Below are 55,769 nucleotides of genomic sequence, written 5' to 3' on the forward strand. Positions count from 1 at the left end.
GTGTGCGCCGCCATGCGCAAGCTCCTGCACCTCGCCTATGGCGTCCTCAAATCGGGCACCGCGTTCGACCCGAAAAGGGGCCTTGCCTGCTAGGGCGTAAGACGGTATCTACAACAGACACCTGACCTTTGCAGGCAGGCACCATGTCCAGCGCATTTCCACCGGCCCTGCAATGCAGCATCGATGCAACGCAGGCTCCCTGTGGGAGCGAATTCCGTCGCGACGCGCGAAACCGAACGCGGACTGACACCGTCCGTCGTCGGGACTGAAGTCCCTCCCACAAGGACTCACGATCCGCTGCCTGTAGGAGCGGCTTCAGCCGCGACCGGACGACCGGGAAAGCCGATCACGACTGAAACCTCGACCATGGCTGAGGCGTCGTACAGGATCGACGATGAAGTACGACGCGCTTTTTTTGTAGGAGCGGCTTCAGCCGCGACCGAAGCTTTCCCGATGCCCGGTCGCGGCTGAAGCCGCTCCTACGACAGCGGGTGGCGCCGTTGGGTGCAACGGCGGGTCGGCGCAGCCCTCAAGCGCCGCCCATCCTCACAACGTATCGCGATGCTTGCCGCGCCACGGCCGGTACCAGGTGCGGATCGCGGCGATGTCGGCCTGCATGTCCTCGCTGGTCCATACCACTTCGCCGAGGCCGATGGTACGGCTGGGGTAGTCGAAGTACACCGGAAAAATCGGCACCTGCGCGCCGTGGGCAATCTTCCAGAAGCCGGTCTTCCACTTCTCCACGCGCTTGCGCGTGCCCTCGGGGGTGATCACGTACCACATGCGCTCGGCGCCGCGGATCAGCGCCACGGCCTGTTCCACCACCCCGCGCGGCGAATTGCGGTCCAGCGGGATGCCGCCAAGCTTGCGCAGCAGCGGCCCCAGCGGCCACCAGAACAACTGGGTCTTGCCGAGTACGCGCACCTCGAAGCCGACCGCGAACTTGACCGCGAAGCCCACGAAGCCGTCCCAATTGGACGAATGCGGGGCCACGATCATCACCAGCTTCGGCTCGTTCGGGAACTCGCCCACCACCCGCCAGCCTGTCAGCCGCAAGGCGGTGCGGCCGAGCCAGCGCATGAAGCGGCTGGGCTTGACCATCGGGATGTTCGGGGGCGCTGCGGGCAGGCGGTAATCGCGTTCGGTCAAAAGTCACTCCCAGCGGCCGGGCGAGCGGCCGCGTTTGATCTGGCTGCGCTCGCGCTTGGCGTCCAGGCGTCGCAACTTGGCGCCGTGCGAGGGTTTGGTGGCGATGCGCCGCTTCGGCACCGACAGCCCGGCGGCGATGAACTCGGCCAGGCGCTGGCGCGCATCGTCGCGGTTGCGGTCCTGGGTACGGAAGCGCTGCGCATCGATCACCAGCACACCGTCGGCGGTGATGCGGCGATCGCGCCGCGCCAGCAGACGCGCGCGCAGCGGCTCCGGCAACGACGGCGAGCCGGCCAGGTCGAAGCGCAACTCGACCGCGGTGGCGACCTTGTTGACGTTCTGCCCGCCGGCGCCGCTGGCGCGCACGAAGCGCTCGACGATTTCGTCTTCCGGAATCGCCAGGCTGCTCGAGATGTGGATGGCCCCGTTACCCATGGCGCGGATTGTAGGGCATCCGCCGGACCGCCCGGTTTACGCCCCGGCGCTGCCTGAACGGGCCAGGGCGCGAATGCCACCCCGCAGCGCCGCCCGCGGTGCGGCGGCGGCATCGCGGCGATTGCCGTATTCTGGCCGCCGGTCATCGTTCTGCAGGATGCTCCATGTCCCCGACTCCACGCTTCTTCCGTTGGCCGCAGCGCCTGCTGCTGGCCCTGTTGCTGGCCCTGGTCGCCCTCCCCGCGCTGGCCGAACCGCCCAGCGAGGCCGACGTCAACCGCCTGCTGTCGGCCTCGCGTGCGCAGAACATGCTCGACACCATGCTGCCGCAGATCGAGGCGATGCAGCGCCAGCAGTTCGCCCAGCTCACCGCACAGCACCCGCTCGACGCCACCCAGCAGCAAAAGCTGCAGCAGATCCAGGAGCGCACCCAGGCCACCGTGCGCAAGGCGCTGTCCTGGCAGGAAATGCGCCCGCTCTACGTCGACCTGTACAAGCAGACCTTCTCCAAGCAGGACGTGCTGGCGATGGCCGAGTTCTACGAGAGCCCGGCCGGCCAGAGCCTGCTCGACAAGACCCCGCAGCTGATGCAAAACCTGATGGGCGCGATCCAGCAGAAGATGACCCCGCTGTTCGCCGACCTGCAGAAGGACCTGGAGCAGACGGTCAACGCGCCGCCGGCGAAGTAAGGCGGCATCGATTTTGCGCTGTCGTAGGAGCGGCTTCAGCCGCGACCGGGATGCATCGGGAACGCCTGGTCGCGGCTAAAGCCGCTCCTACAGCTCATTGCTCAGGCATACACGGTAGCTTTCCATCATTGCTACCAGCACGATCAATAGTTCGCGGCCCGCAATATCCGGCCGGATAACGCAGCATGTCAGTTCATCCAGATATATGCGGCCGTTTCACGATCGCCCCATACAGCACAATCGCCGGTTCCATGCACGTAGACCACCTTGCCTTGTGCGGAAGCGCTTAGCAGCAGTGCGTACTGAGCTCTTCCGGACTGGGTCGCCAATGACAACGCCAATGCCGTGCTGGAGCATGCGGGCACGTTCGTGTAGGGCCCATCGAGGGAGAAAAATACGACATCCTGAGAGTGCGCCATGATCGTTGACACTTTTCCCGACGCATCTCCTGCCGATGCAGAAAACGGCAGCATGGAAATAATCGAGACAGCAAGAACCAAACGAACCTTATTCCACATATTATCCCCCTGAGAAAACTACGGAATTAAGTTTATCAAGATAAACGAAACCGAGCTTCGCCGCCATCCCGCTGCGGACGCTTTGGCACTGTGCATATAAAAGATCAGCCTCGAACAGATCACCCCAGTGACGGCACCTTGCCACAGCAACAGCCTCATGGAGGGAGCGGTGCTACCCCGCCACACCACATCCCACAGCCACCTGCCACGGCGCAGGATCCCAACCGAACAACCCGAACGCGCGCACGAACTCCGTATCCAGCGGCGCAGTGACCACAATCCGATGCCCATCGGGATGCGGAAACGCCAGGCGCTCGGCATGCAGCAGCATGCGGTGCACGCCCTGCATGCGGAAGATGCGGTTGTGGCGACCATCGCCATGGCTGGTGTCGCCGATCAGGTGATGCGAGAGATGCTTGAGGTGGCGGCGGATCTGCCGGAAGCGTCCGGTCACCGGGCTGCAGCGCAGTAGCGCATAACGCGAGGTGGCGAACTCGCCCGAGGGTACCTGCAACTCGCCGCAGGCCAGGCGCTCGAAGCGGGTCTGCGCCGGTTTCTTCAGCGGCTTGCCGGGGCCGCCGTCGAGGTCGTGGTCGACGTCGAAGCGGTCTTCGGCCGGCCAGCCGCGGCAGATCGCCAGATAATCCTTGTCCACTTCGCCGCCCATCAGCGCCTTGCCCAGTGCGCTGGCGGTGTCGCGATCGAAGGCCAGCAGCAGGCAGCCGCTGGTGGCGCGGTCGAGTCGGTGCACCAGAAAGATCGGCCGGCCCAGCTGCGCACGCAGGCGGTCGGCGAGGAAATCGTCCTCGCCGCGGGCGAGCTTGCTGTCGTGGACCATCAGCCCGGCGGGCTTGTCGACCACGGCGAGCAATGGGTCTTGGTAGAGGATCTGTAGAGGCGCGGCGTCGGTATTCACCACCGGATTATCCGCGCCGTGCCGCGGCGCGACAATGCGCATGGCAGGGAATGCGGCGCGCATGCAGGTGGCAGGTGGCGATGAGCGGCAGCGTCCGACGCCATGCCCCCACGATGCCGCTCACGACACGGCGCTCATTGCTCGGATGACAACCTGGCTGCAGTTTGTGCATCCAGTTGCGTGACCCGGCGATGCACGCCGCACGTCCGCAACGCCGCCGCGGGACGCCTACGCGTCCTTGACTGCCAGCAGTTCGCCGTTGCCGACCGGCAGCGTGGTGCAGGTGAACGCGGCATCGGCGTGGAGCAGCGCGGCGAAGGGTGCCATCTCCGCCGCATGCGACAGCGCGTTGTCCACGACCAACAGCCCGCCCGGCCGCAACACGCGACGCAACTGCGGCCACCAGTCGCAATACAGCGTGCGCTCGGCGTCCAGGAACAGCAGGTCGAACGCGGCCGACCCCGTGTCCGCCAGCCAGACGCCGGCATCGGCGTGGACCAGGTCGACGCAACCTTCCACGCCGGCACGGGCGAAGCTGCGCTGCGCCAGCGCGATCTTGTGCGCGGCGTGCTCCACGGTGACCACGCTGCCGCCCAGGGCCGCCGCGGCCTCGGCCAGCCACAGCGTGGAATAGCCATTGGAGGTGCCGATCTCCAGGACGCGCCGCGCGCCGCTGGCGCGAATCAGCACCGCCAGCAGTTCGCCCGTCTCCGGGGTGATGTTGAGCAGACGCTGCGCGCGCTCGGCCTGGCCGGCATCGTGACGCGGACCTTCCGCACCGAGTTCGGCGCGCACCGCATGCAGCCGCGCGCGATCGAGCCCGCCCATGCTCAGCGCCGCCACCACGCCGACAGCAAGGCCGCCGTGCCGGCACCACCGCTGATCCACGCCCACAGCGACACCCCGGCCAACTGCGGCCCGCCGGCGTCGAGCGCGTACAGCAGCGTGGCCACGGTGAGCAGGCCGACGCCGGCGATCGCCGCGACCACCCGCCGCTGCATGCGCCGCACCAGCAGGTTGAGTTCGAACAGGTCGCGCGAGCGCATCGACAGCTCGTGCCGGCCCTCGACCTGCTGGCGCAGCCAGCCGTGGATCAGCCGCGGCATGTCCGGGGCGTGGGTCATGATCTCCGGCAGGCGCTTGCGCAGCTCGTGCAGCGCCCGCTGCGGGCTGTAGCGCTCGATCAGGATGCGCTCGAGCACCGGCCGCGCCACCGCCCAGATGTCCAGTTCCGGGTCGAGCTGGCGGCCGACGCCTTCGATGTTGAGCAGGGTCTTCTGCAGCAGGATCAGCTGCGGCTGCAGAGTCAGCTGGTAACGCTGGGCCACGCGGAACAGTTTGATCAGCACCTCGGCCAGCGAGATCTGCGACAGTGGCCGGGTGAAGTACGGCTCGCACACCGAACGCGCCGCCGCCTCCAGCTCGTCGATGCGCACGTTGGCCGGCATCCAGCCGGCCTCCACGTGCAGCTCGGCCATGCGCCGGTAGTCCTTATTGAAGATGGCCATGAAGTTCTCGGCCAGGTAGTACTGATCTTCCTGGGAGAGCTGGCCCATGATGCCGAAGTCCAGCGCGATGAAGCGCGGGTTGTCGCGGCGCGCCGGGTCGCTGTCGACCCAGATGTTGCCGGCGTGCGCATCGGCATGGAAGAAGTTGTCGCGGAACACCTGGGTGTAGAACACCCGCACACCCTTGGCCGCCAGCGCGCGGCGGTCGATGCCGGCGGCATCCAGCGAGGCGATGTCGTCGGAGGGGATGCCGCGCACCCGTTCCAGGGTCAGCGCGCGCTCGGCCGTGTGGGTCCAGATCACCTCGGGCACGTACAGGTCGTCCGAGTGCAGCCAGAAGCGGCGCAGCACGCTGGCGTTGGCGCCCTCGCGCTGCAGGTCCAACTCCGCGGCCAGAGTGGTCTCGATCTCGGCCACCACCTCGCGCGGGCGGATCTTGTCGGCGCGCGGATGGGTGCGTTCGACCAGCGCGGCGGCCGATTTCAGCAAGGCGATGTCGGCGTCGATCTGCCGCTCGATGTCCGGGCGCAGTACCTTGACCACCACTTCGCGGCCGTCGTGCAGCGTCGCCGCATGCACCTGCGCGATCGAAGCCGAGGCAAGCGGCGTGGTGTCGAAACTGGCGAAGGCGACGCCGATCGGCTGCCCCAGCGCCTGCTCGACGATGCGCCGCGCGGCCTCGCCGTCGAACGGCCGCACCCGGTCCTGCAGCAGGGTCAGTTCCTCGGCCACGTCCGGCGGCATCAGGTCGCGGCGGGTGGACAGGATCTGCCCGAACTTGACGAAGATCGGCCCCAGGTCCTGCAGCGCCAGGCGCAGGCGCGCCCCACGCGATTGCGCGGCGATGTCGGGGCTGGCGCGCGGCACGAAGGGTTTGGCCAGACGCAACCAGCGTTCGGCCGGGGTGCCGTCGAGCAGGTCGTCCAGGCGGTAGCGCAGGATCACCCGGCCGATGCGGCTGGCGCGGAACATCGCCTTCATGCGCCACGCTCCGGCTGCAGCCGCGCCACCCGCGCGGCGATGCGCTCGACATCGTCGCGCAGCACGTCCACGTCGTCGTAGAAGGCCTCCAGTTCGGCGCGCGCGACCACGTCACGCGACTCTTCGGTGACGTACTCGGCCGCACTCTGCGCAAGGTCCTGCGCACTGCGCCGGGCCTGCTGCAGGGCCGAACGCGCGGTGTTGGCCACCTGCACGCCGAGCACCTCGCCGAACACCTGCACGAACGGCCGCTGCCAGTCCGGATCGAAGCGCGTCGCCAGGTGCTGCAGGCGTCGCGCCAGTTCGGCATCGCCAGAGACCCGCACGCGTCCGCCGGTACGCCGCGCCTGCGCCAGGAACGGCAACTGCGCGAGCAGCCCGCCGAGCGTGCTGCGCACCGCCAGTTCCGGCTCCTGCGCCGGATCCACCGGGCCGACCCGCAACTGCGAGCCATCGACGCGGATCTGCAGGGCCAGTACGGGCGCCTCCAGGGTCAGCGCAACGCGCTGGCCATCGAGGTCGCGCAGGGCCTCGCCGGTTTCCGGGTCCAGCGCCAGCGCGCGATTGAGCGCCGCTTCCAGCGCGCGGCCGGCCAGGGGCTTGAGAGCATCGAGGGGGGATCCAGACATGCCCGCATTCTAGCGGCAGACACGTCGCAAGGCCGTGCGCAGGGCGAGACAGATGCCCCACCCAGGCCGCCGCTCGCCGCTATTGCGCCTGCGCGCCGCCCAGGTGCTTGCTCAGGAACGCCAGCAACTGCGTGTAGTAGGCGCGCCGATGCGCCTCGGTGTAGAAGCCATGACCCTCGGTGGGGACATACAGCGCCTCTACTGGCACCCCGGCCTTCTTCAATGCCTTCTCCATCCGCTCGGTATGTTCGATCGGGGCACGTTCGTCCTTGCCGCCAGCGGCCAGAAACACCGGCACGCGGATACGTTCGGCCAGGTTGACCGGCGAACGCGTCGCCAAACTGTCGCGTTCGCCCAGCCAATCGCCCGCCCAGGCCTTGGTCCAGCGCGCATACCTGGCCTTGTCGCGGTACATGGTCTCCAGGTCGTAGACGCCGACGTAACCGGCCGCGCAGCGGTACAGCGCCGGCTCCTTCGCCGCCCCCATCAGCGCAGCATAGGCCCCGTAGCTGGCGCCGTAGATGCAGATGCGGGCGCTGTCGGCGATGCCCTGATCGATCGCCCAGCGGGTGGCATCAGTGAGATCGTCCTGCATGCGCCCGCCCCATTCCCGGGCGCCTGCCTGGGTATAGGCTCGACCATAGTTGCCGGAGCCGCGGTAGTTCACCCGCAAGACCGCGTACCCGGCCGCGGCCAGCACCTGCGCATCGTCGTCGAATTCCCAGCCATCGAAGAGACCGAACGGTCCGCCATGCGGCAACAGCACCATCGGCAGTGGTTTGCCGGCCGGCGCCTGCAACGGCAGTGTCAGATAGCCGTACAGGTCCATGCCATCCCTGGCCTTGAAGGCGACCTCGCGGGTGTGCGGCACCCTATCCGGCTCGAACCATTCGCGACGGCTGAACACCCGCTTTGCCGACTTGTCCGCGGTGTCGAACAGGAAGTAATCGCCGTTGTTGCGATCGCTCCACACATAGAGCATCAGCAGGCGCCGATCGGCGGTGGCGGAGGTGATGAACACCGCATCGCCGTTGAAGGCCTGCTCCAGCGCGCGGTACAGCCGTGCCGTCGGTGCGTTGTCGTCGAAGAAGCGGTTGTGCACGCGGTCGCTCATAAACGACACGCCGATCGGGGTACGGCCGTCCAGGTCGCGCAGCACCTGGTAGGGATCGACTCGTGCGTCGCGCAACAGCGGTGTGGAGCGGTCGCTTTGCGGATCCCAGGACACGACCGTATCGGGTCCTTCGGCCTGCTCTACCTGCAGGTAGGCGATCTTGTCGTCCGCGGAAAAGCCCAGCGGGAAACTGCGATGTCCGCTGCTGGCCTCGTCGTTGATCAGCCGCCATGGGCTGGCGTCGTCGCTGCGGTAGAACAGTTTACTGGCGTTGCTGCCGGTCTCGGCACCCTGCGCGAAGCGCACGTGGCCGCCGTGGTCGGTGACGAAGTCCGCGCGTGCCACCGGTGCGCGCGCCACCGGCATGCGCCGGTGGTTGTAGATGTCGAGCTTGTCCACATGCACGGTGGGATCCTTGGTCTGCTCCACCACCGACACCAGGACCGAGCGCGGATCGTCCGGCAAGGTGTCGAGCATGAACACCGACGGATCCAGGCCGGCCTTGTAGGTGACGCCATTGACGCTGTCGTTGAGCCCGTAGGGGCTGGCCAGCAAGCGCGGATTCTTGCCGTCGGCGTCGACCGCATGCAGCTGACCGATCGCCACCGGCCGGTCGAGCGCGCCCAGGCGCTCGGCCATCGATACCACGATGCGCTCGTTGCTGGCCCACCAGAAATCGTGCACCACCGAATCGGCCTGGCCCATGATCTTGGCCGAGACCTGCTTGTCGCTGCGTCGTATGACCGCCAGCACGGTGCGGTCCTCGAGCGGCGCGGTGACGGCGTAGTAGGCACCGGTCGGCGAGATCTTGACCCGTTCGAACTGATCGCGCTGCAGGTATGGCGCCAGGTCCACCGGCGGCACCTGCGCGCACGCGCTCCCCGCAAGCGCAAGGCCTGCCCATACGATCCACGCTCGCATTCGATCCGCCCCTGTCCCCTGAGCGGAGGATGGTGACAAGCGTCAGGCGAAACGTCTAGCCCGCAGCGCCACTAAGCGGCCCGGCGTGCGGTCAGCCAGCGCCATCGCGGCGCCCTGCCCCAGAAACGACTTGCCCGCGACGCAAAGCGCCGCGGGCAAGCATCGACGTTCGATTGTCGCGAAAGGACTACACCTTGCCGCGGCGGAACATCGAGATCACCGCCAGGATCAGGAACACCACGAACAGGATCCAGGCGATGTTGGTCGCCGCGCCGGCGATGCCGCTGAAACCGAGCACGGCGGCGATGATGGCGATCACGAAGAAGATGATGGCGTAATGCAGCATGGCAATATCCAGAAGTTGTCGTGCCGAATCGGCGCGGCATCATCTTCGGAAACCAGCGGTCGTCAGCGGGTGACGGACGTGTCGTTGCGCCATGAGGACGCCAGCCGCTGCAGGCCCTGCTCGATCGACACCTGCGGCACGTAACCGAAGTCGCGTCGGGCCGGTTCCATGCTGTACCAGTGCGGCGTGCACAGCTGCTCGGCCAGGAACCGCGTCAGCGGCGGCTCGCCGCGCAGGCGCAGCAACGGCCACAGGGTTTCGCAGGTGGCGCCGATGCGGTAGGCGGCCTTGAACGAGAGCGTCTTGGTCACGACCGGCGCGCCGACCGCGGCGAGCAGCTTGTTGAGCAGCTCGCGCATCGGCAACGGCTCGCCGTTGGAAATGAAGTAGGCCTTGCCGGCACAGGGCGCCCCTACCGCCAGGTGCTCGAAGGCGTCGAAATGCGCCTGCGCGGCATTGTCGATGTAGGTGGAATCGACCTTGTTGTCGCCGCCACCGACCAGGCGCACACGCCCGGCCTGCGCCCGCGCCACCAGCTTGGGCAGGATCTGATTGTCGCCCGGGCCCCAGATCAGCCGCGGGCGCAGCGCCACCACCGCCAACTGCGCGTCGTTGGCGGCCAGCACCATGCGCTCGGCGATCGCCTTGGTCGCCGCGTACGGCGCCTGGAAATTCTCGCCGTAGGGCACCTGGTCCGCGCCCAGGCCCTCGACCGGATGGGTGGCGCGGTGGGTCACGCTCGGCGTGGAGGTGTAGACCAGGCGCGACACGCCCTGCATACGGCAGGCAGCCAGCACGTTCTCGGTGCCGACCACGTTGGGCTGGTAGTAACTGTCGTAGCTGCCCCAGGCGCCGGCCTTGGCGGCGTTGTGGAACACCGCATCGGCGCCGGCCAGCGCATGTTGCAGCGCCTGCGCGTCGACCAGGTCGCCCCGCACCTGTGCCACACCCAACGCCTGCAATTCCGGATAGTGGCCGCGGTTGTAACTGACCACCTCGTGCCCCCGCGCGACCAGCCCGCGGCACAGCGCCTGGCCCAGGAATCCACCACCGCCCGTCACCACAATCTTCATCGCGTCGCACCGATCGAACCAGGGCGCACACGATAGCCGGGGCCGCCGGTGAAGGCGATCCGCGATGACGACGCCGGCGACACAAGCCGTGCAAGCCCTTGATCCGACTGACCTTCAGAATTCTTAAGTCTGGCATCAGGCACTTCAGCGATGCCATGGGCGTAAGTGCACCGGCCTTTCCACCGGAGTTCCGCCATGTCACGCCTGCCACTGCTGCTGTGCGCCATCTTCTCCCTCATCGTTCCGTTTGCTTGCGCCGCCGCACCAGCGGCCGCGACCACACCGCCGGCGCAGGACGACGGCTGGCCGGTCGCCGACGCCGCCGCCAGCGGCTGGAAGCTGGACCGGCTTGCCGCCATGGAACGCGCCATCGCCGATGGCGCGGCGCCGGACACCACCAGCGTGCTGATCGTGCGCGACGGCGCCTTGGTCTACGAGCACTACTTCGGTGGGGCCGACCGGCAGACCTTGCACGACACCCGCTCGGCGACCAAGAGCGTGACCGCGCTGCTGGTCGGCGCGGCGATCGCGCGCGGCCGTCTGCCCGGCGTGCAGACCCACGTCTACGACGTCTTCGGCGACCGCCAGTGGCAGCACGATGCGCCGCGCAAGCGCGCGATCACCGTCGAAGACCTGCTGACGATGAGTTCGCAATGGGAGTGCGACGACGACAACGCCTTCTCCAGCGGCCACGAGGAACGCATGTACGTCAGTGCCGACTGGACGCAGTTCGCACTGGACCTGCCGCTCAAGGGCTATGCACCGTGGATGCGCCGCCCCGAGGAGAGTCCATATGGACGCGCCTTCTCTTACTGTACCGCCGGCAGCTTCCTGCTCGGCGCGCTGCTCGAGAAGGCCACCGGGCAGCGTCTGGAGGACTTCGCCGCGCAGGTCCTGGAGCGGCCGCTGGGTATCGTCGGTGCGCACTGGCTGCACGCCGCCGAGGGCGTGGGCATGGGCGGTGGCGGCACCCGCTACCGCAGCCGCGACCTGGCCAAGTTCGGCCAGTTGCTGCTTGACGACGGCCGCTGGCACGGCACGCAAGTGCTGCCGGCCGCATGGATCCGGGCGATGACCCAAGTGCATGCGCAGGCCCGCGACGATGCCGACTACAGCTACCTGTTGTGGCGCTTCCGCTTCCAGGCCCACGGCGTCGAACGCGGGGTCTGGGCGATGTCGGGCAACGGCGGCAACTATGTGTTCGTGCTGCCGGAGGAACGCCTGGTGGTGGTGATCACCCGGCGTGCCTACAACCGCCCGCAGATGCACCCGCAATCGCAGGCGCTGCTCGCCGACTACGTGCTCACGGCATTGCCGTAGGCACCAGTCCGGCACGCTGCGCCTGTACCCGTTGCGCGGCGACATCGGCCTCGTTGCGCGCCAGCAACGCCGCGAAACCCGGCTCCGCGCGCAGCGGTGCCAGCAGCGGCGACACCCGCAGGTAGGCACCGTCGCGATAGCCCGCGGCCTGGGCCCGACGCAGCGCGTCCAGCGCCGCCGGCCGGTCGCCGGCCAACTGCAGCAGCAGCGCCGCATCCAGCGCATCCAGCGGGTCGGTGCCGCGCGCCACGGCGTCCAGCAAGGTCTGCGCCCGCGCCCGCAGCTGCGGCGCCGGGAGCGGCGGTTGCGCCTGCAGCGTCCAGGACACGGCCTGGGCAAAACTGCCTTGCGGGCGCAGACGCATGGCCTGCAGGCTCGCCTGGCGTGCCCGCGCGGGGTCGCCACGCGCCAGCGCCACCTCCGCCTGCAGCAGGAACAGTCCGGCGGAGTCGGTGCCACGCCCCAGCGCCTGATCCAGCGTAGCCTGCGCATCGGCCGTGCGGCCATGCACGAACAGGAAGCGCGGCCACGCCAGATTGGAATACGCGCTGTCGGGATAGAGCTGGAAACTGTCGCGGTAGCGCGCTTCTGCGGCGCTGACGTAGCCCAGCAGGTCGAGGTTGCTGGCGATCTGCAGCGGCAGGAAGCGCACCCGCGCCGGATCGCGCACCTGCAGGTTGGCCGCAAGCGCTTGCGCCAGGCGGCCCTGGCGTTCGTACAGATAGGCCGCCGAGCCACGCACGGCATCGGCCTGCGGGTCCAGTTGCAACGCGCGCTCATAGGCGGCCAGCGCCGCGGCGTTGTCGCCGCGGCAATCGTACGCATAGCCGAGCGCGGCATGCGCGGCGGCCAGACGCGGATGCGCCGCGAGTACCTGCGTCGCCAACCGCTGCGCGCGCAATGCGACCTGCTGGTCGCCGTCGTATTGGCAGACGCGCGCACTGTAGGCGCGGCTCAGGCCAATCAGGGCTGCCGCCTCGTCCGGTGCCTGCTGCAGGCGCTGCTGGTACAGCGCGATCGCACGCGTGTTGTTGTCGCGCTGGCCGATGCCGGCGTAGTACTCGGCGCGCTGCAACAACGGCGACGCGGCCGGCGTTGGCACGGCTGCCTGCCAGCGCGATACGACCAATGCCGAGGCGATCGCCACCGCACCGGCCGCGATCGTCCAGACGCCACGCCTGCGCCACATCGGCCGCGGTGCGGGTACGGCGTCGGCAGGAACCGGATCGGCGTCGGGCTGTACCGGGAGGCACAGCTGATACCCCTGGCCGCGCACCGAGCGCAGATAGCGCGGTTGCCGCGAGGCATCGCCCAACGCCTGGCGCAGCAGGCGCACGCGCTGGGTGACGGTCTCCTCGTTGACCAGCGCCGGCGCCCACACCTGCGCGATAAGTTCATCGAACCCCACCACGCGCTGACCCTGCTGCAGCAGGTAATGCAGCAGGCGAAAACTCAGCCCGCCCACCTCCAGGACTTCACCATCGCGCTCGACCCGCTGCCGCGCCGCGTCGATGCGCAGATCGCCCAGCCGGTAGCGCTCGGCCATCGTCGCGCCTCAGCGCACCTGTTCCGCCGCCCACAGCGCCAACTTCTCGCGGCCGATCTTGGCGTTGTGGCGGATGTCCACCGGAAAGCCCGGGTGGCTCAGGAAGTCGACGATGCCGGCCGTGTGCGCGTGCGCGGCGGCGGTATCGCGTAGTTGCTGGAGCAGATCGTCCAGTTCCAGTTGGCTCGCCATCCAGGCGTTGTCGCCCAACTCGTAGCACAGCACCGGGCGCTGTCGCCCCGGCTCGCCGATGCCGACCAGGGCGGTGCGGCCGATGCCCGGCAACGCATTGAAGATCGGCTCCACCTGTTCGGTGTACAACGGCCCCTGCGCGGTCTCCACGCGCTGGGTCTTGCGCCCGCAGAACCACAGCCGGCCCTGCGCGTCGAAATAGCCGACGTCGCCCATGCGGTGCACGATGCGTTCGCTGCCATCGTCCAGGCGCTCGCGGATCTTGGCCAGCCGCGTGGCCGCGTCGCGGTTGAAATAGGTGTCGGTGGCAGTCGGGCCGGCCACGGTGATCTCGCCGACCGTGCCCGCCGGCACTTCGCGCACGTCGCTCCACTCGGGAATGGCGGCATCGTCGATGGCGATGATGCGCACCTCGTTGGGCGGCACCACGGTACCGACGCAGGTGCCGGCGCCGCTCTCGGTGGCCGCGCGCGTGTCCTGCAGCGCGCGGCCCTCGATCACCGCCACCGGCAGACACTCGGTGGCGCCGTAGGGCGTCCAGAACTTGCCATCCTCCGGCAGCAGACTGCGGATCCGCGCCACCACGTCCGGCGGCACCGGCGCACCGGCCGAGGTGGCGCAGCGCACGTTGGTCAAGGGCTTGCCGTAGTCGGCCAGCACCCGCATCAGTGCCGGCGAGCCGAACAGCTGGGTCACGCCGAAACGCTGCATCGCATCGTGCAGCTTGCGCGGGTCGACCTTGGCCGGACGCGTCGGGTCCATGTCCGGGATCACCGAGGTCAGCCCCAGCGCCGGGTCGAACAACGCGAACGGCGGGAAGGTCGGCAGGTCGATGCCGCCGGGCTGCATGTCGAAGGCATTGCGCATCAACTCGATCTGGCCGACGAAATGGCGGTGCCGGTAGACCACGCCCTTGGGCACGCCGGTGGAGCCGCTGGTGAACAGGATCGCGGCGACGTCGTCCGCGGCCGTGTCGGCCAGCTGGCTGCCGGCGCCCTGGCCGGCGCGCTCGATCCGCGCCAGCGTGGTGCCGCCCCAGGCCCAGCGCCGGCCGACGGTGACGATCCGTTTCGCCGAGCGCGCCCAGCCGAGCAGGCGCCGCGCCAGCTGCGCCAGCGGAATGCCGATGAAGGCCTCCGGCTGCGCCTCGTCCAGGCATTGCTTGAGCGCGCGCCGGTCGATGCCCGGATCGACCAGCACCGGCACCGCGCCGGCCTTGAACAGCGCGAACATCAGCAGGAAGAACTCCGGCGACGGCCGCACCATCACCACCGTGCGGGTGCCGCGGCCGATGCCGTAGGCGCCCAGGCCGGCGGCGATGGCATCGCTGCGCGCGTCCAATTGCGCATAGCTCAGGGTCACGTCGTAGGCGGCCATGCCACCGGGGCCGGGTCGGCCGGGGCAGCGCATGGCGATCTGGTCCGGGCGCTCGCGCGCCAGCCGCGGCAGCGTGGCCGCGATGTTGCAGGTCGTGGTCATGCGCCGATTATCGCCGATGCGCCGGGCCGCAGCGGACAGCCCGCCCGCGGCGGCCGCGGCTGAATGCCGCAGTGCTTGCAGCGCGCTGCGGTTCGGTCAGAATGCCGCGCCCCCCACGCTGTTCGCCGCGCAAGGCCCGGCCGCCATGTCCCATCCCTGCCTCACCTGCGGCGCCTGCTGCGCCTACTTCCGCGTCAGTTTCCACTGGAGCGAAGCCGATCCCTCGCTGGGCGGCAGGGTCCCGTTCGAGCTGACCGAGCCATTGCGCACCCACGAGCGGGTGATGCGCGGCACCTCGCAGGCGCAGCCGCGCTGCATCGCCCTGGACGCGGACATCGGCCGCTACAGCCGCTGCAGCATCCACGAGCGGCGGCCGTCGGTCTGCGCGGCGGTGCCGGCCTCGCTGGAGTTCGGCGAACGCAGCGCGCAATGCGACAAGTCGCGGCTGGCGCACGGGCTGCCGCTGCTGACCCCGGCCGACTGGGACGGCGTGGTCGAACGCAATCTGCCGGACGCCTGAGCGACGGCGCCGCAAGCACGGCAGGGGGCAGGGATGCCGTGGGAGTGGCTTCAGCCGCGACCGGGCGTGACCCGCAACGCCAGTCGCAGCTGATCCCGCAAAACGGGACGACAGCCGCTCCCACAGGTGCGGCACTCGCCTTGTCGGAGGACTGCACTGTGGGAGGGACTTCAGTCCCGACGACGGCGGGTGTCAGTCGGCTTTCGCCTTCGCTCCTCGCGACTGCATGACAGTTGACTCCTACGGAAACCCGTACAAACGCCCAGCCTGCCGGCATCCGGCGAACGGTGTGGCGCAGGTGCGCCCACACGCCGCATCGGCTCAGCGATGCTTCCAGGCGGTCGGCACCGGATTGGTCACGGTGTTCTTTTCCAGGGTGTAGGTGCCGTTCTGTTGGGCGATGGCCTCGCCGGTGTCGACGATCGCGTTCTGGATGAAGACGTTCTTGTCCTCGCCGCGGATGAAGGTCAACTGGTGGAAGGCGGTCTTGTTGCCCCAGTCCTCGGACGGCAACGAGATGAAACGGACCGTATAGGTCTGGTCGTCGAAGCTGCCCTGCAGCACGTATACGCCGTAGTGGTTCTCGCCCTGCGAAATGATCTTGTACATGCCGTTGCTGTAGTAGTAGATCTCCGCATCGGGGAACGGCTTCTTGTCGTACAGCTTGCGGTAGTGCAGCACCTGCTTCCAGGTGGGCTGGCCGAATCCCACCGTCAGCGTCTTGCCGTCTGCGGACGTGGTCAGGTCTTCCGCCTGCGCGCCAGGCACGCTCATCGCCATCAGCAGCATCGCCATCGCCATCGTCATCGCTTTCACTCTCGTCTCCGGTTGGATTGCGTGCAGCGTTCGCTTCGCCGCGCCGCGCACATCGGCGGCGACTGTACACAGCCCACAATGTTGCAGCACGGCAATCGGTAACACTTTGCGTGCGCCGGTGTAGACGATCCGCGGCGCAGCGGCGGAGCCGTCTCACGCCACTTCGCCGCAATGCCCCTCCCTCGCGGCCTGCGAACCGATGCGGCGCACCACTGCACGCCGGCATCATGCCGGCGAGTGCGCTCAGGACAGCGGATGCGCGTCCAGGAAGCGGCGGATTGCCGGCACCAGCACCTCGTGCTTGTCTTCCAGCACGTAGTGGTTGGCATCTTCGAACGCCATCACCTCGGCCTGCGGCAGCGCGCGGCGGAAGCCCTCCAGGAAATGATGGTCGAAGCAGATGTCGCGCAGGCCCCAGCCGATGAAGGCGGGACGATCGGCAAACGATGGCAGCGCCTGCTCGGCTCGCGCCAGCAACGACCACGCCTTGTCCGCCGGCGACAGCGGAATGTCCTGCATGAAGCGGATGGTGGAAATGCGGTTGGCCCAGCTGTCGTACGGCGCCACGTAGGCGCGACGCACGTCGGCGGGCATGCGCCGCGACACGCCCAGCCACGACGCGCCCGAGGAGAACGCATTGAAGGTGCGGATGAACCACTCGCCCAGGCGCCAATGCCGGCCCATTGCGATCTGCCACGGCATCGGCTTGGCCGCCGGCAGCGGGAATGCCGCGGTATTGGTGATGACCAGGCGCCGCACCTGCGCATGGTGCGACAGCGCCCAGCCGAAGCCGATCATGCCGCCCCAGTCGTGCACCGCCAGCGTCAACGGCCCGTCGATGCGCAGATGCCGCAGCAGCGCATCCAGATCGTCCACGCGCGATTGCAGGGTGTAGTCGTAGCCAGGCCGCGCGCCCGGCGCATCGTCCGGCTTGTCCGACAGGCCCATGCCGATGTGGTCGGGCACGATGCAGCGGTAGCGGTCCGACAACCCGCTCACCAAGGTGCGCCACAGATAGCTCCACGACGGATTGCCGTGCAGCATCAGCACCACCTCGCCGTCGCGCGGGCCCTCGTCGAGATAGGACATATGCAGCCCCGGGCGGACCTGGAAGCGCTGCGGGGTGAAGGGGTAGCCGGGGTAGTTCATGCGTCGGCGCTTCTCGGGATGGAGACGAAGTGGATGTTGCATCGCTCGCGGCGCCTACGCCAATGACGAAGGCGCCGTGACGCTTCAGCGGGAGCCCGTTGTATCGGCGCCGCGCCCGAGCAATTCGAACAGGGGGAGATTTACATAATAGTTGTTGCGGCCGACCCGTCGCTTCTGCAGCACCCCGTCCTGTGCGAGGACATCGAGATACTTGGTTGCGGTCAGACGCGAGACGCTCAGGTCGCGCTGCACGAACTCCACGCGCGTGTACGGATGGTTGAACAAATTGTTGATCAGGTCCTGGCTGTAGAACCGGTAGTTTTCGCGAACACGCTGCTTGGTATCCTGCAACAGCGTCTTGATCGCGACGATGGTGGCGACCGTCTCGGCAGCGGTGATGGCGACGGCATCGAGCATGTACAGCACCCAGTCTTCCCAGGCATCGTCTTCGCGCACCGCCTGCAGCAGGCGGTAGTACTCGGGCTTGGTGCGGACGATGTGCCGGCTGAGGTACAGCACGGGAATGTCGAGCAGGCGCTCCTTGACCAGGTACAGCACGTTGAGGATGCGCCCGCTGCGGCCATTGCCGTCGTAGAACGGATGGATGCTTTCGAACTGGTGATGGATCAGCGCCATCTTCACTAGCGGATCCGCCGCGAACGGCGGCGCATCGTGGATGAAGCGCTCCAGTTCACCCATCAGGCGGACGACATCGTCGGCGCCTTGCGGCGGTTCGTAGACCACACGTCCCAACCCGTCGCGCAATGCCGTTCCCGGAAGTCTGCGGAAACCCGCGCGGTTGCATTCGAGCTGTTCCTGGATGCCGACGATCGTATTGAGGGTCAGCAACCCCGATACCCGCACCTGATCGAATCCCGCGCGCAGTGCTTGCCGATAGCGCAACACTTCCTTGATCGCAGTGCCGGTGGCATCGGCCGGATTGTCTTCGCGATACAGGTCGTCCTGGGTGGTGACGATGTTTTCGATCGCCGAACTGTCGCGCGCTTCCTGCAGGGTCAGCGTGTTGATCAGGATGTTCTGATTCGGAATGCTGGCTGCGACGCCTTTCAGCTCCGCCAGACTGCGGCTGGCGATCGTGAGTCGCTTCAGAATCGCCGTGGTGTCGAAGCGGGCCGGATCCAGCTGCTGTAAGGCGGAGAGGGGCATCGCGGCCGCCACATGCAAAGAAAAGCGGAGTTTAGATGTATTTCCGCATCGACATGCATAATTTCAGGCAGAAATTATGCATGTTTGCGTCGCGAACGCCGCAGGGCCTGTTCCGCTTACCAGACCACCTCGGCCATCGAGCAGTTCAGGCCCGAGCCGATGCCCATCAGCGCGATCCGGTCGCCCTTCTTCAGGCGGCCCAGCTCGCGCAGCTTGCTCAGCACGATCGGCACGCTGGCCGGGCCGATGTTGCCGTATTCGCCGAAGATGGTCATGACCTTCTTCTGGTCGATGCCGAAGCTCTTCATGAAGGCCTTGGTGTGCGGAAGGCTGACCTGGTGGATGACGAACTGGTCCAGTTCGTCCACCGCCCAGCCCAGCGCCTGCCGCGCGGCGGCGAAGGTCTTCTGGCCCAGCTTGAGGCCTTCGATCAGCAGCATCCGGGTGTCGGTGACCATGCGGTCCATGTTGCCCCGGCACAGGGCGTTCCACTGCGTGGCCGAGCGGGTCACGCCGCCGCGGTAGCGCGGCGCATCCGGTGCCAGCTCGGTACGCGTCATCACCATCGCCACGGCACCGCAGCCCAGGGTCAGGGTCGCCATTTCGTCGCGGAAGGCGTCGGCGGTCAGGTCCTGCGAGGCCATCCGCTCCAGGGTCTTCTCGTACACCAGGTTGGCGGTCTCGCCATCGACCACCATCGCATAGTCGATCTCGCCACGCTCGATCATCCGCGCCGCGATGTCCATGCCGTTGATGAAGGCGAGGCAGGCGTTGGCGACGTCGAAGGTCATGCACTGCTCGCTCACGCCCAGATTGCCGGCGACGATGCTGGCGGTGGACGGCTCCAGGTAATCGCGGCTGACCGAGGTATTGACCAGCAGCCCGACCTGTCCGGCCTCGATGCCCGCATCGCCCATCGCCTTGCGCGCCGCCAGCGTGGCCACGTCCGAAGCCTGCAGGTCCTGGTCCCACATGCGCCGCGCGTGGACGCCGGCGATGTCGCCGAGCACGTCGGCGCGGATCCGCAGCCGGTCCAAGGTCGGCTGCAGGCGCGCATTGATCTGCTTGGAGGTCAGCGTATGCGGCGCGTCGATATGCGCCAGTCCCGCGATCGAGACGTTGGTGAAAAGCATCGAGGTGTACGCCAGGGTCAGGCGAGGGGGCGCCAATTCTAGCGGTTACACCGTTTTACCGCATCTTTAACAAATCCCCGAAAAGCGTATGGTCTGAGCGGTTCAGCGACCGCCACACTGGTAGGCGGTGAAGCGCTGGTCGCCGTCGACCGGGTCGCCCATCGCCTGCACGGTGTTGGCGCCCACGCCGGGCGCCTCGTTGCGGGCCAGGGTCTCCAGCTCCTCGCGCACCCGCAGCGGGTTGCGCTGGTAGAAGCCGACGCTGCTCTTCACCGACACCACCACCTCGCCGCGCTTCTCGCAGCCGCTGGCCGCCTGCCCCGGAGGCAGGACCCGCACGCCCTTGCCCTCTGGCGCCATCGGTACCCAGGTGCAGCCGGCGAGCGTGGCGAGCAGGACGAAAGCGATCGGTAGACGCATGGACAAGCCCGTTGGCAGGTGAATCCGGATTGTGCCGCAAAACGCTGAATCCGCCATGACAACGCCGGCGCACACCCGGCCACAGCGCGCGCCAGCCATCGCCGACGCGCGCCCATTCCGGTCAACGCTGAGCCGGGACCGCCGCCGCACCGCTTTGCGGCACCCCGTCGGCATCGATCACCGTGACCTCGCCCAGCTTCAGCGCGCGCACCGGCGCCTCGATCTGCTTCAGGTCGCCCACCACCACCCAGGTCAGGCTGTTCGGATCGAGCATCGACGCCGCCTCGCGCACCTGCGCCGGGGTCATCGTCTCGATCTCGGCCTTGCGCTTGAACACGTAGTCGTCGGGGCGGCCGTAGCGGACGATGCCGCCGATCGCACCCATCACCGCGCTGGCGGTCTCGTAGGCACCGGGCAGGCTCAGGGTCTGGATGTTGCGGATGCGCGCCACCTCTTCCGCCGTCGGCGGTGCCTTGCCGTTGGCGAAGGCGCTGATCTCCTTGGACATCTCCTGCAGCGCCGGCGCGGTCTTGTCGATCTGCACCGGTGCCGAGGCGGTCCACGGCCGCTGGCCGAGCGCGCTGGCCGCGCCGCTGCGCGCGCCGTAGGACCAATGCTTGTTCTCGCGCAGGTTCATGTTCAGGCGCGAGGTGAAGTCGCCGCCGATCACGCCGTTGGCCATGTCGAAGCGGACCGCCGCCGGATCGGTGGTCGGCGGCACCAGTTCCGATGCGAACAGGTTGGCCTGCACCGCGCCGGGCTGGTCGATCAGGTACACGCGCGGCTTGGCCGGGCGCGCCACGCTGGCCGCGGCCGGCACCGACGGCGCCTGGCCCTCGCCCTTCCAGTCGCCGAACTGCGCGTCCAGCAGCGGCACGATCTCGCCCAGGGTGGTGTCGCCGACCACGATCACGGTGGCGTTCTCCGGACGCACCCAGTCGCGGTGGAAGTCGACCAGGTCCTCGCGCTGCAGGGCCGCGATCGCCGCCTCGGTGCCGGTGCCGCTGAACGGGATCGCATACGGATGGCCGGCGCCGTACAGCAGCGGCGGCAACACCCGCATCGCCACGCCGTTGGGCTGGGCCTTCTCCTGGCGGATGCCGGCGATCCAGCTGGCGCGGATCCGCTCGATCTCGTTCGGCGCGAAGCGCGGCCGCCGCAGCATGTCCGCGTACAGTGCCAGCGACGGCGCCAGGTTCTCCTTCAAGGCCGACAGATAGGCGTTGCTGCCGTCCAGCGAGGCGCCGGCGGACAGCGACGCGCCCAGGGCATCCGCCGCATCGGCGAACGCCAGCGCATCGCGCTCGCCGGCGCCCTCGTCGAGCATGCCCATGGCGAAACTGGCCGTCCCCGGCTTGCGCCCCTGGTCGGCACTGTAGCCGCCGCGGAACTCGTAGCTGAACTGCACCACCGGCACGTCGTGGCGCTCGGCCAGGATCACCGTGCTGCCGTTCTTCAGCGTGGCGCGCTGCAGCGCCGGGAACTTCAGCTGCGGGAACTGGGTGGTCTTGGGCGGGCCGGCGCTGCGGTCGACCACGCTGGGCAGGGCGCGGTACTTGGGATCGGCCGGCGGCGGGTTCAACGGCGCCGGTTGCACGGTCGGCTCCTCGGCCAGGGCCACGCGCTCGCCCGGCTGGACCAGCAAGGTGTAGTCGCCCTTGCCCAGCCACTTGCGGCCGACCGCGGTCAGGTCGCGCGAGCGGGTGGAGGCGATGGTCGCCAGCGAGGTGCGGAAACAGCCGGGGTCGCCGGTGTACACCGCGCACTCGGCCAGCACGTCGGCCTTGCCGCCGAAGCCGCCGATGCGCTCGACGCCGCGGATGAAGCCGGCACGGAAGGCGGTCTTGGCGCGCGCCAGTTCGGCCTTGTCCGGCCCCTTGTCCAGCAGCCGACGCACTTCCTCGTCGATCGCCGCCTCGACCTTGGCCGGGTCCACGCCCTGCTTGACCATGGCGATGATGCCGAAGCCGGAACCGAGCTGCGACGGCCAGACCGAGGCACTGATCTGGTCGACCAGCTTGTCCTCGTGGACCAGGCGCCGGTCCAGCCGCGAGGACTTCGCGCCGCCCAGCACCTGCGCCAGCAGTTGCAGGCGGTCGACATCCTCGGTGCCGGTCTGGGCCACGTTCCAGACGCGGTAGATCCGCGTCTGCGGCACCTTGTCGGTCATGGTCTCGCGGGTGGACTGGCTGCGCTGGGCGACGTCGACCTTGGGCTGGGCCATGGTCGGGCCGGCCGGGATGTCGCCGAAGTAGCGCGTCACCTTTTCCTTGGCCGTGGCCACGTCGATGTCGCCGGCCAGCACCAGCACCGCGTTGTTGGGCCCGTACCAGGTGCGGAACCACTGCTTCACGTCGGCCAGCGAGGCCGCGTTGAGGTCGTTCATCGAACCGATGACGGTGTGGTGGTACGGGTGGCCGGCCGGGTACAGCGCGCGGCTCAGCCGGCTCCAGGCCTGGCCGTACGGCTGGTTTTCGCCCTGGCGCTTCTCGTTCTGCACCACGCCGCGCTGTTCGTCCAGCGCGGCCTGGTCGATGGCGCCGAGCAGGTGGCCCATGCGGTCCGACTCCATCCACAGCGCCATGTCCAGCGCAGTGGTCGGCACGTTCTCGAAGTAATTGGTGCGGTCGCTGTTGGTGGTGCCGTTCTGGTCGGTGACGCCGACCTGCTTGAACGGCTCGAAGAACTCGCCGTGGTGGTTCTCGCTGCCCTGGAACATCAGGTGCTCGAACAGATGCGCGAACCCGGTGCGCCCGGCCGGCTCGTCCTTGGCGCCCACGTGATACCAGAGGTTGACCGCCACGATCGGCGCCTTGCGATCGGTGTGCACCACCACCCGCAGTCCGTTCGGCAGGGTGAATTGCTCGTAGGCGATATCCACCGACGTGGCGGCGGCGGACCTTGCCGCCGTCGAGGGCGGCGCGTAGCTCAGTGCGCCGAGTGCGGCGGACAGGGCGACGGCCAGCAGGGCGCCACGCGGGCGGGTCGAGACGGTCATGCGGATCCTTCTTCCTTGGGGCCAGTAAACAGCCGGTGAACGCCGATCGTACCGGGCGTACCGCCCTGCGCGTATTCCGCCGTTGTCGCTGACGTCCTTCTTCGACGGCGTCGCAGCCGCACCACTAGCGGCCGGCTGCCGGCGCGAACGGTGCCGCGGTGTCCGCGTCCGGCGTACGCGAGCGCCCGGGTGTCCGCCCGCGGACACTTTATTGGAATCAATTTCCTTGCAAATACAGTTACTTGGAGTTGGCACGCAGCCTGCGTACACATCCTCGAACGCAACAGATGCCAGCAGTAAGTGAACGAATGCTTAATGAAACTGCGGAAAGCAAAAAAGCTCTTGCAGCCCCTGATTAGGTGTACTACATTACTACCACACCACTGATCAACAACACCAACGAGGCCCACCATGAAAACCACCAACCTGCTCCTGACCGCCGCCATCGCCGCCCTGTTCGCCGCGCCGTCCTTCGCCGCCACGCGGATCGCCACCCTGGATGCCGTGCAGGTGCGCCCGTCGGCCGACCAGATCGCCCAGCACACCATCGAACAGGCCAGCGGCATCGCCACCCTGGCGGCGGTGCAAGTGCGCCCCTCCGCCGAGCAGATCGCCCAGCGCGAGGCCGAGCTGTCCAGCCGCATCGCCACTCTCGCCGCGGTGCAGGTGCGCCCGTCGGCAGACCAGCTGGCCGAACGCGACATGCAACAGGCCGCCGGCCAGCGCGTGGTGACCCTCGCCACCGTGCAGGTGCGCCCGGATGCGGACATGGGCAGCATGCTGGCGATCGGCGACGTGGTCGGCGACACGCTGGACACCGCGATGCTGCAGTTGCAGCCGAGCCTGCAGAAGCTGGGCCAGGACCTGGCGGTCGGCTTGGTGCGCTGAACCCGCACCAAGCCCTCCACGCCGGCGCGTACACTGCGCCGATGATCGCGACCCCAACGCTGCACGTTCTGCTGTACCAGCCCGAGATTCCGCCCAACACGGGCAACGTCATCCGCCTCTGCGCCAATACCGGCGCGCAACTGCACCTGATCGAGCCGCTGGGCTTCGACCTCGGCGACCGCCAGCTCAAGCGCGCCGGCCTGGACTACCACGAATACGCACGACTGCAGGTCCACGCATCGCTGGAAGCGGCCCTGCAGGCCATCGCCCCGCGCCGCCTGTTCGCCCTGAGCACCCGCAGCAGCACCCGCTACGACACACCCGCCTTCGCCGACGGCGACGCCTTCCTGTTCGGCCCGGAAACCCGCGGCCTGCCGGACGCCGTGCTGGAACAAGTGCCCGACGCGCAGCGCCTGCGCCTGCCGATGCAGCCGCACAACCGCAGCCTCAACCTGTCCAACGCGGTCGCGGTGGTGGTGTTCGAAGCCTGGCGACAACTGGGATTTCCCGGCGCCGACTGAGCGTAGGGCACGCGCCCGGAAGCGAAGATGCTTCGATCCAGGGGCAGCGAAAACATCCGCAGCCTCTCCCTCCCGATCGAGCCGCGTCCAGCTTGAAGCCCATGACGCTCCGTTCCTACACTGGATCTCGGCGCATCCTCTGCATCCAGCGAGAACGCCGCCCGTCGTGCCCCACCAAGTTCAGCGAATGGCATCGAACACCCAACCCGACGCCAGTGACTGGGTCAGGATCCGCCGCGACCGGGAGACCGGCATCGAAAGCGTGCATGCGCATTTCCGCGGGCATGCCTACGATCCGCACGATCACGACGAAGTGCTGGTCGGCGTGACCCTGCAGGGCCTGCAGCGCTTCCGTTGCCATCGTTCGCTGCACACCAGCACGCCCGGGCGCGCCATCCTCATCGAGCCTGGCGCGGTCCACGATGGACATGCGCCCGCCGAGGACGGTTTCACCTACGCGATGCTCTACCTGCCTCAGCGTTGGGTGGCCGGCGCACTGCAACGCCTCGGCCAGGAGGACATGTCCGCGCTCCATCCGGCGTTCCGCACGACCTTGGCCGACGACGCGGCGCTGAGCGCGGCGATACGCCAGGCCTTCCTCGCGATCCATCAACGCGAAGGCCGGCTGGCGCGGGACCAGAGCCTGGACCGCATGATGCGCCTGCTGTCTCCGCAACTGTCGGCCGAGGCGCAGCGCCCGTGCGCGTCCACGCCAACGGTGGCGCGCGCCAGGGATTTTCTGCACGCGCAGATGGAACGCGACGTCAGCCTCGATGAGCTTGCCGACCACGCCGACCTGGATCGATTCCGCCTCACCCGGCAATTCCAGCGCACGTTCGGCCTCTCGCCGCATGCCTACCTGATCCGGCTGCGCCTGCGCGTTGCCCGTGCCCTGCTGGCGGATGGACAGGAACCGGCGGACGTAGCGCTCAAGGTCGGATTCGCCGATCAGAGCAATCTGGGCCGCTGGTTCAAGCGCGCCTACCGGCTCACGCCGGCCGCATACCAGCGGCAATGTGCCGGCGGTGCTGCACAAGCGTTCTAGAACGCGGCGGCGGCAACTTAGACCATGCCCGCGTCATCCAGACTGCGGAGTTGCACATGTTCGACACCAAAGTGGCCATCATCGTCCGCAACGACCTGGCGATGTGGCAGCGCCTGAACGTCGCCGCCTTCCTGGCGACGGGCGTCGCCGCGGCCGCCCCCGACGCCATGGGCGACCCTTACATCGATGCCAACGGCCATCGCTACGGCTGCCTGCTCGGCCAGCCGATGCTGGTGTTCGAAGCCGATCTCGACGGGCTTCGGGCCGCGCACCGGGTGGGGTTGGCCCGCGAGATCACCGTGCTGCCGTATGTCTTCGCCATGTTCTCGACCGGCCATGACGCGGCCAATCGCCAGGCGTTCGCGGCGGAAGATCCTGGCGCTCTGAACCTGGTGGGGCTCGGCCTGCGCGGACCCAAGAAGGCCATCGAAAAAGCCACCAAGGGCCTGGCACTGCATCGTTAGACGCGCGCTGGCGCAGGCGAGGCGTCAGGAGAGATCGTGCAGATCCTTGCCCAGCACCGGTCCCAGGCTCCAGTCGGAGAAGCGGACGATCAATCCCTCGCGCTCCGGCGTGCAGGTCATCGGGCCGACGAGGTAAGAGGACGCAACCGGGAACGGACACAACCGCACCAGCGGCCAGTACTTCGCGTCGCGGGAGACCTGCAGGCGCAGCACCCCCTGGTCCACCGTGGCGCGCATCCAGAAGTCCGATGCGTCCGCTTCGTACGGGCCGGTGGCCCAGTCCGAGCGGCCGTCGGTCAACACGCTGCTGAGCATCGGCCGTCCATCGCTCAGTTCGATACCGGCCTTCACCCAACGCCGCTCGTCGACTCGGACCATGAGGCCGGCCTGATCGTAGAGCTGCTCGAATTTTCCGCGGACGCGGAGCTGGCAGGTGAAGCGCGCGGGCGCGGCGATGCCGAGGAAGTGCCCGCTGTCGCGGGTGAACCCGTAGTGGGTTTCGCGCCAGAAGTCGCTGCCCTTGTCGGTGACGACCTCGAGCACGCCGCCGGGCAGGATCCGATGGACCTTCGGTGCATTGAGCCAGGTGCCCGCCTCCCAACCGGAAGGCGCCACCGCGCGCGCCCCGGTGGCCAGCACGACGCCACCGGCGGCGAGGCCGCCCAAGGTCGCCCGGCGGCCGATATCCACGTCCCTCTCTCCGGAATTCGCCATCGTCCTGCTCCTCACGTCGCTGCTTCGGAGGCGCCATCGCTGCGATGGTCTTCGTCGACCTCATTGGCGAATTTGTACATCCGTTCCAATTGAGGTGTCAACCGCGAACTGCGATCATCGACCTTCGTCGAAACAGCGTTGGACAGGCATGAGCGGCAGGACCTGGCGCCAGGATCCGCACCGGAAGGAAGCGATCGAGCAGGCCGCGCTGCGGGTGATCCTGGAGCACGGCGTCGCGGGCACCACGTTCCGCAAGGTCGCCGAGGCAGCCGGCGTTCCGCTCAGCGCCACCACGTATTACTTCGGTTCGATGCACGCGCTGCTGGTGGCCGCGTTCACCCGTTTCTCCCAGGACGTGTCCACCGACTTCGCCGCCGAAATCCGCGCCGCGCAGAACCACGCGCAGGCCTGCGAGGCGGTGGTGAACATCATCTTCGCCGAGGGGACGGCGTCCCCACGCGTGCTGCTGCTGAGCTACGAGCTGTATGCCTTCGCCCGCCGGCATCCGGAGATGACCGCGATCATGCAGCAGTGGATGGCCAGGAGCCGGGCGGCCCTAGAAACGCATTTCTCCGCTACGGCATCCGCCGCCATCGACGCCTTCATCGAAGGCGCGACGATCCACCGCTCGGTCGTGCCCATGGACAGACGGCGGGTGCACGATGCGATCGAGAAGCTCGCCGCGCTGTAAAGAGTGGTCGCGGGAGCAAAGCGCGTTGCAGCCGGCGATGGCACGCCCGAATCAGGACTTCGTTGTTCTGAAAGAACCGGATGCCCGCCCAAACAATGCACCTCACCCGCCTGAACGGGGCGTTTAATTTATGCACTAGTTAGTTTGGGATTCAGGGCGAGTTCGGGTCGCTAACGGATAATTTACATATCGGCAGCGAACGGCCCCACGCCTCAGCGCCGACAACCAATAACGAAGGTACCCGATTATGAAGACCTCTCTGCTTGCTCTCGGCCTCCTGGCCACCCTGCCGTTCGCCGCTTCGGCTGCCGAAGGCCTTTCCTACAACTACGCCGAAGCCGGCTACGTCAAGACCGACGCCAACGGCGGCGACGCCGACGGTTGGGCGGTGAAGGGTTCCTACGCGTTCCACCCGAACTTCAGCGTGTTCGGCGACTTCAACCGCCAGAAGACCGACTTCGGCGACGTGCGCGTCGACCAGTGGCGCGTCGGCGCCGGCTACAACCACGAGATCGCGACCAGCACCGACCTGGTGACCCGCGTGGCCTACAACCGTTTCGCCCCGGAATACGGCACCAAGTTCAACGGCTGGAGCGCCGAAGCGGGTATCCGCACCGCGTTCAACCCGTACCTGGAAGTCTATGTCCTGGGTGGTTACGAGGACTACCTGAAGAAGGACGGCATCAATCCGGAAGGCGAGTTCTACGGCCGTCTGGGTGCCCAGGCCAAGCTGAACCAGAACTGGGGCCTGAGCGCCGACCTGAAGATGGACCGCAACGGCGACAAGGAATGGTTCGTCGGCCCGCGCTTCAGCTGGTAAGCGTTGCCTAGCGCTGCGCGCGTCGTCTCTCTCTCCCGCCGCGCGCGGTTCGGAAAGCCCGGTCCCACGACCGGGCTTTTTTTTGCCTGTCGATCCGGCCGTCGTCCATTACGCGCTGGCGTGCAGATACGCAAACGCCCGGCCAGGCCGGGCGTTTTCGTTTCCGGCAGTGGGCCGGATCAACTGAACAGGGTGGTCGGGTACTCGGGCTTCTGTTCGCGCGCCAGCAACTGCTGCAGGCCGACCGCCGGGGTCAGTTCGCCGTGCAGGACCGCGCGCACCGCATTGGAGATCGGCAGATCGATGCCGTGGCGCTCGGCCTGGCGCATCACCTCGTCGGCGGTCTGCACCGACTCGACCACCTGCCCGATCGCACGCACCGCCTCCTGCAGCGGCTGCCCACGCCCCAGCGCCAGACCCAGCCGGCGGTTGCGCGACAGGTCGCCGGTACAGGTGAGCACCAGGTCGCCGAGTCCGGCCAGGCCCATCAGGGTTTCAGGCTTGGCGCCGATCGCCGCGGCCAGCCGCAGCATCTCGTTGAGGCCACGGGTGATCAGGCCGGCACGGGCATTGAGGCCCAGCTCCATGCCGTCGGCCACGCCGGTGGCCACCGCCAGCACGTTCTTCATCGCCCCGCCCAGCTCGGCGCCGACCATGTCGTCGCCGGTATAGGCGCGGAAGGTCGGGCCGTGCATCGCGTCGGCAACCTGCTGCGCGAACGCGGCATCGCCGTGCACGGTCACCGCGGTCGGCAGGTCCAGGGCCACTTCCTTGGCGAAGGACGGGCCGGTGACCACCGCCAGCGGCACCGCCTCGCCGAGGATCTCCTGCGCCACTTCGTGCAGGAAACGCCCCGACCCGGGCTCGAAACCCTTGGTCGCCCAGGCCACGCCGGCTGGTGACGGGCGCAGCGGCGCCAGCTGGCGCAGGGTCTCGGTGAACGCATGCGACGGCACCACGACCAGGATCCAGTCGGCGCCGTCGATGGCCGCCGCCAGGTCGGTGGTGGCCTGCAGGCCCTCCGGCAGCGCGATCCCCGGCAGATAGCGCGGGTTCTCGTGGCGCTGCTCGATGGCCTCGGCGATCACGGCATCGCGGCCCCACAGCACGGTCGGATACCCGTGCCGCGCGGTGAGCGACGCCAGCGCCGTGCCCCAGGACCCGGCGCCGAGGACGGCGATCTTCTTCTTGGCGTTATCGCGCATGCGCAACGGCGAACGCGCTCAGGCGTTGCCGGCCGGCTCCGAATCGGCCAGCGACTGGCCTTCGCCCTGCTGCGCGCGCTGGCGCAGGGTCTCGGCGTACAGGGCCTCGAAGTTGATTGGCTGCAGGAAGAACGGCGGGAAGCCGCCGGCCTGGATCAGGTCGCTGACCAGCGAACGCACGTACGGGAACAGGATGCTCGGGCACTGGGTGCCGAGCAGCACGTCCACCGCCTGCGGGTCCAGGCCGACCAGGCCGAACACGCCGGCCTGCTGCACTTCGGCCACGTAGGCGGTCTTGCCGCCGGCGGTGCAGGTCAGGGTCACGGCCAGCACGACTTCGAAGGCCTGCTCGTTCAGCTGCTGCACGCGCTGGTTGAGGTTGAGCTGCAGTTCCGGCTGGGCGTTGTCGTTGAACACCGACGGCGCGTTGGGGGACTCGAAGGACACGTCCTTGACGTAGATCTTCTCGATGGTGAAAGCGGGGCCGGCCGCGGCGTCGGCCGGCGCCGCGGCGCCGTTGTTGGTGAGGTCGGACATTGCGTGACTCCGGTGGATTCGGTGACAGAAAGAAACGGGATTATCACACGCCGGCCGCGACCCTCGGGTCCGGCCGGACGCGGTCTCAGCGGCCCTTGACCAGCGGCAGCTCGGCCTGCTGCCAGGCGGCGATGCCGCCCTCCAGCACGTAGACCTGCTCGAAGCCGGCCTTCTTCAACTGCTTGGCGGCGCCGTCGGCAGTGGTGCCGGTGCGGCAGACCAAGACCACCGGCTGCGCCTTGGCGTTGGCCACCAGCTTGTGCTCGGGGCCGAACTGGCTGGCGGTGGCATTGCGGCTGCCGGCAATGTGACCCTTCTCGAAATCGGCCGAGGCCGACAGGTCGACCAGCACCGCGTTGCCGGCGTTGATTAGGCGGGTCAGCTCGGCCGGCCGCAGGCTCTTGTAGCCACGGAACAGGCGCGCCACTTCGGTGACGATCAGGGCGATGGTGAGGCCCACCAGGGCCAGGGCCAGCATCGGGTTGCGGCCGGCGAAGGCCAGCAGTTCTTCGAAGTTCACGGGACTCGGGGGCGGGAAGCGGGCGCCGATTGTCGCACAGCTCGGCGACCGCGCTACTGGCCGTTCCACAGGTCCGGCAGGCCGTCCTGCAGCCACCAGGTCTTGACCTCGGGATCCCAGCGCCAGCGCTCGCGGTAGCGGACGATGCGTTCGGCCTGGGTATTGCGGTTGATCACGCCCAGTTCGATCTCGCGCAGCGCCTCGCCGTCGCCCACCGCGGCGCCGCCGACCTTGTAGGAGGAGACCTGGATCTGCCGGTAGCGCTCCAGTTGCAGGTCGGTCAGCGGGTGCGCCTGGCGGTAGGCCGGATCCACGACCTGCCAGGCGGTTTCGAACTCGCTCCAGCGGACCGCGGCGGCGTAAGCGGTCTGCAGGTCGTCGAGCTTGCGCTGTTGCGCGCGGCTGCCGGCCACGGCCGCGCCGGTCCAGCCCAGCAGCAACAGCAGCGCGAGGGCGCGGAACATCGAAGGCATGGTGGCGTCCAGGTGGCGGCGCGCGGGGCGCGCGATCCGCGCATCCTACCCCTTGGCGATGGCCACGAAGCGACCGCTCAGGGTCGCTGCCGCCGCCTCGCCGGGGACACCGACCTGGGCCTGGATGCCGATGCGGGCACGGCCGCGCTGGCGGAAGGTGTTCACGAACACGTCCCAGTCGCCCTCGGGGTCGGCATTGGCCTGGGCGTGCAGATCGGCGTACAGCGGCGCCAGATAGCGCACCTGGCTGTCGGCGACATAGACGTCGGCCTGCAGGCCGGCCCGGTGCAGTTCGCAGTTGACCAGCCCCCAGCCGGCCAGGGTCATCACCGAGCCCAGGCTGCCGCCGAAAGCGTTGCCCTTGTCGTTGATGTTGGCCGCCAGCGGTGCGACCAGCTGCAGGCGCTGGTCGGCATAGCCGTGCACGGCGACCTGCAGTGCGGCCACCGGCGGCATGGCCTGGAACTGCCGCTGCAACTGCTGCAGGAACGCCTCGAAGGAAAGATCCGCTGCCATGGTGCGATTGTGCTGCCGGTGGGGGCTCGCATAATGCCTGGCATGAGCGCGCATGCAACCGCCGCCCCGACCTGGACCCTGATCTCGCTGCGCCCGCAGGGCGAGCACGCGCCGCTGCGGCGGGCGGCGGCGCGCTGCGGCGGACGCGTGCTGGCGGTGTCGCCGTGGCAGCTGCGGGCGCGCGCCGATCCCGCCACCCGTGCGGCCCTGGCCGCGGCGCTGGACGCGCCGCGGGTCATCGTCAGCAGCCCGGCGGCGGTGCGCGCGGCAGCGGCGCTGCAGCCGCTGGCGGCACGTCCAGGCCAGTGCTGGCTGGCGGTGGGTGCCGGCACGGCGCGCGCGCTGCGCCAGCACGGCATCGCCGAGGTGGCGACGCCGGCGCGGATGGACAGCGACGGCCTGCTGGCGCTGCCGGCACTGGCCGCGCGCGACCTGCCGGTGGGACTGATCACCGCCCCCGGCGGCCGCGGCCTGATCGCCGCGCATCTGCAGGCGCGCGGCACCCCGCTGCTGCGCGCCGACGTCTATGTCCGCGAACCGGTGCAACTGCGCCCGGCCGACCTGGCCCGCCTGCGTGCGGCGCCGCCCGGGGTGCTGGCCTTGAGCAGCGGCGAGGCGCTGCAACAGGTGCTGGCGCAGTTGCCCGAGGACCTGGCGAAGGCCTGGCGCGCGCGGCCGGTGATCGCGGCCAGCGCGCGCCTGGCGACCCTGGCGGCGGACCTGGGATTCGTCGACGTCGCGCAGGCGGCCGGCCCGATGCCGCAGCAACTGGTGGCCGCCGCGGCAGCGATCGTAACGCGCTTGCCACCTCGCTGAACGCGGACCTGCGCCCGGGTTGCGGCCGCGGTGCCGATCACGCCATGCTCCGGCGGTGCCGCGCCGACCGCCGCCTTGCTCGCGACGGGCGACGGCCCTCAGGACGCTGCCGATGACCGACGAAATCCCGATCACGCCTCGCCGTTCCACACGCTGGATCTGGTTGCTGCTGGTACTCGCCACGCTGGCCGCGTTGGCGTTCGCCGGCTGGCGTGGCTGGGACTGGTGGCAGGCGCGCAGCGCGCGCGAACTGGCCCAGCAATCGGACCTGCAGCAGCAACTGCAGGCCTTGCAGCAGGCCCAGGACAGCCTGCGCCGCGACCAGCGCGCCACCGTGCAGCGGTTGCAGGACGCTGCCAGCACCAACCGCGTGCTGCGCGATGAGATGCTCGGCCTGAGCCAGCGCAGCGCGCTGCTGGAGGCCAATGTCGCCAAGCTCGCCGATTCCAACCGCCACGGTGCGCAGGCGCTGCGCCTGGACGAGGTCGAGTTGCTGCTCAACCAGGGCCAGCAGCGGCTGCTGCTGGCCGGCGATGCGGCCGGTGCGCGCCGCGCCTATGCCCTGGCCAGCGGTGTGCTGGACGGCATCGACGATCCGCAATTCCTCAACCTGCGCCAGGCGCTGCTGCAGGAACGCACCGCCCTGGACGCGCTGGGCGATGGGCCGCAGGCGCGCCTGGCGGCGCAACTGGATGCCTTCTCTGCCAGCCTCACCGCCCTGCCGACGCAATTGCCGGAAAACGCACAACAGCCGCTGTGGCAGCGCCTGCTGTCGCCGCTGGTGAAGATCCGCCCCTCGCAGGGCGGCGTGTTGGTCGCCAGCTCGGAGCGAGTTGCAGCCCACGATGCGCTGCAGCTGGACCTGACCCTGGCGCGCGCGGCGCTGGAACGCGGCGACACGCGCGGCTATCGCAGCGCACTGGCCGGCGCCGGGCGCTGGCTGTCGCGGCTGTGGCCGGAGTCGCCGCAACTGCGCGAACGCCGCGCCGCGCTGCGCACTCTGGCCAACGCTGATCTGCGCCCGACCATTCCCGAATTGGGAACCACCCTGCAGCAGTTGCGCGCGATGCGCGACGCAAGGAGCCCGTCATGAAATCCCTCCGTTCCCTGATCGTGCTGTTGATCGTCATCGCGCTGGGCGTGATCGGTGCGCAATGGCTGGGGCAGGACCAGGTGCGCCAGTTGGGCGAGGTGATCGTGCGCGTCGGCGGCACCGATTACATCGCCTCGCTCCCACAGGCGTCGTTGCTGCTGGTGATCGCGTTCCTGGCGCTGTGGCTGGTGTGGAACGTGCTCAGCTTCCCGTTCCGCGCCTGGGGTCGGCGCCGCCGCAAGCAGTCGCGCGCGCGCCTGCTCGATGGCCTGGCCGCCGCCCACGCCGGCCAGTGGACGCGGGCCGAGAAGCAACTCAACGCTGCCGCCGAGGACCCGGAGGTCACCGCCATCGCCCTGATCGCCGCGGTGCGCGCGGCCGATGCGCGTGGCGACCGCGAGGCGACCGAGCGCCACCTGCGGCGCCTGGCCGAACGCGATGCCGCCGCGCATGCACTGTTGCAGGCCGAACTGCACCTGGAGCAACAGCGTCCGGTCGATGCGATCAATGCGCTGGACGTGGCCGCGGCACAGCCGCTGCCGCCGCGCGGGCTGTTGCTGCGCACCGAGGCGCTGACCCGCATCGGCCGCGCCGGCGAGGCCTACGGCCAGCTCGGCGCGATCCGCCAGCAGCAGGCCTTGCCGCTGGAGGCGATCGCCACGCTGGAAACGCGTCTGGCCGCGGCCTCGCTGGACCAGGCCGGCGACGCCAATGCCCTGGCCGAACGCTGGGAAAGCCTGCCCAAGTCGCTGCGCAGCGAGCCGGCGGTGGTGGCCGCCTATGCGGTGCGCGCGGCGGCGCTGCGCTGGGACGATGCGGCGCTGCGCAGCCTGGAGCAGGCGCTGGACACGCGCTGGGACGAAGGCCTGGCCGCGCTGTACGGACGCCTGCCGGTGGAGAAGTACGATTCGCGTCGCGCCAGTGCGCAGCGCTGGCTGCAGGCGCATCCCGAGAGTCCGGCGCTGCTGCTGACCCTGGCGCGCCTGGCCCGCCACCAGCAGCAGTGGCCGCAGGCCGAGGAATTCCTGCATCGCGCGCTGGCGCTCGGCGCCGGTGCCGAAGCATGGGAAGTGTTCGGCGACGGCTATGCCGACGCCGGCGACATGCTCGCGGCGCAGCGCTGCTACGCCAATGCGCTGCGCGTGCAGCGCGGCGAACCCGCCCAGCCGCTACCCGAGCCGGTCGCCCTGGTGACCCCGATCGCGGCGGATCCGGACAGCACGGAACGCCGCGACGACCATGGGTTCCCGCGGCTGGAAGGCTGAGTACGGTACGACCGCGAGCGTAGGAGCGGCGCGCTCGTCCCTTCGGGATCAGCCGCGAGGCGCACGATCTGGAATGCCCGCCGTGGCGAAAGGGCGTCCCTGATCACCTGCTTCGCCACACTCAAGCAGCATGCGGTGTGCTGCTTGGCGCGACGGGCGTTCCTGGTAGAGCCCGTCGCGGCTGAAGCCGCTCCTACAAGACCCCCGGCGCGTCCTGCTGGTCGCTGGCGAAAACGCATGCTGGATGCCACCAGACGCGGCGGCACACCCGCATCGCATCGCTCCGGGACCGACGCGCAACTGCAACGACCCCAGGAGCGCGGCAGGATGCAAGGTTAACGGCGTGTGGCCATGGCCGCCGCGCCTCGATCATCCGGGCCAGGACTCGATCATCCGGGCCAGGAGCCGTATAGCGCCCGATGGGACCGGCCGACTGCCCGCGCCCGCTCGCTCAGCGCCGCAAGGCCGGCGGCAGTGCCGGCAGGCGCGCCAGGAACGCGGGCGCCAGGCCCTTGTAGCGTGCATAGCGCTCGTCCATGCGCCGTGGCACCAGGATGCGTGCGCCGAACATGCCCCAGATCAGCATCACCAGGAACACGGCGCCTCCCAGCCAGAACCCGCCCTCGTCGCCGACGGCGAATCCCAGCACCGGACCCACCAGGAAGGCAGCGGCGCTCAACAGGATGAACCGGTTGCGCCGGCGGCGGTGCTCCGCGCACATCCCCAGCACGTGGCTGCTGCGCTTGCGCGCGACCAACGCCGCGATCGCATAGACCAGGATGCTCACCAGGATCAGTGCGTACCAGCCTGGCGCGTGCCAGTAGAAGGTGCGCTTCTTCAGCTCGTCGTTGCGTAGCGCCACGCCGCACTTCACGCAATGCGGCGGGAACGGCGCGTCGCGCAGGCACAGCAGTTCGTTGCCGTCGCGCCATAGCGTCTCGCCCGGCAGCGGCGGCGGCAGGCTGGACGAGGTGGCGACGCTTGGCGCCTGGTATGGATTGAAACTGCCCTGCTCGGTCATGGCCTGCGCCCCCTGCGCGCCGTGTCGCCCGCGTGGCGCGGACGAATCGGCGGGCATGGTAGCGCGGCCGATGCACGCCATGAGCGCCTTCGATCGGACGGCGTCAGGAGTGGCCGGCGGCCGAGACCGGCGCGTGGGACGAGCACGGGCGCATGCTCACGCACGGCCCGCGGACGCGCTCAGCGTTCGACGATCGCCACCACGCCCATGCCGCCGGCGGTGCAGATCGAGATCAGCGCGCGGCCACCGCCGCGTTCGACCAACTGCTTGGCGACGGTGGCGACGATGCGCGCGCCGGTGGCGGCAAAAGGGTGGCCAGTGGCCAGCGACGAGCCCACCGGATTGATCTTGGCAGGGTCGATCTGCCCCAGCGGCGCGTCCAGGCCAAGCCGGGTGCGGCAGTAATCCTCGCTCTCCCAGGCGCGCAACGTGCACAGCACCTGCGCGGCAAAAGCTTCGTGGATCTCGTAGATGTCGAAGTCCTGCAGGCGCAGGCCATGGCGCTTGAGCATCTCCGGCACGGCCACGGTCGGGGCCATCAGCAGGCCTTCGCCGTGCACGAAATCCACGGCCGACACCTGCGCATCGCGCAGATAGGCCATCGGCACATGGCCATGCGCCTGCGCCCATTCTTCCGAGGCCAGCAGCACCGCGGCGGCGCCATCGGTCAGCGGGGTCGAATTGGCCGCGGTCAGGGTGCCGCGGCCGCTGATCTTGTCGAACGCCGGCTTCAGCGTGGCCAGCTTCTCCAGCGAGGTGTCCGCGCGCAGGATGTTGTCGCGCTCCACGCCGCGGAACGGCGCGATCAGGTCGGCGAAGAAGCCGTGCTCGTAGGCGGCGGCCAGCTTGTGGTGCGAGGACACCGCCCAGGCGTCCTGCGAATCGCGGGAGATGTTCCACTGCTTGGCCATGTCCTCGCAGTGGTCGCCCATGCTCTTGCCGGTGCGCGGCTCGGCCACCCCGGGGAACTCGGGCTTGAGCTCGGCGAACTTGAAGCCGCGGGTCAGCGCGCGCAGCTTGTCGCCGGCACTCTTGGCGCGGTTGGCCGCCAGCAGCCGCGCGCGCAGCTTCTTGCCGTAGACGATCGGCACTTCGGAGGTGGTGTCCGAGCCGCCGCCGATGCCCGACTCGATCTGCCCCAGCGCGATCTTGTTGGCCACGGTGATGATGCTGTCCAGGCTGGTGCCGCAGGCGCGCTGCAGGGTGATGCCCGGGGTCAGCGGCGACAGCCCGGAGGACAGCGCGGCCTCGCGGCCCAGGTTCCAGTCGCTGGAATGCTTGATCACCGCACCCATCGCCACTTCGCCCAGCTGCTGCCCATGCAAGCCGTAACGCTCGACCAGCGCGCCCAGCGTGCGCACCGACATGCCGAGGTTCCCGACATCCGCATACGCCGTGTTCTGCCGGCAAAACGGAATGCGGACGCCGCCGAGAATGGCGACGGGACGGGCTGCTGGCATGGGATTACCTCGCGCGAGGGGAGTCGGGGACATGGCCTGCACGTTAGCGCAGGCATAATGAAGCGAGTGTAGCTATGCGCCCGCGACGGGCCAACCGCCAATCCCCATGACCGAAGCCTTCGCCAACAGCCATGCCCGCGGGGTCATCGCCCTGGAACTGTCCTCCGGGCGCGAACCGGCGCATCCGGCGCTGCCGCACACCCAGGCCGCCGAACTGGCCGAGAAGGTCGGCCGCGACCTGGCACAGCTGGTGCCGGCGGTGCGCGATCTGGAGCTGAGCCTGGCCGGCGCGCATTTCGACCCGGCCGAAGCATTGCGACCGGGCTGGCCGCTGCACCGGCGCCTGGAAGAACTCAGCGCTCGTGCGCCAGGCCGCGCCGATGGCCCGCGCCTGCTGGCCTTCGGCACCGATGCCGACGGCAGTGTGCCGCTGCCATTCCAGGCCGACGCCGGTCTGCGCGGCGGCGCGCTGCGGATCGTGCCCTTCCTGCTCAGCGGCCCCGACGACACCGTGCAGGCGGTGGCCGCGGCGCTGGAGGAGGTGCTGCTGGCGCAGGGCATGGCCCAGGCCGACACCGCGCTGCTGGCGCAGCAGGGCTTTGGCGCGCAGGTCGAGCACGCCCGCTACCTGACCGGCAACGACCTGGCGGCGATGATGTCGATGCAGTACGACAACCAGGGCCTGGCGCCGCTGTGGCCGTTGATCGAGACCGCACTGCTGGCGCCGGACCAGGAAGAATGGCTGCAGGCCCCGCCCGAGCCGCTGCTGCGCTACCGCGGCGGCGAGGTGCGCATGGCCCTGTTCGATCCGGCCAGCTGGTGCGCGCACTACGCCTACGACCGCCAGGATTGCGAACGCCTGCAACGGGTCTACGAGCAGTATCTGGCCCGGCAGCGGCAACTGGCCGCGGTGCTGGAGGCCCACGGCCTGCCGGTGCTGTACGTGCACTGCGAGAGCGGGCAGGACGCGAAGCAGGCGCTGTTGGCGGCCTGAGCCGCGTTGGCATGGCGCCGGGACGTGCACCGCCCGGCCGGAGTACGCGGACCGACCTGCCCTTCGAGCGGACACGCGCTACGTCGACACGACGGTCCCGGTCCAGCTACAGGACCGACATGGCGACATGGCCAGATGTGGGCGGACATCGGCATGTCGCATCATCCGTGGCATTGTCTGAGCACCGCGGCGTTGTCGCGGTGTACCCGTGCCTGATTCTTAGCGAGAACATCCATGCACAACGTACTGACGGTGGAGACGCTGTGCGCACGCCAGCAGGCGGGCGAACACCTCACGTTCGTCTACTTCTGGGGGCACACACCGAAGCAGGCCGGCGCCATCGACCGCAGTTGCTTCAGCCAATGGTTCGAGGCGCCCTTCGTGCTCGATTCGGTGTCCTACCCGACGGCCGAGCACTACATGATGGCCGGGAAGGCGCGGCTATTCGGCGATCACGCAGCCTGCGCCCGCATTCTGGCCGCATCCCATCCAAAGGAAGCCAAGGCGATCGGGCGGGAGATCCACGGTTTCGATGAACCGACCTGGCGCGACGCCCGCATGCAGTTGGTCATCGAGGGCAACCTGGGCAAGTTCGGCCAGCATGCGGCGCTGAAAGCCTTCCTGTTCGGGACCGGGGATCACGTGTTGGTCGAAGCCAGCCCGGTCGACCGGATCTGGGGCATCGGCCTGGCCGCGGACGACCCGCGCGCAGCCGACCCGAGGACGTGGCAGGGCGAGAATCTGCTGGGCTTCGCCCTGATGCAGGTCCGCCAGCAGCTGGCGGAATCAGGTCATCACTGATCGCGGCGCTGCTGCATCACCAAGACGCGGCCGCCGCGCCGCCGATTGCCCAGCGGCGTTGAGGCAGGTCGACATCCAATGCCCGGGGACACCGGCGCCCGCACACGCGGACGCCGGCATCGTGACCATCCAGCGGTTGCTTACTGCGCCGGCGCGGCCGCGGCGTCGCCCTTGATCACGCCGCAGGCCAAACGGCCGCCGGCGTTGCCGGTGGGCTGGCTCTTGTAGTCGTCCGGGTCGGCGTGGACGATCACCGCGTGGTTGAGGATGTCGAAACCATCGCCCTTGCCGATGTTGACGTTGTTGGACACCGCCGCATCGATGGTCGCCTTGCCCTCGGCATCGGCCTTGAGGTTCGGCATGTCGCCGCCGTGGTGCGGATCGCTGCCGACCTGGCCGTGCTCGGTCTTGGCCGGGTTGAAGTGGCCGCCGGCGCTGCTGCCGTCGGGCGCGCTGCAATCGCCGAACTCGTGGATGTGGAAGCCGTGCTCGCTGTTGGGCTTGAGCCCGGTGATGGTGCCGGTGACGTGCACGGCGCCGTCGACGGTGGTGAACTTGACCTCGCCGGCCACTTCGTTGCCCTGGGTCGGGCTGAGCGAGGCGCTGGCGCTGCCGGTGGCATTGGACGTGGCCGGCGGTGCGCTCGCCGCGGGGGCGGCGGCGGGTTCGGGGGTCGCCGCTGGCGTGGTTGCCGGCTCTTCGCGCTTGCAGGCGCTCAGCGCCAGGGTGGTGGCCAGGAACAACAGACTGGGAAGGGTACGACGCACGGGGGTTCTCCTTCGTTGCAGAGCCGCAGGATGCGGACGGACCTCCCAGGCGGACCCGGGCGGCAGTATCGAAGCGATGTCAGCGCAGCGGGCGAATCACGCCGCAGGCCACGCGTGCGCCGGCGTTGCCGGCCGGTTGGCTGCGGTAGTCGTCCGGATCGGCATGCGCCACCAGCGCGCGGCCGACGATGTCGTTGGCCGCGCCGCCGCCGAGCACCACGCCATGCAGCAGCACGTCGATCTGCGCGGTGCCATCGGCATTGGCGTTGAGGTTGTCCATGTCGCCGGCATGGTGCGGGCCGTTGCCGGCGCGGCCATGCGGTGCCCCGAGCGGATTGAAGTGGCCGCCGGCGCTGCTGGCATCGGCCGCGCTGCAATCGCCGCGCTCGTGCACGTGGAAGGCGAAGCTGCGGTTGGGCTGCAGGCCGCCGAGCGTGCCGGTGATGCGCACGCCACCCGCGGCCGCGACCAGCGACAGCTTGCCGCTGACCAAACTGCCGGAGGCAGGCGCCAGCACAGCCTGCGCCTGCTGCACCGTACCGGCGCTGGGCAACGGCGGCGCCTTGGGCGGCGGTGGCGGCGCCTTGGGCGGCGCGCTGCTGCACGCGGCCAGCATCAACAAGGCGCTCGCGGCGAGGGGCAATCCATAACGCATCGACATCGACTCCTGTGTCAGGGCGAAACTAGAGGGGCAGCCGTGCAGACCTCATGAAGGCGCACGGGGCGCAGTCTAATCGGCGGGATTGGGGATTGGGGATTGGGGATTCGCAAAAGCGGGCGCCATGCAGCTCGGTGCACGGCCCTGTCACGCCATGCCGCAGCAAGCGTTCCACGCAGCGGGAGGCACCCGTCCGGGCACGGGACGTCGCCGTTGCGAATCCCCAATCCCCAATCCCCAATCCCCCAATCCCCAATCCCGCTCTTCAGCGCCGGCGCCGCCCGGGCCCGAGTTTGCGGGTGACGGTGTTGCGGCCCACGCCCAGGCGGGCGGCGGCCTCGGCGCGGCGGCCCTGGGTGAAGCGCAGCGCCACTTCCAGCAGCGCCTTGTCGAAGCGTTCGCGGGCTTCGGCATGCAGGCCCTCGGCGCCGTCGGACAGGCGCTGCTGCGCCCAGGCCGACAGCTGCGTGTCCCACTCGCCGCCGTCGCCGCTGCGCTCGCGGCGGCCGCCGCGCAGCAGGGCGGCCTCGACGTCGCCGGCATCGATGATCTCCGCCGGCGCCAGCGCGGCCAGGCGCCAGCACACGTTCTCCAGTTCGCGCACGTTGCCCGGCCACGGATAGGCACGCAGCGCGTCCAGCGCCGCCGGCGCCAGCCGCTTGGGCGGGGTGTCGAGCTTGCGCGCGGCCATCGCCAGGAAGTTCTCGGCCAGTTGCGGCACGTCGGCGCGGCGCTCGCGCAACGGCGGCAACTGCAGCCGCACCACGTCCAGGCGGTGCAGCAGGTCGGCACGGAAGCGACCCTGTTCGACCAGGGCTTCCAGGTCCTGGTGGGTGGCGGCAATGACCCGCACATCGACCCGGATCAGTTCGCGTCCGCCGACGCGGAAGAATTCGTTCTCGGCCAGCACGCGCAGCAGCCGGGTCTGCAGCGGCAGCGGCATGTCGCCGATCTCGTCGAGGAACAGGGTGCCGCCGTCGGCCTGCTCGAAACGGCCGATGTGGCGGCGCTGGGCGCCGGTGAAGGCGCCGGCCTCGTGGCCGAACAGTTCGCTCTCCAGCAGTTCGGCCGGAATCGCGGCGGTGTTGAGCGCGACGAACGGCTTGCGCGCGCGCGGCGACTCGGTGTGCAGGGCATGCGCGACCAGTTCCTTGCCGGTACCGGTCTCGCCGTTGATCAGCACCGACAGCGGCGCCTGCGCCAGCCGGCCGATCGCGCGGAACAGCGCGCGCATCGCCGGGGTGTCGCCGATCAGTTCGGCGCTGCCCTGCCCGGCCGGCACCACCGCCGGCGTCGCGGCGATGGCACTGCCGGCATCGGGCAGCGCACGCGCGGCCAGCGCCACCGCATCGTCCAGGTCGAACGGCTTGGACAGGAACTCGTGGGCGCCGCCGCGGAACGCGCCGGCGGTGCTGGCCACGTCGGTGTAGGCGGACATCACGATCACCGGCAGTTGCGGATGCGCGGCCTTGAGCTTGTCCAGCAGCACCAGGCCGTCGTCGCCGGGCATGCGCACGTCGGTGAACAACAGGTCGGGCATGGGCCGCTGCGCCAGCGCCTGCAGCGCGGCGGCGGCGCTGTCGAAGCCGTCGACGCTGTAGCCGGCGTCGCGCAGCGCGGTGGACAACACGAAGCGCACCGAACGGTCGTCGTCGACCACCCAGATACGTTGCGTTCCTTGCAGGGAATCGGTCATCGCAGTGCTCCTAATCGGTATCCGCTGCGCGCTGCGGCAGCAGCAGGGTGAACACGGTGTGGCCGGGGCGGGAGCGGTAGGTCAGCGAGCCGGCATGCTCGCGCGCCACCTGCTGGGCCAGCGCCAGGCCCAGGCCGCTGCCTTCGGCGCGGCCGCTGACCAGCGGCAGGAACAGGTGTTCGGCCAGTTCCTCGGGCACGCCGCGGCCGTCGTCGACGATCTCCAAGCGCAGGCCGCGCGCATGCACGCGGTCGCGGATGCGCTGGCCATGTTCTACCCGCGTGCGCAGGGTGACCTGCGCGGCGCCGGCCTGGATCGCGTTGCGCACCAGGTTCCACACCGCCTGGGTGAGGCGGTCGGCATCGCCCAGGAATTCGGGGATGCTGGGGTCGTAGTCGCGCTGCAGGCGCACCGACCAGCCGCCTTCGTTCTCGGCCAGGCGCAGCACCCGTTCCAGCACCGCATGGATGTTGAGCATGGCGTGCGGCCGCGCCGGCGCCGGCGACAGCAACTGGTCGAGCAGGCTGTTGAGGCGCTCGATCTCGGCGCCGATCAGCTCGATCAGTTCGCGCTCGTCCTCGTCGCGGTGCTGGGCGCGGCGTGCCAGCAATTGCGCCGCCCCCTTGAGCCCGGCCAGCGGATTGCGCAGTTCGTGGGCCAGGCCCTTGAGCGCCGCGCTGAGCGCGTTCGGCAGGGCCTGCGCCGGATCCAGCGTGGGGAATTCGTCGACCGGATGCGCTTCCAACAGCCAGCCGCCATCGTCCAGCCGCGACAGCCAGCCCTCGGCGAAGCGTGGGGGCTCGCCGGGCACGGCCAGGGCCATGCGATGCAGGCGCAGCACGTCGCGTTCGTCGTTGCGCAGAAACCGCGCCAGCGCATCGCCCTGCACTTCCAGCGAGGCCAGCGGCTGGTCGAGCAGGCGCCGCACGCTGACCCCGAGCCAGCGTGCGAAGGCGGGATTGGCGCCGCGCAGGCGGCCGTCGGTATCGGCCCAGACCACCGGAGTGCCGAGCGCGGAAAGAGGGGGCGGCGTGATGTTCATGGCCATTGCACCAATGTAGTGCAAAGCCTGGCAGGCGGCACGGGCGAGCGGCGCATGGCGCGCACCCTGTCCATGCGGACGGCGCGGCGTATGGACGCTCCCGCGCCGGCTGGCGGTACTGCTCGGCCTTGGACCGCGCCGCAGAGAGCGGTGTTGCGACAACAGGGGGCTGTGGCGAGGCAAATGGCCACGCGGAATACCTCGATCGCTGGAGAATGGCCGGCGCTTCCCCCCAGGAAGCGCCGGCGAAGGCCGCGGTTGCGAGGGCCGGCCGCCAGGGCCGGCCGCACGCACTGCGACAAGGCCCGCGACCGCCGTCGCGGGCCGGCGAACCTCAGGACTCGTAGGCCGATTCGCCATGCGAGGTGATGTCCAGACCCTCGCGCTCGGCGTCTTCCGGCACGCGCAGGCCGATCACCAGCTTTGCGATCAGGAAGCCGACCACCGAGACCACGCCGATCCAGCCGACGGTGATCAGCACGCCTTCGGCCTGCACCAGCACCTGATGGCCCATGGTCACGCCCTCGGCGTAGCCCATGCCGCCCAGCGCCTTGTCGGTGAACACGCCGGTGAGGATCGCGCCGACGATGCCGCCGACGCCGTGCACCCCGAACACGTCCAGGGTGTCGTCGGCATTGAGCAGCTTCTTCAGCCCGGTCACGCCCCACACGCAGATCACGCCGGCGGCCACGCCGATCGCGATGGCGCCGAACGGCCCCACGGTGCCGGCGGCCGGGGTGATGCCGACCAGGCCGGCGACCATGCCCGAGGCCACGCCCAGCGCCGAGGACTTGCCCTTGACCACCTTCTCCGTCAGCGACCACGCCAGCACCGCCGCGGCGGTGGCCAGCAGGGTGTTGAGGAAGGCCAGCGCCGCGGTGGCGTTGGCTTCCAGCGCCGAGCCGGCGTTGAAGCCGAACCAGCCCACCCACAGCAGCGAAGCGCCGACGAAGGTCAGGGTCACGTTGTGCGGCTTCAGCGCGGTGTGGCCGAAGCCCAGGCGCTTGCCGACGAAGTAGGAACCGACCAGGCCGGCCACGCCGGCGTTGATGTGGACCACGGTGCCGCCGGCGAAATCCAGCGCGCCCTTGCCGAACAGGAAGCCCGGGGCCGACCACACCATGTGCGCCAGCGGCAGATAGCCGAAGGTGAACCAGATGACCACGAACAGCAGCACCGCGGCGAACTTCACCCGCTCGGCGAAGGCGCCGACGATCAGCGCGCCGGTAATGCCGGCGAAGGTCAGCTGGAAGGCGACGAACACGTACTCCGGCAGCTTGAAGCCCTTGGAGAAGGTGTCGGCCAGCGTGGTGGTGTCGACGCCGGTGAGCAGCGCCTTGTGCAGCGTGCCGATGAACGGACCGCCGTCGGCGAATGCCAGGCTATAGCCGTACACCACCCACAGCACCGCGATCAGCGAGAACACCACGCCGACCTGGATCAGCACCGACAGCACGTTCTTGGCGCGGACCATGCCGCCGTAGAACAACGCCAGGCCGGGCACCACCATCAGCAGCACCAGCAGCGTGGACGTGAGCATCCAGGCGACGTCGCCCTTGTCCACCACCGGCGCGGCCGCAGCCGGTGCCGGCGCGGCGGCCGGCGCGGGCGGCGGCGTCAGTTGTTCGGTGACCACATCCGGCGTCGGCGCCGGGCTGACTTCGGCCTGGGCGAAGGCGTTGCCGGGCACGCCGACCGCCATCGCGCTGACCAGCATCAGCATGCATACCGCGTAGAACCGGGCCTTCCACCCGGCGAACAGACCTGTCTTCATGAAGGGCTCCAAGGTGGGGTTAGAGCGCATCGGCGCCGATTTCGCCGGTACGGATGCGGATGACCTGTTCGATCGCGGTGACGAAGATCTTGCCGTCGCCGATCTTGCCGGTGCCGGCCGCGCCCTGGATCGCCTCGACCACGGCGTCCAGACGCTCGTCGGTCACCACGGTCTCGATCTTGATCTTGGGCAGGAAGTCGACGACGTATTCGGCACCGCGATACAACTCGGTGTGGCCCTTCTGCCGACCGAAGCCCTTGACCTCGGTGACGGTGATGCCGGACACCCCAGCCTGCGACAAGGCCTCGCGGACCTCGTCGAGCTTGAATGGCCGGATGATGGCGGTGATCAGTTTCATGCGCATACCCCGTTGGTGGAAGGAACCGGCCGCCGAAGGCCGACCGGCACTGGGCCCATCGACCGCGCCGCGAACGGCGCGGGTGCTGCTGCGCGATGCGTTCCGTGGATCACGCCGTGGCCCACCGCACCCGAGGTGCGGCGGCGACGGCGACGTGGGAGGGAACGTGGCCCACGGCACGCAAGCGCTCTGTTGCGCGGTACATCCCCTGGAAAATCGATGACGCAATGGCGGGCGCGGACCACCGGCGCGGCTCCCCAGCCGGGCAGGTGGCGGCGATGGCGAAGGAGGGAGGGGAAGCCTTCGCCATCGCCGCGCGTGGAACTCAGTTGGCGTAGTACAGCTGGTATTCCAGCGGGTGCGTGGCCGCGCGGAACTTGGTCACTTCCTGCATCTTCAGCGCGATGTAGCCGTCGATGAAGTCGTCGCTGAACACGCCGCCGGCCTTGAGGAACTCACGGTCGGCATCCAGCGCTTCCAGCGCCTGGTCGAGGCTGGAGCACACCTGCGGGATCTGCTTCTCCTCTTCCGGCGGCAGGTCGTACAGATCCTTGTCGCTGGGCGCGCCCGGGTCGATCTGGTTCTTGATGCCGTCCAGGCCGGCCATCATCAGCGCGGCGAAGGTCAGGTAGCCGGACTGCAGCGGATCCGGGAAGCGGATCTCGATGCGGCGCGCCTTCGGGTTGGACACCCACGGAATGCGGCACGAGGCCGAACGGTTGCGCGCCGAGTAGGCCAGCATCACCGGCGCCTCGAAGCCCGGCACCAGGCGCTTGTAGCTGTTGGTACCGGAGTTGGTGAAGGCGTTGATCGCCTTGGCGTGCTTGAAGATGCCGCCGATGTACCACAGCGCCATCTGCGACAGGCCGCCGTAGCCGTCGCCGGAGAACAGGTTGGTGCCGCCCTTGGCCAGCGACTGGTGCACGTGCATGCCCGAGCCGTTGTCGCCGACGATCGGCTTGGGCATGAAGGTCGCGGTCTTGCCGTTGCGGTAGGCGACGTTCTTGATGATGTACTTCATCATCATCAGCTCGTCGGCCTTCTTCACCAGCGAGTTGAACTTGGTGCCGATCTCGCACTGGCCGGCGGTGGCCACTTCGTGGTGGTGCACTTCGACTTCGATGCCGACCTGCTCCAGGGTCTTGCACATCTCGGCGCGCAGGTCCTGCAGCGAGTCGGTCGGCGGCACCGGGAAGTAGCCGCCCTTGACCGCCGGGCGGTAGCCGCTGTTGCCGCCTTCGATCTTGCTGCCGCTGCTCCAGGCCGCCTCTTCCGAGTCGATCTTGAAGAAGGTGTGGCCCATTTCGTTGCCGAAGCGCACGCCGTCGAAGATGAAGAATTCCGGCTCCGGGCCGAAGAACGCCTGGTCGGCGATGCCGCTGGACTTCAGGTAGGCCTCGGCGCGCTTGGCCACGCCGCGCGGGTCGCGACCGTAGCTCTGCATGGTGGCCGGGTCGAGGATGTCGCAGGTCAGCACCAGGGTCGGATCGGCCATGAACGGATCGACGAAGGCGGTGTCGGCGTCGGGCAGCAGGACCATGTCCGATTCGTTGATGCCCTTCCAGCCGGCGATCGAGCTGCCGTCGAACATCTTGCCTTCCTCGAACAGCGCCGGCTCGATGATGCTGACCGGGAAGGTGACGTGCTGCTGCACGCCGCGCATGTCGACGAAACGCAGATCGACGAACTCGATCTTGTTGTCCTTGACCAGCTTCTCAATAGTTTCCGCAGACATTCGATGCAACCTCGGGTTGTGAAGGGCGTGGGCAAGTATCAGCAATCGCCATGCCAAGCGTGTGGCACTCACAAGCCTTTGATTCTGCTGAAGCGTGCACACGAACGATGCAAATGCACTGCACCTAAGTGGTGCATTCGCAGCTGAACGCACCAAAATTGTGCGCAAGGCGGATGCTCTATCCTTGCGCAGCTTCCCCTCCCCCAAAACGCGACCCTCCCCTCCATGAGCGATCTGTTGTCGGCCCTGCTGCTGGGCATCATCGAAGGCCTGACCGAATTCCTGCCCATCTCCAGCACCGGGCACCTGTTGATCGCCGAGCGCTGGCTCGGCCACCGTTCGGACTTCTTCAACATCGTGATCCAGGCCGGCGCGATCCTGGCCACCACCCTGGTGTTCCGGCAGCGCCTGTGGGACCTGGCCACCGGCCTGGGCGACCGCGCCAACCGCGACTATGCGTTCAAGCTGGGCGCCGCCTTCCTGGTGACCGCGGTGGTCGGCCTGGTGGTGCGCAAGGCCGGCTGGCAGCTACCGGACAGCGTGGAGCCGGTGGCCTGGGCGCTGGTGATCGGCGGCGTGTGGATGCTGGTGGCCGAGTACTTCGCCGCGCGTCTGCCCGAGCGCGAGACGGTGACCTGGACGGTGGCCATCGCGGTCGGCCTGGCGCAGGTGGTGGCCGGCGTGTTCCCCGGCACCTCGCGGTCGGCGGCGACGATCTTCCTGGCGATGCTGCTGGGCCTGAGCAAGCGCTCGGCTGCGGCCGAGTTCGCTTTCCTGGTCGGCATCCCGACCATGTTCGCGGCCAGCGCCTACTCGTTCCTGGAGCTGTACAAGGACGGCGGGCTGGGCAGCGAGAACTGGGGCGACGTGGCGCTGGCCTTCGTCGCCTCGATGGTCACCGGCTTCGTGGTGGTGAAGTGGCTGCTCGGCTACATCAAGTCGCACCGCTTCACCGCGTTCGCGGTGTACCGCATCGTGCTGGGCACGGCTCTGCTGCTGTGGTTGCCGGCGGCGTAGAGGCTGGGTCGGCGAGGCGCTTCGCGCCACGTACCCTCACCCCAACCCCTCTCCCGGCGGGAGAGGGGCTTCGGCGTTTCCCTTCTCCCACCGGGACCATGGCCCCCTTTTCGGGGGAAGGTGCCCCGCAGGGGCGGATGAGGGTACGGGCGAAGCCTCGCAGTAACAGATCGATGTGGGCGCTGCTCGCGCCGGACCCTCACCCCAACCCCTCTCCCGGCGGGAGAGGGGCTTTGGCGTCTCCCTTCTCCCACCGGGACCATGGCCCCCTTTTCGGGGGAAGGTGCCCCGCAGGGGCGGATGAGGGTACGGCGTAGCCTCGCAGTGACAGATCCATGCAGGCGCTGCGCGCCCCGTACCCTCACCCCAACCCCTCTCCCGGCGGGAGAGGGGCTTTGCTGCTTACTTCGCCGCTGGATTGAGGCTGTAGGTGCCGTGCAGGCTGGCTTCGGCCAGCACATGGCCCTGCATGGCGCGCAGGGCGTCGGCGGCGGTGAAGCGCGCGGGGACGTCCAGCCGCGCCACGTCCAGGGCGAACAGGCGGAAGAAGTAGCGGTGCACGCGCAGGTCGTTGGCCGGCGGGTACGGGCCATCGTAGCCGTAGTAGTCCCCACCCATCGCCGCGTCGCCGGCGAACCAGTCGGTGTAGCTGTTCAGTCCCTGGCGCGCGCCCGCCAGGCCGGGCGGTTGCTGCTTGCCCTTGGCCACCACGCCGTCGCTGGCGCTGCCCTCGGCAATTTCACGCAGGTCGGCCGGCAGGTCCACCGCCACCCAATGCACGAATTCGGTGCGCGGCTGCTCGACCGGGATCTGCACGTCGTCGCGGCCGACCATCTCGGCCACGGTCGGCACGTCCGGATCGACGCACAGCAGCACGAAGGACTGGGTGCCGGCCGGCACCGCGTCCCAGGCCAGGTGAGGATTGCGGTTGCCGCCGAAGCCGTCGGCCTGGCCCATCGCGTAGGTCGCGGCGATGGGCTGACCCGGCTGCAGGCTGTCACTGCGAAGACGCATGCGAAGAACTCCTTGGGGGATCAGGTTTCAGGGTAGCCAAGGCGGACCGCGACCGGCGTCAGCAGTGCGAACGCGGCGGCCAGCGGTGCGGCGTAGGCACGCCAGTGGCCGGCGTCCAGGCGCGGCGGGCCGACCGAGGCAATGGCCGGGAACGGTACGCCGAACGCGTCCTGCAGCGCCGCCGCCACGCCGGCCGGATCGTGCTCTGTCCCGTCCAGGCGCACCAGATGGTGCGGATACAGATCCTGTTCGTGCAGGTCGGCGACCTGTGCCAGCACCGCCGCCAGCCACTGCGCACCGGTCTCCGGCGAGGCCAGGCCCAGCGGGGCCGGGGCGCCGTTGGCCAGCCAGTCCAGCAGCATGTCGCGCGGATCGCGCAGCACGATCAGCAGGCGCCCTTCCGGCAGGTGCGGGCGCAGCGCGCGCAGCAGCGCGTTGTCCCACCACAGCAGCCAGTCGACGACGTTGCCGTCGCCGACGCCACGCGCCGGCAGCTGCGCGCGCCACTCGGCGACCAGCGCCGCGCCGTCCAGGGCGCCGCTGTCCAGTTCCTCCACGCTGCGGAAGCGCTGCAGGCCGTCGGTCGGCGGCTGCGGGCCGAAGCGGTCGCCGCGCAGCACCGGGCTGGCCGCGTCGATCACCGCGATCACCCGCTCCACGCCGCTGCCCGGCGCGCCCCAGACGAACAACGGGCGCGCCTGGTTCTGCGGGTCGACCGCGCCCAGCGGCGGCCACTGCGCCGGGGCCTGGCCCAACGGCGGCAGCGGCAGCCGGTGCGGCAATTGTTCCTGCTGGAAGGCCAGCCAGGTCGCCAGCGCCTCCTCCGGGCGCCCGGCCGCATCCTGCACCGCCGCCAGCCACGGCCGCACCACGGTGCGGTCGCGTTCGGGCAGGCGCTGCATCAGGCCGCGCACGTGGTCGATGGCGGCATCGTGCTCGCCGCGCTCCAGCAGCGCCTCGACCAGGCGTTCCTCGCCGCTGAGCCGACCCGGTTCCAGCGCCACGATGCGCTGCGCCACGGCCTCGCCCTGGTCGCGCTCGCCGGCCATGTCGTGCACGCGCAGCTGCGCTTCCAGCGCCGGCACGTGCGCCGGCATCGCCGCCTGCCAGCGCGCGATCAGCGCGCGCGCCTCGGGGCCGCCCACCGGCTCCAGGGCCAGCCGCGCCAGCCACAGGTCGTGGGCGTCGGTGGTGGTGGCCAGCGCCGCTTCCAGGGTGGCGCGGGCATCGTCGAGCGTGCCCAGCCGCTGCCAGGCGATCAGCGCGGCGTGCAGGGTGCGGCGGTCGGCCGGTGCCACTGCCAGGGTCCGGCGCAGATGCTCCAGCGCCTCGGCCGGGCGGTCGGCCTGCAAGGCGTACTCGCCGGCCAGCCGGCGCATGTTGGCAGTGTCGCCGGCCGGAGCGGCCAGCACCGCTTCCAGCGCGGTGATCGCATCGTCCAGGCGGCCCTGGCGGTAGGCCAGCTGCGCGACCAGCGCCATCATCGCCGCACTGGTGCCCGGGGTGAGCGCGGCGACGCGGCGGAACGCGGTCTCGGCGAACGCGAAATGCTGCTTGTCCAGATAGGCGAAGCCCAGCGCGTAGAGCAGGCGCGGATCGTCCGGCAGCGCATTGCTGGCGCGCGAGAGCAGCGCCAGCGCGCGGTCGGCATCGCCGCGACGCAGCGCCAGCATGCCGTCCACGCCGAGCAACTGCGGATGCTCCGGCTGCAGGCGCGCGGCGGTGCGGCTCAGCCGCTCCACTTCGTCCAGGTCGCCGCGGCCCAGCGCCAGGTGCGCGCGCATCACGTAGGCGAGGAATTCGTTGGGATCCAGCGCCGCGGTCTGCGCCAGCGCGTGCTCGGCCTGGGCCAGGTCGTTGGCGCTGACCAGCATGCCGGCATGCAGCAGGTGCAGGCTGGCGTCTTCCGGTGCCCGCGCGATCGCGCGGCCGATGCTGTCCAGGGCGGCGGCGGCGTCGCCATGCTGCTGTTGCGCCAGCGCCAGCCAGCGGAGAGCCTGCGGGTCGTCGCCGGCCTCGGCGGCCCAGGTCTGGGCGAGACGCAGCGCGTCGGCGGTGTCCTGGCGGCGAAGGGCGTCGAGAATGGGCTGGTGCATGTGGGTCCGGCTTTCGGGGCAAACCCGCATTGTAGCGGGAGCGCCCGGCGGCCCCTGCGGTGGCGCCTAGGCGCGCCGGACCGGTTGCGGGGTCGATCGTGTCGCGGGATGCTGCGCGCAGGAAGGCGCCACGATCGGCGAAGCGCACGGCGCATGGCCTGCGCGCTGCCAAGCATGCGGCACCAGACCCTCGCGCCGCGCAAGACCGCACCATGGATGCATGCAGCCGCGAGAGGATCATCGCTGCTCGGTGCATCCGCACGGTGGCACACGCCTGCCCGCCCGAAACGCCGCTCCAAGACAACCGCGGGGAGCGAATAAGCTCACCCGCCAGGCGATCCCGTGACGCTGGCTAGGCTTCCACCAACCCCTCGGTCAGCCGCTCGGCCACCCAGCGTTCGGCGAAGCCGTCGCCGCGCGCGTTCTCGATGAAGCCGCAATGCCCGCCCCAGTGCGCGATCTCCAGCCGGGCGAGCTCAGGCAGGCGCCAGTTGCGGAAGTCGTCCAGCGGGATCACCGGATCGTCCTCGGCCATCAGGATGTCGGCCGGCACGCTCAGCCCGAGCAGGCGCTCGCCGGCGATGCAGTAACTGTCGAAGTAGGCATCCAGGCTGGCGAAGCCAGCATGGCGCTCGGCCAGCCAGGCCATCAGGCCGCGCATGTCCAGCGCCAGGGTGGCGTCGTCGTAGCCGTGGCGGTCGGGGAACAGTTCGCGCTTGCGCAGCAGCGATTCGCGCCACTTGCGGCGGAAGTACCAATCGTAGAACTGCGGGCCGTTCTCGATGCGCTGCATGGTGGTGGCCGGGTCCAGCAACGGACACACCGCGGCCACGTGCTGCAGCGGCAGCCCCGCCGCCGGCGCGCGTAGCGCCAGGCGCAGGGCGAAGTTGCCGCCCAGCGAGTAGCCGGCCGCGAGCAGGGTCGGCGCGGGGAAGCGCTGCCACAGGTCGCAGGCGGCGTTGACCACTTCGTCCAGGCGCTCGGAGTGGAACAGGTCCACGTTGAGGTGGTGGGTGCCGCCGTGGTCGCGGAAGTTGAGCCGGAACACCTGGTAGCCGAGCGCCAGCATCTTCGCCGCGGTCAGGCGCATGTAGCTGGAATCGGCGCTGCCTTCCCAGCCGTGCAGCAGCAGCACGGTGCCGCGCGGCGCGGCGCCGGCCGGCACGCTCAGCCAGCCCTGCAGGCGCACGCCGTCGCCGCCGTCGAGGATGTGCGAGGTGGTAGTGGCGCCGCTGGCGGCGAGCAGCTGCTCGCCACGGCGCACGCGCAACAGGCTGGAACCCAGTACCGATTGGACGTGCGGGTTGCGCAGCCAGCGTGGGGGGGAGTAATCGGTCGCGTTCATGGGGAGCGAGCTTGCACCCGCCGACTGGAGTAATCGGTCAGGCGGTGTGCGACCGGTATCCCGGTGTTCAGGGTTGTGCCATCGCCGTGACGATGCGCGCGCGCGCGATCTCGGCGATGCGCCGGCGCCCTTCCACGTCCTGCAGCCGGATCGGCTCCAGGAAATGCACCTCGGCCACCCGCGCCGGCTCGCCGAGCAGGCGCAGAAAGTTGGCGAAGAAGCTCTCGTGCGGTCCGAACGCGACGATCTGCTGCGCCTCACCGCCGGCGCCATAGCGCAAGGCCACCGGCTGCACCGCGACCTCGGCCTCGACCGCGGCCTGGAAGATGCGCGCATGGAACGGCCCGACGTCCTGGCCGCCGCGGGTGCGCCCTTCCGGGAACACGCCGACCGAGCATCCGGAGCGCAGCCGCTCCAGCATCGCCTGCAACACCCCGCCCAGCGACTCGGTGCTGCCGCGCTGGTGGAAGATGGTCTGCCCGCGCGCGGCCAGCCAGCCGACCAACGGCCAGCCGGCGATCTCGCGCTTGGCGACGAAGCCCATCATGCGCTGGCTGTGCAGCATCACGATGTCGATCCAACTGACGTGGTTGGCGACGAACAGCACCGGGTTGGGCAGCGGCGCGCCGATGCGGCGCACGCGCAGGCCGAAGATGCGCAACAGCCAGGTCGACCACCAGCAGACCATGCGGTCGCCGAAAGACTCGGTGCCGGCGCGGCCGGGCGACAGCGCCATGCACACCAGCAGGAACGGCAGCGACAACAGCACGTGCAACGCCAGCAGCGGCACGCGGTAGCCGTAACGGACCCAGCGCAGCGCCCCACCGTATTGGCGCGTGGCGGGTGGGGAGAACTCGCTCATTCGGACAAGGGTACCGGAAGCAGGGGCCTAGCGGACAATTGTGTCAGCCCGAAGACGCCGCCGCAGACACGTCGTCCGCGCCCGCCGAGGCGCGGTTCAGTCCGGGACCGGGCTCAGCCGCGGTCGACCACCGCCAGGGTCAATCGCGACACGCACACCGGCTTGCCCGCCGCGTCCTCGATGTGGATTTCCCACACCTGGGTGGTCCGGCCCACGTGCAGCGGCCGCGCGGTGCCGGTGACCACGCCGCTGCGCGCGCTGCGCAGGTGATTGGCGTTGATCTCCAGGCCCACGCAGATGCGTCCCTGCTCCACGCACAGGTTGCCGGCGGTGCTGCCCAGGCTCTCGGCCAGCACCACCGACGCGCCGCCGTGCAGCAGCCCGTACGGCTGCCGCGTACGCGCATCCACCGGCATCGTCGCCCGCAGCCAGTCCGGCCCGGCCTCGGTGAAGACGATGCCCAGGTGCGCGATCAGGGTGTCGCGGCAATCGGCGTTGAGGACGGCGAGATCGGCAGGTTCGCGAAAGGGCATTGGGAGGCCGGGATTGGAGATTAGGGAGTGGGGATTCGCAAGAGCGGCATCACTGGCACTGACATTATCGCGCCAGGACGAGGCCTCCGGTCGCAGAAACTCGCTTTTACGAATCCCCAATCCCGAATCCCCGGCTTTTCAGCAGCCGAATGGCTGATCATCCCCGCCCCTCAAAGAATCGGCACCAGCCCCGAGCCGAACGCGGTCAACATGCGCACCAGCAGCCACTTGGGGCCGACGTTGACCTCGGGGAAGTCGCCGACCGCGCTGTAGCAGCGGTGGAAGCCCGGGTCGCGCCGGGTCAGCGGCGCCGGGCAGTCGGGGCCGGGCTGGAACTCGTAGTCGGTGGCGTAGCGCCACGGCCAGAAGTCCAGCACCGGCAGCGCCTCGGAGACCTTGCCCATGCTGTAGTTCAGGCCCGACAGCACTGGCGGCTTGACCCGCTGCGCCACCACCCAGGAGTTCTCCGGCTCGATGTCGCGGCCGATGCTGGCCGCCAGCGCCTGCGCGAACGCCGGATCGTCGACGATCACCGCGCCCTCGGTGTTGTAGGTCTCGCTGCGCGGGTCGAAGTTGTGGGTGCCGATCACGCCGACGCGGCGGTCCACCACCAGCGACTTGGCATGCAGGCCCATGCGCGCGCCCTCGCGGGTCACCGGCAGCGGCCGGTTGGCGATGCGCCGGCTCAGGTAGGACGGGCGGGTCTCGGTGCGCAGCACGCGGCGCTCGACCTGGCTGCCGTCGGCGCGATCGCCGGATGGCCCGCCACTGCCGCTGCCGAGCAGCGAACTGCGGCCGGCGGCGCTGCCGCCCAGCAGGCTGTTGCGCCCGCCGCCGGCATCGCCGCCGCTCTCGCCGCTGGCCGGCGCGGACGGCAGATCTCCCTGCAGCGGCGCCGGCAGCAGGTTGGCGTAGTCCACCGGCGCGTCCAGCGGGAACGGCTTGTACTCGTAGATGTCGAAGCCCAGCTCGCGCAGGTTGCGGCGCTTGTACTTGTAGGACAACGCGTACACCACCGGGTTGTCGGTGGCCGCCAGGCTGTTGGTGGCCACCACCACGCGTGGCGGCGGGGTGCGCTTGCGCAGGTCGCGGAAGATCTCCTGCGCCGGGTCCGACAGCACCAGGTACGGCGTCTGCAGGATGATCTCCTCGCGCGCCTCGGCGATCAGCCGGTCGAGCTTGGGCGCGGTGGAGATGGCCTTGGGGCCGTGTTCGCGGCGGTGCTTCTGCGGCAGGTCGGCGACATAGTCCACATGCCTGACCGGCAACGCCGGCAGCACGAAGGCGTTCTCCACGAAGGCCGGATCGGACGCCTCCTCGCTAACCCGCTGCACCCGCTCCGGGCGCAGGAACCGCGCCGGCGGCATCGCCGGCACGCCCTCGCGCAGCAGCAGCTTGCCCACGTCGTTGAGCCGCGCCACCGGCACGCTGCGCCGGGCCGCCCAGTAGGCGTCGAAGTTGGCGGCCATCGACCGCGCCACCGGACCGGCGACCAGCACGTCGCGGTCGCGGAAGTTGTACTCGGCGTCCCAGTCGAAATAGTCGTCCTGGTAGTTGCGCCCGCCGACCACGCCGATCGCATCGTCGATCACCAGCAGCTTGTTGTGCATGCGCTGGTTGAAGCGGCGGAAGCAGCACAGCACGCTGGCGGCGTAGTGGAAATAGTTGGGCTTGGCCAGGCCGAAGGTGGGGTTGTAGATGCGCAGCGAGAAATTCTCGTGCGCGCCGGCCAGCGCGCCGAGGATCTGCAGGTCGGAGATCGCCGAGAGCTGGTCGATCAGCACCCGCACCTGCACGCCGCGGCGCGCCGCAGCCAGCAGTTCGTCCATCACCAGCCGCGCGCTGTCGTCCTTGTCGAAGATGTAGGTCTGCAGGTCGATGCTGCGGCTGGCGCTGCGGATCAGGTTGACCCGCGCCACCAAGGCCTCTTCGCCGTGGTCGAGGATGGTGGCGTAGTGGCGCGGGGCGCCGTCGCCGGATTGGGCGAAGGCCTTGCCGGCCAGCCCGCG

54 protein-coding genes (1 of these 54 running past the window's edge) are annotated in these 55,769 nt (G+C 69.3%); 15 read left to right on the forward strand and 39 right to left on the reverse strand.

The window, feature by feature from the left end:
- Positions 1–546: 546 nt before the first annotated feature.
- Positions 547–1,101 (reverse strand): lysophospholipid acyltransferase family protein, encoded by a 555-nt coding sequence (locus GGR64_RS19225; RefSeq protein ID WP_160964809.1) that lies wholly within the window; start codon positions 1,099–1,101, stop codon positions 547–549.
- Between the two features lie 51 nt (positions 1,102–1,152).
- Positions 1,153–1,584, reverse strand: a complete 432-nt coding sequence (gene arfB / locus GGR64_RS19230) for an alternative ribosome rescue aminoacyl-tRNA hydrolase ArfB (protein ID WP_160964622.1) — start codon at positions 1,582–1,584, stop codon at positions 1,153–1,155.
- Between the two features lie 164 nt (positions 1,585–1,748).
- Here arfB and GGR64_RS19235 point away from each other — a divergent pair, with 164 nt between their 5' ends.
- On the forward strand, positions 1,749–2,273 hold the full coding sequence (locus tag GGR64_RS19235; protein ID WP_160964624.1) for a DUF2059 domain-containing protein: 525 nt from the start codon (positions 1,749–1,751) through the stop codon (positions 2,271–2,273).
- A gap of 188 nt (positions 2,274–2,461) precedes the next feature.
- Here GGR64_RS19235 and GGR64_RS19240 read toward each other — a convergent pair whose 3' ends face one another.
- From GGR64_RS19240 to oleD, 8 genes are all read right to left on the reverse strand, one after another.
- Positions 2,462–2,791, reverse strand: coding sequence for a hypothetical protein (locus tag GGR64_RS19240; protein WP_184647850.1), 330 nt, complete (start codon positions 2,789–2,791; stop codon positions 2,462–2,464).
- 172 nt (positions 2,792–2,963) lie between these two features.
- Positions 2,964–3,749, reverse strand: a complete 786-nt coding sequence (locus tag GGR64_RS19245; RefSeq protein WP_184647852.1) for a pseudouridine synthase — start codon at positions 3,747–3,749, stop codon at positions 2,964–2,966.
- 186 nt (positions 3,750–3,935) lie between these two features.
- Complete coding sequence (locus GGR64_RS19250) at positions 3,936–4,553, reverse strand: class I SAM-dependent methyltransferase (protein WP_326520384.1); 618 nt, start codon at positions 4,551–4,553, stop codon at positions 3,936–3,938.
- The gene (gene ubiB, locus GGR64_RS19255) at positions 4,538–6,196 is read right to left on the reverse strand and encodes a ubiquinone biosynthesis regulatory protein kinase UbiB (RefSeq protein ID WP_160964626.1); all 1,659 of its coding nucleotides are present in this window, start codon (positions 6,194–6,196) and stop codon (positions 4,538–4,540) included. Before ubiB ends, GGR64_RS19250 begins: the two co-directional genes overlap by 16 nt.
- Positions 6,193–6,825: an SCP2 sterol-binding domain-containing protein gene (locus GGR64_RS19260; RefSeq protein ID WP_184647856.1), complete on the reverse strand. Its 633-nt coding sequence runs from the start codon at positions 6,823–6,825 to the stop codon at positions 6,193–6,195. Before GGR64_RS19260 ends, ubiB begins: the two co-directional genes overlap by 4 nt.
- A gap of 79 nt (positions 6,826–6,904) precedes the next feature.
- Positions 6,905–8,860, reverse strand: a complete 1,956-nt coding sequence (locus tag GGR64_RS19265; RefSeq protein WP_167087897.1) for a S9 family peptidase — start codon at positions 8,858–8,860, stop codon at positions 6,905–6,907.
- Between the two features lie 187 nt (positions 8,861–9,047).
- Positions 9,048–9,206, reverse strand: a complete 159-nt coding sequence (locus tag GGR64_RS19270; protein WP_003468167.1) for a DUF1328 domain-containing protein — start codon at positions 9,204–9,206, stop codon at positions 9,048–9,050.
- 62 nt (positions 9,207–9,268) lie between these two features.
- Positions 9,269–10,279 carry a 2-alkyl-3-oxoalkanoate reductase gene (oleD, locus tag GGR64_RS19275; RefSeq protein ID WP_160964632.1) on the reverse strand — a complete coding sequence of 337 codons (1,011 nt, stop codon included), beginning with the start codon at positions 10,277–10,279 and terminating at the stop codon, positions 9,269–9,271.
- A gap of 195 nt (positions 10,280–10,474) precedes the next feature.
- Here oleD and GGR64_RS19280 point away from each other — a divergent pair, with 195 nt between their 5' ends.
- Entirely contained in the window at positions 10,475–11,599 is a 1,125-nt protein-coding gene (locus GGR64_RS19280; RefSeq protein ID WP_184647858.1) for a serine hydrolase, read from the forward strand.
- Here the strand turns inward: GGR64_RS19280 and GGR64_RS19285 are convergent.
- Entirely contained in the window at positions 11,583–13,145 is a 1,563-nt protein-coding gene (locus GGR64_RS19285; RefSeq protein ID WP_184647860.1) for a winged helix-turn-helix transcriptional regulator, read from the reverse strand. The two genes, GGR64_RS19280 and GGR64_RS19285, sit on opposite strands and share 17 nt — an antisense overlap.
- Positions 13,146–13,154: 9 nt before the next feature.
- On the reverse strand, positions 13,155–14,816 hold the full coding sequence (oleC, locus tag GGR64_RS19290) for an olefin beta-lactone synthetase (protein WP_184647862.1): 1,662 nt from the start codon (positions 14,814–14,816) through the stop codon (positions 13,155–13,157).
- 145 nt (positions 14,817–14,961) lie between these two features.
- Here oleC and GGR64_RS19295 point away from each other — a divergent pair, with 145 nt between their 5' ends.
- Positions 14,962–15,336, forward strand: a complete 375-nt coding sequence (locus GGR64_RS19295; RefSeq protein ID WP_184647863.1) for a YkgJ family cysteine cluster protein — start codon at positions 14,962–14,964, stop codon at positions 15,334–15,336.
- A gap of 321 nt (positions 15,337–15,657) precedes the next feature.
- Here the strand turns inward: GGR64_RS19295 and GGR64_RS19300 are convergent, their stop codons facing one another.
- From GGR64_RS19300 to GGR64_RS19325, 6 genes are all read right to left on the reverse strand, one after another.
- Positions 15,658–16,137 (reverse strand): hypothetical protein, encoded by a 480-nt coding sequence (locus tag GGR64_RS19300; RefSeq protein ID WP_184647936.1) that lies wholly within the window; start codon positions 16,135–16,137, stop codon positions 15,658–15,660.
- 258 nt (positions 16,138–16,395) lie between these two features.
- Positions 16,396–17,301, reverse strand: a complete 906-nt coding sequence (locus GGR64_RS19305) for an alpha/beta fold hydrolase (RefSeq protein ID WP_184647865.1) — start codon at positions 17,299–17,301, stop codon at positions 16,396–16,398.
- Between the two features lie 84 nt (positions 17,302–17,385).
- Positions 17,386–18,480, reverse strand: coding sequence for a Fic family protein (locus tag GGR64_RS19310; RefSeq protein ID WP_326520385.1), 1,095 nt, complete (start codon positions 18,478–18,480; stop codon positions 17,386–17,388).
- A 104-nt stretch (positions 18,481–18,584) separates the two neighbouring features.
- Positions 18,585–19,601 carry a 3-oxoacyl-ACP synthase III gene (locus GGR64_RS19315; protein ID WP_160964646.1) on the reverse strand — a complete coding sequence of 339 codons (1,017 nt, stop codon included), beginning with the start codon at positions 19,599–19,601 and terminating at the stop codon, positions 18,585–18,587.
- Positions 19,602–19,703: 102 nt separating this feature from the next.
- The gene (locus tag GGR64_RS19320; RefSeq protein ID WP_017907737.1) at positions 19,704–20,021 is read right to left on the reverse strand and encodes a DUF4156 domain-containing protein; all 318 of its coding nucleotides are present in this window, start codon (positions 20,019–20,021) and stop codon (positions 19,704–19,706) included.
- Positions 20,022–20,142: 121 nt separating this feature from the next.
- On the reverse strand, positions 20,143–23,019 hold the full coding sequence (locus tag GGR64_RS19325; protein WP_184647867.1) for a pitrilysin family protein: 2,877 nt from the start codon (positions 23,017–23,019) through the stop codon (positions 20,143–20,145).
- 411 nt (positions 23,020–23,430) lie between these two features.
- On the opposite strand from GGR64_RS19325, the gene GGR64_RS19330 reads away from it, so the two are divergent.
- The 4 genes from GGR64_RS19330 (at position 23,431) to GGR64_RS19345 (ending at position 25,937) form a co-directional block, all read left to right on the forward strand.
- Entirely contained in the window at positions 23,431–23,907 is a 477-nt protein-coding gene (locus GGR64_RS19330; RefSeq protein ID WP_184647869.1) for a hypothetical protein, read from the forward strand.
- Positions 23,908–23,948: 41 nt separating this feature from the next.
- Positions 23,949–24,428: a tRNA (uridine(34)/cytosine(34)/5-carboxymethylaminomethyluridine(34)-2'-O)-methyltransferase TrmL gene (gene trmL, locus GGR64_RS19335; protein ID WP_160964652.1), complete on the forward strand. Its 480-nt coding sequence runs from the start codon at positions 23,949–23,951 to the stop codon at positions 24,426–24,428.
- Positions 24,429–24,615: 187 nt separating this feature from the next.
- A complete protein-coding gene (locus GGR64_RS19340; RefSeq protein WP_184647871.1) occupies positions 24,616–25,473 on the forward strand; it encodes an AraC family transcriptional regulator in 858 nt (285 codons plus the stop codon).
- 56 nt (positions 25,474–25,529) lie between these two features.
- Positions 25,530–25,937, forward strand: a complete 408-nt coding sequence (locus GGR64_RS19345; RefSeq protein WP_184647873.1) for a DUF2000 family protein — start codon at positions 25,530–25,532, stop codon at positions 25,935–25,937.
- 24 nt (positions 25,938–25,961) lie between these two features.
- Here the strand turns inward: GGR64_RS19345 and GGR64_RS19350 are convergent, their stop codons facing one another.
- Positions 25,962–26,651, reverse strand: a complete 690-nt coding sequence (locus tag GGR64_RS19350; RefSeq protein ID WP_160964658.1) for a DUF1349 domain-containing protein — start codon at positions 26,649–26,651, stop codon at positions 25,962–25,964.
- A gap of 94 nt (positions 26,652–26,745) precedes the next feature.
- Between GGR64_RS19350 and GGR64_RS19355 the strand changes: the two genes are divergently transcribed.
- A complete protein-coding gene (locus GGR64_RS19355) occupies positions 26,746–27,342 on the forward strand; it encodes a TetR family transcriptional regulator (protein ID WP_326520380.1) in 597 nt (198 codons plus the stop codon).
- A gap of 247 nt (positions 27,343–27,589) precedes the next feature.
- The gene (locus tag GGR64_RS19360) at positions 27,590–28,162 is read left to right on the forward strand and encodes an Ax21 family protein (protein ID WP_048490709.1); all 573 of its coding nucleotides are present in this window, start codon (positions 27,590–27,592) and stop codon (positions 28,160–28,162) included.
- 179 nt (positions 28,163–28,341) lie between these two features.
- On the opposite strand, the gene GGR64_RS19365 is transcribed toward GGR64_RS19360, so the two are convergent.
- From GGR64_RS19365 to GGR64_RS19385, 5 genes are all read right to left on the reverse strand, one after another.
- Positions 28,342–29,367, reverse strand: coding sequence for an NAD(P)H-dependent glycerol-3-phosphate dehydrogenase (locus GGR64_RS19365; RefSeq protein WP_160964660.1), 1,026 nt, complete (start codon positions 29,365–29,367; stop codon positions 28,342–28,344).
- 18 nt (positions 29,368–29,385) lie between these two features.
- Positions 29,386–29,904: a protein-export chaperone SecB gene (gene secB, locus GGR64_RS19370; RefSeq protein WP_017907745.1), complete on the reverse strand. Its 519-nt coding sequence runs from the start codon at positions 29,902–29,904 to the stop codon at positions 29,386–29,388.
- Positions 29,905–29,989: 85 nt separating this feature from the next.
- Complete coding sequence (locus GGR64_RS19375) at positions 29,990–30,424, reverse strand: rhodanese-like domain-containing protein (RefSeq protein ID WP_019797227.1); 435 nt, start codon at positions 30,422–30,424, stop codon at positions 29,990–29,992.
- Between the two features lie 53 nt (positions 30,425–30,477).
- Complete coding sequence (locus GGR64_RS19380; RefSeq protein ID WP_167087895.1) at positions 30,478–30,897, reverse strand: hypothetical protein; 420 nt, start codon at positions 30,895–30,897, stop codon at positions 30,478–30,480.
- A gap of 45 nt (positions 30,898–30,942) precedes the next feature.
- Entirely contained in the window at positions 30,943–31,413 is a 471-nt protein-coding gene (locus GGR64_RS19385) for a YiiD C-terminal domain-containing protein (protein WP_160964664.1), read from the reverse strand.
- A gap of 33 nt (positions 31,414–31,446) precedes the next feature.
- On the opposite strand from GGR64_RS19385, the gene GGR64_RS19390 reads away from it, so the two are divergent.
- From GGR64_RS19390 to GGR64_RS19400, 3 genes are all read left to right on the forward strand, one after another.
- Positions 31,447–32,229 carry a uroporphyrinogen-III synthase gene (locus GGR64_RS19390; protein WP_160964666.1) on the forward strand — a complete coding sequence of 261 codons (783 nt, stop codon included), beginning with the start codon at positions 31,447–31,449 and terminating at the stop codon, positions 32,227–32,229.
- 112 nt (positions 32,230–32,341) lie between these two features.
- Entirely contained in the window at positions 32,342–33,322 is a 981-nt protein-coding gene (locus GGR64_RS19395; protein ID WP_184647875.1) for a uroporphyrinogen-III C-methyltransferase, read from the forward strand.
- Positions 33,319–34,587 (forward strand): heme biosynthesis HemY N-terminal domain-containing protein, encoded by a 1,269-nt coding sequence (locus tag GGR64_RS19400; RefSeq protein ID WP_184647877.1) that lies wholly within the window; start codon positions 33,319–33,321, stop codon positions 34,585–34,587. Before GGR64_RS19395 ends, GGR64_RS19400 begins: the two co-directional genes overlap by 4 nt.
- A gap of 451 nt (positions 34,588–35,038) precedes the next feature.
- Here GGR64_RS19400 and GGR64_RS19405 read toward each other — a convergent pair whose 3' ends face one another.
- Positions 35,039–35,608, reverse strand: a complete 570-nt coding sequence (locus tag GGR64_RS19405; protein ID WP_160964672.1) for a hypothetical protein — start codon at positions 35,606–35,608, stop codon at positions 35,039–35,041.
- A 179-nt stretch (positions 35,609–35,787) separates the two neighbouring features.
- A complete protein-coding gene (locus GGR64_RS19410; protein ID WP_184647879.1) occupies positions 35,788–37,068 on the reverse strand; it encodes an acetyl-CoA C-acetyltransferase in 1,281 nt (426 codons plus the stop codon).
- A 106-nt stretch (positions 37,069–37,174) separates the two neighbouring features.
- Here GGR64_RS19410 and GGR64_RS19415 point away from each other — a divergent pair, with 106 nt between their 5' ends.
- Both GGR64_RS19415 and GGR64_RS19420 read left to right on the forward strand, forming a co-directional pair.
- Entirely contained in the window at positions 37,175–38,062 is an 888-nt protein-coding gene (locus GGR64_RS19415) for a hypothetical protein (protein WP_160964676.1), read from the forward strand.
- A gap of 234 nt (positions 38,063–38,296) precedes the next feature.
- Positions 38,297–38,863 (forward strand): NADAR family protein, encoded by a 567-nt coding sequence (locus GGR64_RS19420; protein WP_184647881.1) that lies wholly within the window; start codon positions 38,297–38,299, stop codon positions 38,861–38,863.
- A 140-nt stretch (positions 38,864–39,003) separates the two neighbouring features.
- Here the strand turns inward: GGR64_RS19420 and GGR64_RS19425 are convergent, their stop codons facing one another.
- The 7 genes from GGR64_RS19425 to glnA form a co-directional block, all read right to left on the reverse strand.
- A complete protein-coding gene (locus GGR64_RS19425) occupies positions 39,004–39,630 on the reverse strand; it encodes a superoxide dismutase family protein (protein WP_160964680.1) in 627 nt (208 codons plus the stop codon).
- A gap of 79 nt (positions 39,631–39,709) precedes the next feature.
- A complete protein-coding gene (locus GGR64_RS19430; RefSeq protein WP_184647883.1) occupies positions 39,710–40,285 on the reverse strand; it encodes a superoxide dismutase family protein in 576 nt (191 codons plus the stop codon).
- 268 nt (positions 40,286–40,553) lie between these two features.
- A complete protein-coding gene (gene ntrC / locus GGR64_RS19435; RefSeq protein WP_160964684.1) occupies positions 40,554–41,984 on the reverse strand; it encodes a nitrogen regulation protein NR(I) in 1,431 nt (476 codons plus the stop codon).
- 10 nt (positions 41,985–41,994) lie between these two features.
- Positions 41,995–43,026 (reverse strand): ATP-binding protein, encoded by a 1,032-nt coding sequence (locus tag GGR64_RS19440; protein ID WP_160964686.1) that lies wholly within the window; start codon positions 43,024–43,026, stop codon positions 41,995–41,997.
- Between the two features lie 334 nt (positions 43,027–43,360).
- Complete coding sequence (amt, locus tag GGR64_RS19445; RefSeq protein ID WP_160964688.1) at positions 43,361–44,800, reverse strand: ammonium transporter; 1,440 nt, start codon at positions 44,798–44,800, stop codon at positions 43,361–43,363.
- Between the two features lie 19 nt (positions 44,801–44,819).
- Complete coding sequence (locus tag GGR64_RS19450) at positions 44,820–45,158, reverse strand: P-II family nitrogen regulator (protein WP_160962503.1); 339 nt, start codon at positions 45,156–45,158, stop codon at positions 44,820–44,822.
- A 325-nt stretch (positions 45,159–45,483) separates the two neighbouring features.
- Complete coding sequence (gene glnA / locus GGR64_RS19455; RefSeq protein WP_160964690.1) at positions 45,484–46,893, reverse strand: type I glutamate--ammonia ligase; 1,410 nt, start codon at positions 46,891–46,893, stop codon at positions 45,484–45,486.
- Positions 46,894–47,118: 225 nt separating this feature from the next.
- Between glnA and GGR64_RS19460 the strand changes: the two genes are divergently transcribed.
- Positions 47,119–47,910, forward strand: coding sequence for an undecaprenyl-diphosphate phosphatase (locus tag GGR64_RS19460; RefSeq protein ID WP_048491647.1), 792 nt, complete (start codon positions 47,119–47,121; stop codon positions 47,908–47,910).
- Positions 47,911–48,312: 402 nt separating this feature from the next.
- Here the strand turns inward: GGR64_RS19460 and GGR64_RS19465 are convergent, their stop codons facing one another.
- The 6 genes from GGR64_RS19465 to GGR64_RS19490 form a co-directional block, all read right to left on the reverse strand.
- Positions 48,313–48,924, reverse strand: a complete 612-nt coding sequence (locus GGR64_RS19465) for a YbhB/YbcL family Raf kinase inhibitor-like protein (RefSeq protein ID WP_184647885.1) — start codon at positions 48,922–48,924, stop codon at positions 48,313–48,315.
- A 20-nt stretch (positions 48,925–48,944) separates the two neighbouring features.
- A complete protein-coding gene (locus tag GGR64_RS19470) occupies positions 48,945–51,020 on the reverse strand; it encodes a tetratricopeptide repeat protein (protein WP_184647887.1) in 2,076 nt (691 codons plus the stop codon).
- Between the two features lie 352 nt (positions 51,021–51,372).
- Positions 51,373–52,365 (reverse strand): alpha/beta fold hydrolase, encoded by a 993-nt coding sequence (locus tag GGR64_RS19475; protein WP_184647889.1) that lies wholly within the window; start codon positions 52,363–52,365, stop codon positions 51,373–51,375.
- A 67-nt stretch (positions 52,366–52,432) separates the two neighbouring features.
- Positions 52,433–53,227 carry a lysophospholipid acyltransferase family protein gene (locus tag GGR64_RS19480; protein WP_184647891.1) on the reverse strand — a complete coding sequence of 265 codons (795 nt, stop codon included), beginning with the start codon at positions 53,225–53,227 and terminating at the stop codon, positions 52,433–52,435.
- Positions 53,228–53,340: 113 nt separating this feature from the next.
- Positions 53,341–53,760, reverse strand: a complete 420-nt coding sequence (locus tag GGR64_RS19485; RefSeq protein WP_184647893.1) for a hotdog fold thioesterase — start codon at positions 53,758–53,760, stop codon at positions 53,341–53,343.
- A 170-nt stretch (positions 53,761–53,930) separates the two neighbouring features.
- A protein-coding gene (locus GGR64_RS19490; protein ID WP_184647941.1) for a phospholipase D family protein crosses the window boundary here: on the reverse strand, positions 53,931–55,769 show its 3' portion. It continues 156 nt past the right edge of the window; only the last 1,839 of its 1,995 coding nucleotides appear in the window; its start codon lies off the right edge, out of view; the stop codon is at positions 53,931–53,933.

This window comes from Xanthomonas sp. 3307 (genome assembly GCF_014199735.1).
GTDB lineage: Bacteria > Pseudomonadota > Gammaproteobacteria > Xanthomonadales > Xanthomonadaceae > Xanthomonas_A > Xanthomonas_A rydalmerensis.

Coding starts and splice junctions, on each gene's coding strand:
- GGR64_RS19225 (WP_160964809.1), bottom strand. CDS start 1,101: ATGGTCAAGCCCAGCCGCTTCATGCGCTGGCTCGGCCGCACCGCCTTG.
- arfB (WP_160964622.1), bottom strand. CDS start 1,584: ATGGGTAACGGGGCCATCCACATCTCGAGCAGCCTGGCGATTCCGGAA.
- GGR64_RS19235 (WP_160964624.1), top strand. CDS start 1,749: ATGTCCCCGACTCCACGCTTCTTCCGTTGGCCGCAGCGCCTGCTGCTG.
- GGR64_RS19240 (WP_184647850.1), bottom strand. CDS start 2,791: ATGTGGAATAAGGTTCGTTTGGTTCTTGCTGTCTCGATTATTTCCATG.
- GGR64_RS19245 (WP_184647852.1), bottom strand. CDS start 3,749: ATGCGCATTGTCGCGCCGCGGCACGGCGCGGATAATCCGGTGGTGAAT.
- ubiB (WP_160964626.1), bottom strand. CDS start 6,196: ATGAAGGCGATGTTCCGCGCCAGCCGCATCGGCCGGGTGATCCTGCGC.
- GGR64_RS19260 (WP_184647856.1), bottom strand. CDS start 6,825: ATGTCTGGATCCCCCCTCGATGCTCTCAAGCCCCTGGCCGGCCGCGCG.
- GGR64_RS19265 (WP_167087897.1), bottom strand. CDS start 8,860: ATGCGAGCGTGGATCGTATGGGCAGGCCTTGCGCTTGCGGGGAGCGCG.
- GGR64_RS19270 (WP_003468167.1), bottom strand. CDS start 9,206: ATGCTGCATTACGCCATCATCTTCTTCGTGATCGCCATCATCGCCGCC.
- oleD (WP_160964632.1), bottom strand. CDS start 10,279: ATGAAGATTGTGGTGACGGGCGGTGGTGGATTCCTGGGCCAGGCGCTG.
- GGR64_RS19280 (WP_184647858.1), top strand. CDS start 10,475: ATGTCACGCCTGCCACTGCTGCTGTGCGCCATCTTCTCCCTCATCGTT.
- GGR64_RS19285 (WP_184647860.1), bottom strand. CDS start 13,145: ATGGCCGAGCGCTACCGGCTGGGCGATCTGCGCATCGACGCGGCGCGG.
- oleC (WP_184647862.1), bottom strand. CDS start 14,816: ATGACCACGACCTGCAACATCGCGGCCACGCTGCCGCGGCTGGCGCGC.
- GGR64_RS19295 (WP_184647863.1), top strand. CDS start 14,962: ATGTCCCATCCCTGCCTCACCTGCGGCGCCTGCTGCGCCTACTTCCGC.
- GGR64_RS19300 (WP_184647936.1), bottom strand. CDS start 16,137: ATGGCGATGGCGATGCTGCTGATGGCGATGAGCGTGCCTGGCGCGCAG.
- GGR64_RS19305 (WP_184647865.1), bottom strand. CDS start 17,301: ATGAACTACCCCGGCTACCCCTTCACCCCGCAGCGCTTCCAGGTCCGC.
- GGR64_RS19315 (WP_160964646.1), bottom strand. CDS start 19,601: ATGCTTTTCACCAACGTCTCGATCGCGGGACTGGCGCATATCGACGCG.
- GGR64_RS19320 (WP_017907737.1), bottom strand. CDS start 20,021: ATGCGTCTACCGATCGCTTTCGTCCTGCTCGCCACGCTCGCCGGCTGC.
- GGR64_RS19325 (WP_184647867.1), bottom strand. CDS start 23,019: ATGACCGTCTCGACCCGCCCGCGTGGCGCCCTGCTGGCCGTCGCCCTG.
- GGR64_RS19330 (WP_184647869.1), top strand. CDS start 23,431: ATGAAAACCACCAACCTGCTCCTGACCGCCGCCATCGCCGCCCTGTTC.
- trmL (WP_160964652.1), top strand. CDS start 23,949: ATGATCGCGACCCCAACGCTGCACGTTCTGCTGTACCAGCCCGAGATT.
- GGR64_RS19340 (WP_184647871.1), top strand. CDS start 24,616: ATGGCATCGAACACCCAACCCGACGCCAGTGACTGGGTCAGGATCCGC.
- GGR64_RS19345 (WP_184647873.1), top strand. CDS start 25,530: ATGTTCGACACCAAAGTGGCCATCATCGTCCGCAACGACCTGGCGATG.
- GGR64_RS19350 (WP_160964658.1), bottom strand. CDS start 26,651: ATGGCGAATTCCGGAGAGAGGGACGTGGATATCGGCCGCCGGGCGACC.
- GGR64_RS19360 (WP_048490709.1), top strand. CDS start 27,590: ATGAAGACCTCTCTGCTTGCTCTCGGCCTCCTGGCCACCCTGCCGTTC.
- GGR64_RS19365 (WP_160964660.1), bottom strand. CDS start 29,367: ATGCGCGATAACGCCAAGAAGAAGATCGCCGTCCTCGGCGCCGGGTCC.
- secB (WP_017907745.1), bottom strand. CDS start 29,904: ATGTCCGACCTCACCAACAACGGCGCCGCGGCGCCGGCCGACGCCGCG.
- GGR64_RS19380 (WP_167087895.1), bottom strand. CDS start 30,897: ATGCCTTCGATGTTCCGCGCCCTCGCGCTGCTGTTGCTGCTGGGCTGG.
- GGR64_RS19385 (WP_160964664.1), bottom strand. CDS start 31,413: ATGGCAGCGGATCTTTCCTTCGAGGCGTTCCTGCAGCAGTTGCAGCGG.
- GGR64_RS19390 (WP_160964666.1), top strand. CDS start 31,447: ATGCCTGGCATGAGCGCGCATGCAACCGCCGCCCCGACCTGGACCCTG.
- GGR64_RS19395 (WP_184647875.1), top strand. CDS start 32,342: ATGACCGACGAAATCCCGATCACGCCTCGCCGTTCCACACGCTGGATC.
- GGR64_RS19400 (WP_184647877.1), top strand. CDS start 33,319: ATGAAATCCCTCCGTTCCCTGATCGTGCTGTTGATCGTCATCGCGCTG.
- GGR64_RS19405 (WP_160964672.1), bottom strand. CDS start 35,608: ATGACCGAGCAGGGCAGTTTCAATCCATACCAGGCGCCAAGCGTCGCC.
- GGR64_RS19410 (WP_184647879.1), bottom strand. CDS start 37,068: ATGCCAGCAGCCCGTCCCGTCGCCATTCTCGGCGGCGTCCGCATTCCG.
- GGR64_RS19415 (WP_160964676.1), top strand. CDS start 37,175: ATGACCGAAGCCTTCGCCAACAGCCATGCCCGCGGGGTCATCGCCCTG.
- GGR64_RS19420 (WP_184647881.1), top strand. CDS start 38,297: ATGCACAACGTACTGACGGTGGAGACGCTGTGCGCACGCCAGCAGGCG.
- GGR64_RS19430 (WP_184647883.1), bottom strand. CDS start 40,285: ATGCGTTATGGATTGCCCCTCGCCGCGAGCGCCTTGTTGATGCTGGCC.
- ntrC (WP_160964684.1), bottom strand. CDS start 41,984: ATGACCGATTCCCTGCAAGGAACGCAACGTATCTGGGTGGTCGACGAC.
- GGR64_RS19440 (WP_160964686.1), bottom strand. CDS start 43,026: ATGAACATCACGCCGCCCCCTCTTTCCGCGCTCGGCACTCCGGTGGTC.
- amt (WP_160964688.1), bottom strand. CDS start 44,800: ATGAAGACAGGTCTGTTCGCCGGGTGGAAGGCCCGGTTCTACGCGGTA.
- GGR64_RS19450 (WP_160962503.1), bottom strand. CDS start 45,158: ATGAAACTGATCACCGCCATCATCCGGCCATTCAAGCTCGACGAGGTC.
- glnA (WP_160964690.1), bottom strand. CDS start 46,893: ATGTCTGCGGAAACTATTGAGAAGCTGGTCAAGGACAACAAGATCGAG.
- GGR64_RS19460 (WP_048491647.1), top strand. CDS start 47,119: ATGAGCGATCTGTTGTCGGCCCTGCTGCTGGGCATCATCGAAGGCCTG.
- GGR64_RS19465 (WP_184647885.1), bottom strand. CDS start 48,924: ATGCGTCTTCGCAGTGACAGCCTGCAGCCGGGTCAGCCCATCGCCGCG.
- GGR64_RS19470 (WP_184647887.1), bottom strand. CDS start 51,020: ATGCACCAGCCCATTCTCGACGCCCTTCGCCGCCAGGACACCGCCGAC.
- GGR64_RS19475 (WP_184647889.1), bottom strand. CDS start 52,365: ATGAACGCGACCGATTACTCCCCCCCACGCTGGCTGCGCAACCCGCAC.
- GGR64_RS19480 (WP_184647891.1), bottom strand. CDS start 53,227: ATGAGCGAGTTCTCCCCACCCGCCACGCGCCAATACGGTGGGGCGCTG.
- GGR64_RS19485 (WP_184647893.1), bottom strand. CDS start 53,760: ATGCCCTTTCGCGAACCTGCCGATCTCGCCGTCCTCAACGCCGATTGC.